The sequence below is a fragment of the Mycolicibacterium aubagnense genome, from assembly GCF_010730955.1.
Lineage (GTDB): Bacteria > Actinomycetota > Actinomycetes > Mycobacteriales > Mycobacteriaceae > Mycobacterium > Mycobacterium aubagnense.
The window spans coordinates 2,337,426-2,393,132 of record NZ_AP022577.1; the positions used below are offsets into that span (position 1 = coordinate 2,337,426).

At 66.6% G+C, this 55,707-nt stretch carries 57 protein-coding genes (1 of these 57 cut by a window edge); 20 read left to right on the forward strand and 37 right to left on the reverse strand.

Annotation, left to right across the window (positions count from 1 at the left end; genetic code table 11):
• The 10 genes from G6N59_RS11575 to G6N59_RS11620 form a co-directional block, all read right to left on the reverse strand.
• Positions 1 to 653: the 5' portion of an alpha/beta fold hydrolase gene (locus G6N59_RS11575; protein ID WP_138232400.1), read on the reverse strand. The gene continues 154 nt to the left of window position 1, outside the view; the window shows 653 of its 807 coding nt (coding positions 1–653); its start codon is at positions 651 to 653; its stop codon lies beyond the left edge, outside the window.
• A gap of 78 nt (positions 654 to 731) precedes the next feature.
• Positions 732 to 1,445 carry a DJ-1/PfpI family protein gene (locus G6N59_RS11580; RefSeq protein WP_138232401.1) on the reverse strand — a complete coding sequence of 238 codons (714 nt, stop codon included), beginning with the start codon at positions 1,443 to 1,445 and terminating at the stop codon, positions 732 to 734.
• 39 nt (positions 1,446 to 1,484) lie between these two features.
• Positions 1,485 to 2,450, reverse strand: coding sequence for a GlxA family transcriptional regulator (locus tag G6N59_RS11585; protein WP_234884403.1), 966 nt, complete (start codon positions 2,448 to 2,450; stop codon positions 1,485 to 1,487).
• Positions 2,451 to 2,517: 67 nt separating this feature from the next.
• A complete protein-coding gene (locus tag G6N59_RS11590) occupies positions 2,518 to 2,838 on the reverse strand; it encodes a heavy-metal-associated domain-containing protein (protein WP_234884404.1) in 321 nt (106 codons plus the stop codon).
• A gap of 62 nt (positions 2,839 to 2,900) precedes the next feature.
• The gene (locus tag G6N59_RS11595; RefSeq protein ID WP_234884405.1) at positions 2,901 to 7,079 is read right to left on the reverse strand and encodes an AMP-binding protein; all 4,179 of its coding nucleotides are present in this window, start codon (positions 7,077 to 7,079) and stop codon (positions 2,901 to 2,903) included.
• Entirely contained in the window at positions 7,076 to 7,300 is a 225-nt protein-coding gene (locus tag G6N59_RS11600) for an acyl carrier protein (protein WP_138232524.1), read from the reverse strand. The genes G6N59_RS11595 and G6N59_RS11600 overlap by 4 nt, the downstream gene beginning before the upstream one ends.
• 4 nt (positions 7,301 to 7,304) lie before the next feature.
• Positions 7,305 to 8,855 (reverse strand): fatty acid--CoA ligase FadD10, encoded by a 1,551-nt coding sequence (gene fadD10 / locus G6N59_RS11605; protein ID WP_138232403.1) that lies wholly within the window; start codon positions 8,853 to 8,855, stop codon positions 7,305 to 7,307.
• A gap of 25 nt (positions 8,856 to 8,880) precedes the next feature.
• Positions 8,881 to 9,435 (reverse strand): FcoT family thioesterase, encoded by a 555-nt coding sequence (locus tag G6N59_RS11610; protein ID WP_138232404.1) that lies wholly within the window; start codon positions 9,433 to 9,435, stop codon positions 8,881 to 8,883.
• Positions 9,432 to 10,301, reverse strand: a complete 870-nt coding sequence (scoE, locus tag G6N59_RS11615; protein WP_138232405.1) for a (3R)-3-[(carboxymethyl)amino]fatty acid oxygenase/decarboxylase — start codon at positions 10,299 to 10,301, stop codon at positions 9,432 to 9,434. The genes G6N59_RS11610 and scoE (G6N59_RS11615) overlap by 4 nt, the downstream gene beginning before the upstream one ends.
• A gap of 138 nt (positions 10,302 to 10,439) precedes the next feature.
• Positions 10,440 to 11,864 carry a PPE family protein gene (locus G6N59_RS11620; protein WP_138232525.1) on the reverse strand — a complete coding sequence of 475 codons (1,425 nt, stop codon included), beginning with the start codon at positions 11,862 to 11,864 and terminating at the stop codon, positions 10,440 to 10,442.
• Between the two features lie 254 nt (positions 11,865 to 12,118).
• On the opposite strand from G6N59_RS11620, the gene G6N59_RS11625 reads away from it, so the two are divergent.
• Positions 12,119 to 12,928 carry a class I SAM-dependent methyltransferase gene (locus G6N59_RS11625; protein ID WP_138232406.1) on the forward strand — a complete coding sequence of 270 codons (810 nt, stop codon included), beginning with the start codon at positions 12,119 to 12,121 and terminating at the stop codon, positions 12,926 to 12,928.
• Positions 12,929 to 13,028: 100 nt separating this feature from the next.
• Here G6N59_RS11625 and G6N59_RS11630 read toward each other — a convergent pair whose 3' ends face one another.
• Positions 13,029 to 14,372 carry a hypothetical protein gene (locus G6N59_RS11630; RefSeq protein ID WP_138232407.1) on the reverse strand — a complete coding sequence of 448 codons (1,344 nt, stop codon included), beginning with the start codon at positions 14,370 to 14,372 and terminating at the stop codon, positions 13,029 to 13,031.
• A 359-nt stretch (positions 14,373 to 14,731) separates the two neighbouring features.
• Here G6N59_RS11630 and scoE (G6N59_RS11635) point away from each other — a divergent pair, with 359 nt between their 5' ends.
• From scoE (G6N59_RS11635) to G6N59_RS11645, 3 genes are read left to right on the forward strand one after another with little or no spacing between them, the layout of a single operon-like run.
• On the forward strand, positions 14,732 to 15,619 hold the full coding sequence (gene scoE / locus G6N59_RS11635; protein ID WP_138232408.1) for a (3R)-3-[(carboxymethyl)amino]fatty acid oxygenase/decarboxylase: 888 nt from the start codon (positions 14,732 to 14,734) through the stop codon (positions 15,617 to 15,619).
• The gene (locus G6N59_RS11640) at positions 15,616 to 16,161 is read left to right on the forward strand and encodes an FcoT family thioesterase (RefSeq protein ID WP_138232409.1); all 546 of its coding nucleotides are present in this window, start codon (positions 15,616 to 15,618) and stop codon (positions 16,159 to 16,161) included. Before scoE (G6N59_RS11635) ends, G6N59_RS11640 begins: the two co-directional genes overlap by 4 nt.
• On the forward strand, positions 16,158 to 17,675 hold the full coding sequence (locus G6N59_RS11645) for an AMP-binding protein (protein ID WP_138232410.1): 1,518 nt from the start codon (positions 16,158 to 16,160) through the stop codon (positions 17,673 to 17,675). The genes G6N59_RS11640 and G6N59_RS11645 overlap by 4 nt, the downstream gene beginning before the upstream one ends.
• Before the next feature lie 36 nt (positions 17,676 to 17,711).
• Here G6N59_RS11645 and G6N59_RS11650 read toward each other — a convergent pair whose 3' ends face one another.
• Genes G6N59_RS11650 through G6N59_RS11660 form a run of 3 tightly spaced genes read right to left on the reverse strand, consistent with a single transcriptional unit; the run spans position 17,712 to position 21,897 of the window.
• A complete protein-coding gene (locus tag G6N59_RS11650) occupies positions 17,712 to 18,686 on the reverse strand; it encodes an o-succinylbenzoate synthase (RefSeq protein WP_138232411.1) in 975 nt (324 codons plus the stop codon).
• A complete protein-coding gene (locus tag G6N59_RS11655; RefSeq protein WP_138232412.1) occupies positions 18,683 to 20,257 on the reverse strand; it encodes a long-chain-fatty-acid--CoA ligase in 1,575 nt (524 codons plus the stop codon). Before G6N59_RS11655 ends, G6N59_RS11650 begins: the two co-directional genes overlap by 4 nt.
• A 29-nt stretch (positions 20,258 to 20,286) precedes the next feature.
• Entirely contained in the window at positions 20,287 to 21,897 is a 1,611-nt protein-coding gene (locus tag G6N59_RS11660; protein ID WP_138232413.1) for an amidohydrolase, read from the reverse strand.
• Positions 21,898 to 21,993: 96 nt separating this feature from the next.
• On the opposite strand from G6N59_RS11660, the gene fadD8 reads away from it, so the two are divergent.
• On the forward strand, positions 21,994 to 23,628 hold the full coding sequence (fadD8, locus tag G6N59_RS11665; protein ID WP_138232414.1) for a fatty-acid--CoA ligase FadD8: 1,635 nt from the start codon (positions 21,994 to 21,996) through the stop codon (positions 23,626 to 23,628).
• Positions 23,629 to 23,710: 82 nt separating this feature from the next.
• Here fadD8 and G6N59_RS11670 read toward each other — a convergent pair whose 3' ends face one another.
• A complete protein-coding gene (locus G6N59_RS11670) occupies positions 23,711 to 24,385 on the reverse strand; it encodes a FadR/GntR family transcriptional regulator (protein WP_138232415.1) in 675 nt (224 codons plus the stop codon).
• 47 nt (positions 24,386 to 24,432) lie between these two features.
• On the opposite strand from G6N59_RS11670, the gene G6N59_RS11675 reads away from it, so the two are divergent.
• Entirely contained in the window at positions 24,433 to 25,701 is a 1,269-nt protein-coding gene (locus G6N59_RS11675) for a CynX/NimT family MFS transporter (RefSeq protein WP_138232416.1), read from the forward strand.
• Positions 25,702 to 25,713: 12 nt separating this feature from the next.
• On the opposite strand, the gene G6N59_RS11680 is transcribed toward G6N59_RS11675, so the two are convergent.
• Positions 25,714 to 26,433, reverse strand: coding sequence for a hypothetical protein (locus G6N59_RS11680; protein WP_138232417.1), 720 nt, complete (start codon positions 26,431 to 26,433; stop codon positions 25,714 to 25,716).
• A 70-nt stretch (positions 26,434 to 26,503) separates the two neighbouring features.
• On the opposite strand from G6N59_RS11680, the gene G6N59_RS11685 reads away from it, so the two are divergent.
• Positions 26,504 to 26,956, forward strand: a complete 453-nt coding sequence (locus G6N59_RS11685) for a nitroreductase family deazaflavin-dependent oxidoreductase (RefSeq protein ID WP_138232418.1) — start codon at positions 26,504 to 26,506, stop codon at positions 26,954 to 26,956.
• A gap of 75 nt (positions 26,957 to 27,031) precedes the next feature.
• On the opposite strand, the gene G6N59_RS11690 is transcribed toward G6N59_RS11685, so the two are convergent.
• Positions 27,032 to 27,307, reverse strand: coding sequence for a hypothetical protein (locus G6N59_RS11690; RefSeq protein WP_138232419.1), 276 nt, complete (start codon positions 27,305 to 27,307; stop codon positions 27,032 to 27,034).
• A 99-nt stretch (positions 27,308 to 27,406) separates the two neighbouring features.
• Between G6N59_RS11690 and G6N59_RS11695 the strand changes: the two genes are divergently transcribed.
• From G6N59_RS11695 to G6N59_RS11715, 5 genes are all read left to right on the forward strand, one after another.
• Complete coding sequence (locus tag G6N59_RS11695; protein WP_138232420.1) at positions 27,407 to 28,324, forward strand: 1,4-dihydroxy-2-naphthoyl-CoA synthase; 918 nt, start codon at positions 27,407 to 27,409, stop codon at positions 28,322 to 28,324.
• Positions 28,325 to 28,433: 109 nt separating this feature from the next.
• Positions 28,434 to 28,901, forward strand: coding sequence for a hypothetical protein (locus tag G6N59_RS11700; protein ID WP_138232421.1), 468 nt, complete (start codon positions 28,434 to 28,436; stop codon positions 28,899 to 28,901).
• Between the two features lie 19 nt (positions 28,902 to 28,920).
• The gene (bluB, locus tag G6N59_RS11705; RefSeq protein ID WP_138232422.1) at positions 28,921 to 29,580 is read left to right on the forward strand and encodes a 5,6-dimethylbenzimidazole synthase; all 660 of its coding nucleotides are present in this window, start codon (positions 28,921 to 28,923) and stop codon (positions 29,578 to 29,580) included.
• 20 nt (positions 29,581 to 29,600) lie between these two features.
• Positions 29,601 to 30,473: an SDR family oxidoreductase gene (locus tag G6N59_RS11710; RefSeq protein ID WP_138232423.1), complete on the forward strand. Its 873-nt coding sequence runs from the start codon at positions 29,601 to 29,603 to the stop codon at positions 30,471 to 30,473.
• 4 nt (positions 30,474 to 30,477) lie between these two features.
• Positions 30,478 to 30,867 (forward strand): VOC family protein, encoded by a 390-nt coding sequence (locus G6N59_RS11715; RefSeq protein WP_138232424.1) that lies wholly within the window; start codon positions 30,478 to 30,480, stop codon positions 30,865 to 30,867.
• Between the two features lie 43 nt (positions 30,868 to 30,910).
• On the opposite strand, the gene G6N59_RS11720 is transcribed toward G6N59_RS11715, so the two are convergent.
• The 3 genes from G6N59_RS11720 to G6N59_RS11730 are packed head-to-tail and all read right to left on the reverse strand — an operon-like array spanning position 30,911 to position 32,800.
• Positions 30,911 to 31,240: a DUF3349 domain-containing protein gene (locus tag G6N59_RS11720; RefSeq protein WP_138232425.1), complete on the reverse strand. Its 330-nt coding sequence runs from the start codon at positions 31,238 to 31,240 to the stop codon at positions 30,911 to 30,913.
• The gene (locus G6N59_RS11725; protein ID WP_138232426.1) at positions 31,240 to 31,524 is read right to left on the reverse strand and encodes a hypothetical protein; all 285 of its coding nucleotides are present in this window, start codon (positions 31,522 to 31,524) and stop codon (positions 31,240 to 31,242) included. The genes G6N59_RS11720 and G6N59_RS11725 overlap by 1 nt, the downstream gene beginning before the upstream one ends.
• Before the next feature lie 37 nt (positions 31,525 to 31,561).
• A complete protein-coding gene (locus G6N59_RS11730) occupies positions 31,562 to 32,800 on the reverse strand; it encodes an inorganic phosphate transporter (RefSeq protein WP_138232427.1) in 1,239 nt (412 codons plus the stop codon).
• 273 nt (positions 32,801 to 33,073) lie between these two features.
• Here G6N59_RS11730 and G6N59_RS11735 point away from each other — a divergent pair, with 273 nt between their 5' ends.
• The 3 genes from G6N59_RS11735 to G6N59_RS11745 all read left to right on the forward strand — a co-directional run bounded on the left by G6N59_RS11735 (position 33,074) and on the right by G6N59_RS11745 (position 36,391).
• Entirely contained in the window at positions 33,074 to 33,412 is a 339-nt protein-coding gene (locus G6N59_RS11735; protein ID WP_138232428.1) for a DUF3349 domain-containing protein, read from the forward strand.
• Between the two features lie 50 nt (positions 33,413 to 33,462).
• Positions 33,463 to 34,557, forward strand: coding sequence for an o-succinylbenzoate--CoA ligase (gene menE, locus G6N59_RS11740; RefSeq protein WP_234884409.1), 1,095 nt, complete (start codon positions 33,463 to 33,465; stop codon positions 34,555 to 34,557).
• A 133-nt stretch (positions 34,558 to 34,690) separates the two neighbouring features.
• Positions 34,691 to 36,391 (forward strand): DUF4407 domain-containing protein, encoded by a 1,701-nt coding sequence (locus tag G6N59_RS11745; protein WP_163911248.1) that lies wholly within the window; start codon positions 34,691 to 34,693, stop codon positions 36,389 to 36,391.
• Positions 36,392 to 36,444: 53 nt separating this feature from the next.
• Here G6N59_RS11745 and G6N59_RS11750 read toward each other — a convergent pair whose 3' ends face one another.
• Genes G6N59_RS11750 through G6N59_RS11760 form a run of 3 tightly spaced genes read right to left on the reverse strand, consistent with a single transcriptional unit; the run spans position 36,445 to position 38,707 of the window.
• Positions 36,445 to 37,563 carry an NAD(P)H-dependent flavin oxidoreductase gene (locus G6N59_RS11750; RefSeq protein WP_138232431.1) on the reverse strand — a complete coding sequence of 373 codons (1,119 nt, stop codon included), beginning with the start codon at positions 37,561 to 37,563 and terminating at the stop codon, positions 36,445 to 36,447.
• Positions 37,564 to 37,612: 49 nt separating this feature from the next.
• Positions 37,613 to 38,389 carry an S-methyl-5'-thioadenosine phosphorylase gene (locus G6N59_RS11755; RefSeq protein ID WP_138232432.1) on the reverse strand — a complete coding sequence of 259 codons (777 nt, stop codon included), beginning with the start codon at positions 38,387 to 38,389 and terminating at the stop codon, positions 37,613 to 37,615.
• Positions 38,390 to 38,392: 3 nt separating this feature from the next.
• A complete protein-coding gene (locus tag G6N59_RS11760; RefSeq protein WP_138232433.1) occupies positions 38,393 to 38,707 on the reverse strand; it encodes a hypothetical protein in 315 nt (104 codons plus the stop codon).
• Positions 38,708 to 38,742: 35 nt separating this feature from the next.
• On the opposite strand from G6N59_RS11760, the gene G6N59_RS11765 reads away from it, so the two are divergent.
• On the forward strand, positions 38,743 to 39,615 hold the full coding sequence (locus tag G6N59_RS11765; RefSeq protein ID WP_138232434.1) for a 1,4-dihydroxy-2-naphthoate polyprenyltransferase: 873 nt from the start codon (positions 38,743 to 38,745) through the stop codon (positions 39,613 to 39,615).
• Positions 39,616 to 39,629: 14 nt separating this feature from the next.
• Here G6N59_RS11765 and G6N59_RS11770 read toward each other — a convergent pair whose 3' ends face one another.
• Positions 39,630 to 39,920, reverse strand: a complete 291-nt coding sequence (locus G6N59_RS11770) for a DUF4229 domain-containing protein (RefSeq protein WP_138232526.1) — start codon at positions 39,918 to 39,920, stop codon at positions 39,630 to 39,632.
• 76 nt (positions 39,921 to 39,996) lie between these two features.
• On the opposite strand from G6N59_RS11770, the gene G6N59_RS30560 reads away from it, so the two are divergent.
• Positions 39,997 to 40,140, forward strand: a complete 144-nt coding sequence (locus G6N59_RS30560; RefSeq protein WP_170212450.1) for a hypothetical protein — start codon at positions 39,997 to 39,999, stop codon at positions 40,138 to 40,140.
• 8 nt (positions 40,141 to 40,148) lie between these two features.
• Here G6N59_RS30560 and G6N59_RS11775 read toward each other — a convergent pair whose 3' ends face one another.
• The 7 genes from G6N59_RS11775 to hemL are packed head-to-tail and all read right to left on the reverse strand — an operon-like array spanning position 40,149 to position 47,171.
• Positions 40,149 to 41,210 carry a nucleotide-binding protein gene (locus tag G6N59_RS11775; RefSeq protein ID WP_138232435.1) on the reverse strand — a complete coding sequence of 354 codons (1,062 nt, stop codon included), beginning with the start codon at positions 41,208 to 41,210 and terminating at the stop codon, positions 40,149 to 40,151.
• A gap of 27 nt (positions 41,211 to 41,237) precedes the next feature.
• Positions 41,238 to 42,206, reverse strand: a complete 969-nt coding sequence (gene ccsB / locus G6N59_RS11780) for a c-type cytochrome biogenesis protein CcsB (protein ID WP_138232436.1) — start codon at positions 42,204 to 42,206, stop codon at positions 41,238 to 41,240.
• Positions 42,207 to 42,237: 31 nt separating this feature from the next.
• Entirely contained in the window at positions 42,238 to 43,863 is a 1,626-nt protein-coding gene (resB, locus tag G6N59_RS11785; protein ID WP_407665848.1) for a cytochrome c biogenesis protein ResB, read from the reverse strand.
• Positions 43,860 to 44,648, reverse strand: a complete 789-nt coding sequence (locus G6N59_RS11790) for a cytochrome c biogenesis CcdA family protein (protein WP_138232437.1) — start codon at positions 44,646 to 44,648, stop codon at positions 43,860 to 43,862. Before G6N59_RS11790 ends, resB begins: the two co-directional genes overlap by 4 nt.
• Positions 44,645 to 45,232: a TlpA disulfide reductase family protein gene (locus G6N59_RS11795; protein WP_138232528.1), complete on the reverse strand. Its 588-nt coding sequence runs from the start codon at positions 45,230 to 45,232 to the stop codon at positions 44,645 to 44,647. The genes G6N59_RS11790 and G6N59_RS11795 overlap by 4 nt, the downstream gene beginning before the upstream one ends.
• A 29-nt stretch (positions 45,233 to 45,261) precedes the next feature.
• Positions 45,262 to 45,870 (reverse strand): histidine phosphatase family protein, encoded by a 609-nt coding sequence (locus G6N59_RS11800; RefSeq protein ID WP_138232438.1) that lies wholly within the window; start codon positions 45,868 to 45,870, stop codon positions 45,262 to 45,264.
• A complete protein-coding gene (gene hemL / locus G6N59_RS11805; RefSeq protein WP_138232439.1) occupies positions 45,867 to 47,171 on the reverse strand; it encodes a glutamate-1-semialdehyde 2,1-aminomutase in 1,305 nt (434 codons plus the stop codon). The genes G6N59_RS11800 and hemL overlap by 4 nt, the downstream gene beginning before the upstream one ends.
• A gap of 221 nt (positions 47,172 to 47,392) precedes the next feature.
• Between hemL and G6N59_RS11810 the strand changes: the two genes are divergently transcribed.
• Positions 47,393 to 48,259: an FkbM family methyltransferase gene (locus tag G6N59_RS11810; protein ID WP_138232440.1), complete on the forward strand. Its 867-nt coding sequence runs from the start codon at positions 47,393 to 47,395 to the stop codon at positions 48,257 to 48,259.
• Between the two features lie 80 nt (positions 48,260 to 48,339).
• Here G6N59_RS11810 and G6N59_RS11815 read toward each other — a convergent pair whose 3' ends face one another.
• A complete protein-coding gene (locus tag G6N59_RS11815; RefSeq protein WP_138232441.1) occupies positions 48,340 to 48,738 on the reverse strand; it encodes a pyridoxamine 5'-phosphate oxidase family protein in 399 nt (132 codons plus the stop codon).
• 15 nt (positions 48,739 to 48,753) lie between these two features.
• On the reverse strand, positions 48,754 to 50,082 hold the full coding sequence (locus G6N59_RS11820) for an aspartate aminotransferase family protein (protein ID WP_138232442.1): 1,329 nt from the start codon (positions 50,080 to 50,082) through the stop codon (positions 48,754 to 48,756).
• 124 nt (positions 50,083 to 50,206) lie between these two features.
• Here G6N59_RS11820 and G6N59_RS11825 point away from each other — a divergent pair, with 124 nt between their 5' ends.
• Positions 50,207 to 50,587 carry a nitroreductase family deazaflavin-dependent oxidoreductase gene (locus tag G6N59_RS11825; RefSeq protein WP_138232443.1) on the forward strand — a complete coding sequence of 127 codons (381 nt, stop codon included), beginning with the start codon at positions 50,207 to 50,209 and terminating at the stop codon, positions 50,585 to 50,587.
• A gap of 135 nt (positions 50,588 to 50,722) precedes the next feature.
• On the opposite strand, the gene G6N59_RS11830 is transcribed toward G6N59_RS11825, so the two are convergent.
• Positions 50,723 to 51,292 (reverse strand): nuclear transport factor 2 family protein, encoded by a 570-nt coding sequence (locus G6N59_RS11830; protein ID WP_170212451.1) that lies wholly within the window; start codon positions 51,290 to 51,292, stop codon positions 50,723 to 50,725.
• Between the two features lie 200 nt (positions 51,293 to 51,492).
• On the reverse strand, positions 51,493 to 52,602 hold the full coding sequence (locus G6N59_RS11835; protein ID WP_138232445.1) for an NAD-dependent epimerase/dehydratase family protein: 1,110 nt from the start codon (positions 52,600 to 52,602) through the stop codon (positions 51,493 to 51,495).
• Between the two features lie 438 nt (positions 52,603 to 53,040).
• Here G6N59_RS11835 and G6N59_RS11840 point away from each other — a divergent pair, with 438 nt between their 5' ends.
• Positions 53,041 to 54,174 (forward strand): nuclear transport factor 2 family protein, encoded by a 1,134-nt coding sequence (locus G6N59_RS11840; RefSeq protein WP_163911252.1) that lies wholly within the window; start codon positions 53,041 to 53,043, stop codon positions 54,172 to 54,174.
• A gap of 40 nt (positions 54,175 to 54,214) precedes the next feature.
• Here the strand turns inward: G6N59_RS11840 and G6N59_RS11845 are convergent, their stop codons facing one another.
• Together G6N59_RS11845 and G6N59_RS11850 are read right to left on the reverse strand one after the other, a co-directional pair.
• Positions 54,215 to 55,084 carry a helix-turn-helix domain-containing protein gene (locus G6N59_RS11845; protein WP_138232447.1) on the reverse strand — a complete coding sequence of 290 codons (870 nt, stop codon included), beginning with the start codon at positions 55,082 to 55,084 and terminating at the stop codon, positions 54,215 to 54,217.
• A 175-nt stretch (positions 55,085 to 55,259) separates the two neighbouring features.
• Entirely contained in the window at positions 55,260 to 55,652 is a 393-nt protein-coding gene (locus tag G6N59_RS11850; protein WP_138232448.1) for a carboxymuconolactone decarboxylase family protein, read from the reverse strand.
• Positions 55,653 to 55,707: the final 55 nt, after the last annotated feature.

The following is a 55,707-nucleotide window of genomic DNA, read 5'->3' on the forward strand; positions in this document are numbered from 1 at the left end:
AGGTGCGGCGGCAGCACGACGTCATCGGCGAAACCGATCACCTGCACCGGCACCGCGATCTGCCGGTAGGCCGGCAGCCGGTTGGTTTCCGGCGCAACGGCCAGCTGGGCGCGCAGGCCCGGTGTGGCCTTGGTCGGCCACATGGTGAACATCTCGATCCAGTCCTGCACGGCGCGGTCGTCGTTCAGGGTCTTCGGTGAAAAGTTCTCCAGCAGACGGTTTTTCGCGTCCACCTCGGGCGGCAGCTCGATGCCCGCGGCCAGCAGCGCCCGCTCTGCCTCCCGGAAGAAGGTGCGGGCGCGGTCCTCGCGGCCACGCGTGGCCATCAGCACCGCCGAGGACACCAGCTCGGGGCGGGCGACCATGAGCTCCTGGGCGATGAACGACCCCATCGACACCCCGACGACGCGCACCGGGCCGCCGACGACCTTGTTGATCAACGCGGCGGTGTCCGCGACCACCTGGTCGGTGGAGAAGCCGATGGCGTTCTCGGTGGCGCCGATGCCACGGTTGTCGAAGGTGATGCAGCGGAAGCCGGCCCGCTGGAACGCCGGCACCTGATGGAGGTGCCAGGTGCGGCCCGCGCCGCCCCGTCCTGCGATGAACAGCACCGGCTCGCCGGTACCGCCGCGGTCGTCGAATGCCAGATTCACCCGGCCGAGGTTACTGGACCCGGGATTTGTGCACGATTCTCCGCGGCCGGCGCGGAAAATCGTGCACAAATCCCGAGGTCAGCGGCGGGAACGGACGCGCTTGAGGGCCTGGTCCCACAACAGCGCCGTGGTGGCCTTGAGCTGTGCGGGTTTGAGCAGCTCGCGGGACATCAGCGCGGTCGCGCCGGCCTTGGTGGCGGCCGAGGCCTTGGACATGTGCCCGGAGTCGAACGGCGGTTGCGGGTCGTATTCCATGGACAGCTGGATGGCTTTGGCCTTGTCTTCGCCGGCGATCTGCGCCGCAAGCCACAGGCCCAGGTCGATGCCCGCGGAGACGCCCGCACAGGTGACGATGTGGTCCCCGGCGGGCACGATCCGCTCGTCGGTGACGGGTTCGACGCCGAAGGTGCGCAGCAGTTGCACGGCCGCCCAGTGTGACGTCGCACGTTTGCCGGTGAGCAGACCCGCCGAAGCCAGGATGACGGACCCCGAGCAGACGGACGCCGTCCAGGTGGTGGTCCGGTGGGCCCGCCGGAGCCAGTCGAGCACCTTCTCGTCACGCGCGTGCTCCAAGGTGCTGAACCCGCCCGGGACGAGAACGATGTCGGGGGCCGGGGTTTCGTCGAAGGTATGGGTGATCCCGACGAGCAGGACCCCGGAGTCTGCGACCACCGGACCGACCTCGTGCCAGACGAAGCGGATCTCGGCATCGGGCAGATACCGCAGCGATTCATACGGCCCAACGAAGTCGAGCGCGGTGAAACCGGGATAGACGACGATCGCGATCTGCATATGTTCTCCTTTTTGGACGGGTTTGTGACGAGGGACGGGTTAGGCGAAGGACTTTCGGTATAGATCTGGTGAGACGCCGACGCGGCGGGAGAAATTGCGACGCAGCGTCTCTGCGCTTCCGAAACCGCATCGGGCCGCGATCACACCCACCGTGTCGTCTGTTTCGGTCAGCTGGCGCCGGGCGGCGTCGGTACGGATCCGTTCGACGTAGACTCCCGGCGGCTCTCCGACCTGCTCGGTGAACACCCTGGTGAAATGCCGCGGACTCATCGCCGCACGCCGCGCCAGGTCCGGAATGCGATGTGCGGCACCCGGTTCGGCTTCGATGGCCTCTTGTACCTCGCGGATCGGCTCTCGCTTTGCCCGCGGCATCCACACGGGCGGGGCGAATTGGGTCTGACCACCGGTCCGGCGCAGGTGCAGCACAAACCAACGGGCCACCGTCTGAGCCACTTCGGTGCCGTAGTCGTCTTCGACCAGGTTCAGGGCCAGATCGATGCCGGCGGTGATCCCGGCGGCGGTCCACACCCGATCGGAACTACGCAGGAAAATCGGGTCGGGATCGACCATGACGCGGGGGAATTCGCGTGCCAGGTGTTCCGCCGAGGCCCAATGGGTGGTGGCGCGGCAGCCGTCGAGCAGGCCGGCCTCGGCGAGCAGGAAAGCGCCGGAACACACACTGACCATCCGGCGGACATTCGGCGCCACTGCACGAATCCAATTGATGACCGCGGGGTCCTTGCGGGCGGCTTCGATACCGAAACCGCCCGGGATGATCACCGTATCGATCGGGCCGCTCGGGTCGGGTGCCGCCGCCGCGACGAATTCCAGGCCGGTCAGCGTGCTGATGGGCCCGGAACCCACCGACACCAGGCTGACCTCGTAGCCGCCATGCTGCTGTTGCGCGGCCAGCTGCAGCGCAGCGCCGGTGAACACGTCGTGGGGTCCGACGATGTCCATGGCCTGGACCCCGGCGAAACCCAGAATCACGACAGATCGCGTCACACCTCCATGGTGCGACGCCGGCACCATGGCGTCTACGCCATGGTGCCCACAAATCAGGACAGCGTCGTCAGCGCGATGCGATGCGGCCGAAGAGCTGCTGCCACCATCCGCGTGCCGCCGGGGCCTCTTCGACAGGTGCGCCGGCACGGGGTTCTGCGCCGTAACCGGCCTCCCGCACGACGGCGCACAGCTCGTCGACGCTGATATCGCCTGCGGTCTCTATCGTGGCCGTCTTGGTGGCAATACTGACTTTTGCGCGCACCCCGTCGACCTTGTTGAGCGCCCGCTGTACGCGGCCGGAACACATTCCACACGTCATACCGGTGATGTCGAGATAGATCGGGTGAGCACCCGGCACCTCGCTGCGGGGCTGAGCCAGATCAGTCAACGTCGTTCCTCACAATCCGGAGCGGACTACGCCCCTGGTATCCAGTCGTCGGCAGGTCCCGTTCAGTTCCCAACCGCCACTCCGTCGGGCGCCAGGACGGCACGAAGCGGCTCCGGCATGCTCACCGTCTCGGTGAGAGACTCGAAGTCGATGTCGACGGTCGGATACTCCGCCAGATATTCGGCGTAGGTGCGGCCCCGCAGCCGCGTGCCCAATCCGATCCACGCGTCGATCACCGCCCATCGCGACGGATTCTGCTGCGCCCACGCGCTCCGGTCCAACCGGTCCTTCCATTCGACGGTGTCGATCGCGTCGAAACCGAAGCTGCCGAGAAACTCGGTGTAGTGCACCTTTTCACCGCGCAGCACCGTCATGCCGCGGCCCAACTCCACCGCCGGGGACAGTGCGGGAAGCAGTCCGAGGATGCCGTGTGCGGCGGCCACGCTGGTGGTGACCTCTTCGACCAACGGCACGATCGGACACCGCCCCAGGGCCGTGCAGGCGTCGAGAATCGACACCAGGATGTCGGAGGATCGCTCGAGTTGACGAACGTCGCCGAGCACTCGCGGCAGCCGCACCACCGTGAAATCCAATTCATCCGGGGTATGCCCAACAGCCAACTCCGCCAACGATTTCGACGCGGCATAGGGGTACGGCGCGAAGCGTGGGTCGGTCACCCGGCCCGCTGTCGCGTCGGCGTTCACCACGAAGGTCGACAGGTGGACCAAGCGGGCGCCATGTCGCACACACGCCTTGGTGATCTGCGACACCGCATCGACATTCGCAGTGCGAAGTTCGCGATACGGCACCAGCACGTTGGTGTTGCCGATGCAGTTCACCACCGTGCCGGCACCGACGTCCTGCAGCAGGGCGCCGAGGTCGGCGGCGTCGAACCCGCCAGGCAGGCGAACGACCTTGACGCCCGCGAGTGAGCTCAGGTCGGTCCATGGACCATGTTGAGGCACCGGCGATCTCGTCGCGAAGACCACGTCAGGACGCCAGCGACCCTGTCGTGTCAGGTCGACGATGGCCCGCGCCATCCCCGTAGCCACAATGCCCGACGAACCGAGGATCACGATCGGCTGGGCACCACTACCGATCGGAAGTCGACGGACGCCCGGCGCGGCGCCGTGATCCGGCCGCGTCAGTGCCGCGAAATCGTCGGCGATCTCGGCAGCGGTGGTCCCATCCATCCAGGTATCGCCGGCCGGCCGGTATTCGACCACGTTGGCAGCGGTGTCGGCGCTGATCAGGTCGAGGACCGAAAGCTGCCAATTCAGGAATTCCCGGGTCGCCGGCAGGATCCGAATGAGTTCGAGCGAACCGATGCCCTCGTCGAGCAGCGACGACCCCGGCCCGATGGACCGGCCCAGCAGTCGACCCCAGATGTCGGCGAGGCTCGCGGCCCGGACGCCGGAATCACCCGAACCCGGCCGATGCGCCGACAGCTGCTTATTCACAACCAATTTCGCACGATCAACCTTGCCACTCGGCATGCGCGGAATCGTCGGTAAACCGTCCACCGCGAACGACGGCACCCCCAGAGCTCTCGCGATGTCGCGGATTCGTGCGCGCACGACGGGGTCGTCGGTGGCGGTGCGGGTCAGCGCGGTCTGGAACCAGATGCCCAGACCGGCGCCGGCGGGCTCGACGGCGAGATCGATCACCTCGGGGTCCGACGCAATCCGGCGCATCAAGTCAGCGGTGTCCACCCTCTGGCCCGCGATCTTGACCACCGCGTCGCGCCGTCCGGCGAACACCGGGAAGCCGGCGACATCGCGGGTGACGCGGTCGGCGGTGGCGAATGCCCGCTGCCGTTGGCCCCCAACGTCGTACACCGTCCCGAAACTGGGGTTGTCCATGCCGAGATACCCCGCCGACACCAACTCGCCGGCGACGACCACTTCACCGAACCCGACGAACACCGAGCCCGGCACCAGTGGGTGGCCCAGCCTGGACGTGGTCTGCGACTCCAGGCTCCGCTCGCCGGCAGTGATCGGCAGGTGCGTGACGACCACGGTGGTCTCCGTCGGACCATACGTCGAGACGAGCGATATCCCCTGGGTCGCAGGAGAATCCAACCACTTGGCGACGGCGGTGGCGCGAATCGGTTCCCCACCGACGATCACCTGGCGCAGCGCTGATCCACCCAGCGCGGCCACTGCGGCGCTGTCGTCACACAGCAGGTGCCAGATCGCGGTGGGCAGGTCGAGAACGGTTGCGATATTGGCCGCCACATCGCGCGTCAGAGCTGACAGGTCTCCGGTCCGCATCGCGGGGGACCGCACCACCCTGGCCCCGCTGCTGACCGAAACGAATACCTCTTCCACACTGATGTCCGAGGTCAGCGGGGCGCACTGCAGAACGGTGTCTGCGGGCCCCCAGCCATACGCCGCGCGGGCCGCAGCGCAGAAGACCGCCAACGAACCGTGGGTCACCAGCACCAGTTTGGGTTCGCCCGTCGAACCGGACGTCGGCATGACATACGCCGGCCTGGTTGCCAGTTGGTTGTCACGGGTGACGTGCGCGATCCGCTCTTCGACGAGCCCTCGTAGCCGCTCGTCCAGCTCGGGCAACGTCGCGGCGACGTCGATGACGCACGCAGCCGTATCACCCGGTGCGCCGATGGTGTCGGCCCGCGTACTCACCTCGTCCGCCGTCGCACAGACGCTGTAGCCGCAGCCCGCCAGATGACACGCGACCAACAACTCGATGGCACACTGGGATTCGTCGTCGGCGAACACCAGTACAGCACCCGGCGCTGCGCCAACCCGGACGATCTCGGCCACCCAGCGGTCGACGCCGGGGCTCCGGCACTGCCACCGGTCCACAGCCGCATCCAAGAACCAAGCCTGTGCCGCAAGGGGTTCGGTCCGAGGCACCTCGCCCGCGGCCTGCAGACTCCCGTCGGCCGCCAGCCCGAACCAGTCGTCGACGGTCAGCGCGATCGGATCATCCCAGTGCGAGGCCATCGACGTGAGCGCGGCGACAATGCGCTCGGCAGTTCCGGACTTGGCAGTGGGCCCGGCCGCGTCGATTCGATTCCAGATCGCGAAGTCGAGCGTGTGTTGATCTTCGTCGTGGACGCAGGCCACGGTCATTCCCTCGACCGGGCCGATATCGGTCACCACCGGTGGTTCGGACAGATACGGACCCAGCTCGACCGCGCAACGGCCGCGCATGAAGTTCACCGTCAGCGCCTCGACGTGGGTGCTCCGATTGATCGCCAGATACATTCGGCGATAACGCTCTTCACGAAACCAGCGGCGCCGCACCGCTTTGACGTAGCCGCGGTCCAGCGCCGCAACCACGTCGGCCACCGAGGCGAACGCCGAGAACCGCACCGGTTGAACGACCGAGTTGACCAGGCATGTCGCGACATTCAGATCCGGTTCGCCGAACCGGTTGTCGACCGGGTACACGAGCAGGGTCTGGGTGTTCTGTCGCAGACTGGCGTGCACCGCCACCGCGGCGGCGGACACCAGGACGTTGAGTGGCACCTGCCGGGCCTCGGCGAGAGCGATGATGGTGTCGTAGGCCTGGCCGGCCACCCGCAGTGATTCCTGCAGCACGCCCCGGCCCGCCGTGCCCGGTATCGCATCATCGGCGCTGCCGGCGGTAGCGCCGCGCTGCGCCTCCTCGGCGAGTTCGGCCTGCACTGCCGCGCCGAATCGCTCGGTTGACTGTTCGACCTTCGACCGCTCGTAGCGGTGGGCCTGAGCCAGCGCATCCACATCGACTGCGGCAGCCGCCTTCTGACCGGAATCTCCCAGGTGTCGCGCCAGCTCGGCCTCGATGACCACCGTCGCCCCACCGTCCAGCAGGAGGTGGTGCGTGTGTACCTCCATGGCCACCACTCGCATGTCGGCGTCCGTGTGCACGGTGTAGCGCACCAATGGGGTGGACAGAATTCCTGCCGACCAGGTGTCCTCGAGACGTTGCGGTTCTTCGCCGCCGGACTCCTGGATGCGAATGACGTCGTCGCACTGCAGCCGGGGTGCCAGCATGGGGTAGGCGTCCCCAGCATCGGCCGGCGTGAGAACGCACAACTGGATGGGGTTGCCCAGTATCGTTGCCCTCAGCGCAGGCAGAAATGCCGACAGCACCACCGGGCGGAAACGGTAGGTCTTGCCGGTCAGGTACAACGCCGGATCGGGATCCTGCAGGACGCCGTGGTAGATGTTCTGCTGCGAGGTGCTCAGCATGAGTCGATCGACACGACCATTGTCAGTCGTTGTCACAAAGGACCTTCCAGCACCCGCACCCAACCGGCGATCGACAGATCATCCGCCAGCCGCGCCGGCAGGTCCGATTCCCGGTCGACCCCCAGCTGTTTCATCAACAACACGAACCGAACAGAATCGAGGCCGAGTTCACGCATATCGGTGGCGTCGCCGTCGAACAAATCGGATTCGTCGATGTAGAGCACGTCCGAAACCGCCGCCAGCACGCGCGCGCGGATTCCCTCAGCCATGAACCGCGGCAGTCAGGGAGGCGCGAATGACCTTGCCGGACTGCGTCCTCGGAATCTCGGAGACGATGACGATCGACGACGGCCGCGCCATCGATTCCGACTCGGACCGGTAGCGCGCCGCGATCGCCCGCTTGAGCTTTCTCATTCCGGTCTCGTCGAGCTCTACCACCGGTACCACCGCCAGCCCGATGAGCGCACCGAATTCGTCGTCGGGTATCTCGTAACAGGCTGCGGCACCCACACCCGGAACACTCTCGGCGATCCTGTCGACCTCATCGGGGGCGACATTGACACCGCCGGAAATGATCATCTCCGACGACCGGCCCTTGATGTAGAAGAAGCCGTCGTCGCCGCGTTCGAACAGATCGCCGGTGTTCACCCACCCGTCGACCAGAACCTCTGCGGTCCGTTCTGGGTTTTTCCAGTACCCCACCATGTTTGCCGGTGATTTGATCCACAACGTGCCGGCGGCGGCGGACTCCACCCCGGCTGTCGGCGGCGTGCGGCCGTCACCGTCGGACAGGTGAGCCTCGACCCCCGGATAGGGCCGGCCGACCGCGCCCGCCTCGATCCTGGCGATCGATCCCTCCGCAGTCGGCAGACACATTGCCGTACAGCCGGTTTCGCTCAGTCCGAAGACCTGCGCGGTATGAATTCCTGCCGCCTCCAGGAATTGCACGTCGGCGGCGATGGCGCGTGATCCGCCGTAGCCGACCATCCGCAGCGGCGGTAACACCGCGCCGGCCTTCACCTCGGTGACCAGTCGCGTCAACAGCGTGGGCACCAGGCAGGTCGAGGCGATCCGGTTCGCCGTCAGTATCTCGATCAGCGACGTCGAGTTCTCTCCCCCGGTGACACATTCGCTGCCCTGCATCAAGCAGTTCAGAATCCACCAGAGTCCGCCGATGTGGGTGGCCGGCAGTGGCGAGTATGTCGATTCGCCTGCCACCCAACTGATCCAGTTCAAGTTCTCGCGCGCCAGAATGTCCGCCACGGCGAAGAAGGTGCGGTTGGCCAAGAGCACGGCTTTCGGCTCGCCCGTGGTGCCGCTGGTGAAGATCATCGCCAGTGGGTCCTCGGCGCCGAGCTCGGACCGGAGTTCTGACGATCCGGCGTCGGCCGAGTCCGTTGTCTCGGACCTGATTTCCACCGCGAGCATCGGAACCTGCTGCAACGACTCGGGCAGCGCCGATGATTCGATACCCGGCGGCAGCAGCACCGCGCCAGGTTCGGTGACCTGACCGAATCGATCGACGGTGGCCGCCGGCATGTTTCGGTCGACCATCACCGCGATCGCCCCCAGTTCGGCGCAGGCCAACACCGAGATATAGGTCTCGGGACCATTGTCCGAAACCACCAACACCCGGGTGCCCCGAGCCACCCCATGTGCGCCGAGGTCGGCGGCAAGGCGGCCCACCTCGGTGATCAGCTGCCGGTATCGGACCGCGCTGGTTCCGTCGCAGCGCCGCAACGCAATTGCCTCGGGTCGCTCGCCGGCCTGTGCGACGATGCGCGCGAGCACGGTGGCTGGCTGGTCAGACATTACTGGTTGCTCCCCTGTCGGTGCGTCACGGAATGTTGAGCACCGCGAGTTCGAACTCGCCGAACGCCGATCCGCCGTCTTCGTCGAAATACTCGATGGCACAAGGCACTTTCAGGTACCGCCAGGTCCGCTCAACGATCTCGAGATCCTTGCACACCAACCGCGCGGAGAATTTCTGCGCATTGATCGGCCGCTTGTATCGCGACGACGTCGCCCGGATCAACATGCTGGGCAGCTGATGTTCGAAGTACTGCTCGAGGGACCAACCACGCATCCCCGCCACCTCGCCACGCTCGACGGCGGGCGCGAAGGCGCTGTAGGCGAGCTGGTTGAAACAGAGCACCAGTTCGACCGCATTGAAATGCCCGGTGCTGCGGATGTAGACCGGCTCGGGAATGCTGAAGTTCCCGACCGCCACCATCGAGTCGTCGGTCGCTCGATACTGCGCGTCGATCAGATAGCGACATCCCTTGTAGGAGTACGGCTCCAAGACTCGGGCGAGGAGATCCTCGGCGATGGGAGAGATTTCCTCGGCCACCGGATCCACCACGACATCCGACGTCAGATCAATGGTGCTCATGCGGCGTGTCCCGGGGTGGTCAGACCGTCCAACATGGTCAGGCGGTACGTGGTCAAGGTGCCAGAAGCGGTGCCGTGCTTGGCGCGGTGCATCAGAACCCGGTTGTCCCACAAGATGATGTCGCCCACCTCGTAGTGCTGGGTATGGATGAACGGCGAGGCGAACTCGGGATCGAGCTGGCCGGAGTCCGTCAACAGCTCCTGCAGCACGTCCGGCTCGAGCAGGTTGCCGTCGGCGTCCTCGATCTGACTGGTTCCCGTCGAGCAGATGTAGAGGATCTCCTGGTCGGTGTACGGGTGCCTGATCACGGTCGGCCACTTGATCGGCGGCGTGGTGCGGTTGATCTCGTCCCATACCTCGCCGATCGGCTTGTACACGTAGCCGGGCCGAATCTTGATGTGCCGCCGTGGATCATGGGTGCTGAACGTGCCGCGCACGGGGTCCTGCCGAGCTGCCGGAAGTGACTCCCAGACCTGGTTGAGGTCGATGAAGTACGTCCCGCGATCAGTGCCCGGTACCGCCAGCGGCATGACCATGGAGAAGGCAAACGGTTCGGGCATGAACATGTAGTCGATATGCCAGAAAGCACCGGTCCGGGGCACGCCCTGTCCCTCTTCTGTGGAGGACACAAAGATCTCCGGGTGATCCTTATGGTGGTAGACCGGCTCGTAGTAGGTGACGATCTCACCGAGAATTCTCCCGAGTTCGATGAACTGCTCGGGCGACGGGTTGACGTCCTTGAGGATGACCAGTTTGTTGTCGTAGACGATCCGGCGAAGTTCGTCGGTGGAGATACCGGCTAGGTTGTCCGGGTCGATCCCGGTCACTTGTGCCCCGAGCCCCACGCCCTTGACATTGAGAGTCATCGACTCGCCTCTCTTCATTGACATCGTCGTTCGGTGGAGCCGCAGAAGCGTTGCAGCGCTTGGCAAAAACACTTCCCACTCCACAGCACCAGTCGGGCCGGAGCGCGAAAAAGTTCCCGGTCGCCGACGATCGAACCGCTACTCTTCGGTAACCCCGTCGCCGGAGTTCCAGGTGTTCGGCAGCAGCGGGACCGATGCGTTCATGCCCGCCGGCGATCGCTCGACCAACCCCGCGGGCGCGAATCCAGTTGCCGACCGAGCGCCGGAGAAGCCGATGGGCCCGGCCCCCTGACCGCCCGCCGAGATGCCTGCACTGTGCTGCGGAGCCGGTTCAGCGGCCGCGCCATCCATGTCCAGGTATTCGAACCGGTAGCCGTGCCCGCGGCTTCGGGTGCCGCGGGCACGCCGAGCTCGACGTCCGGCGCCGACCACCGCGGGGGCGGCGGCCGCGGCGGCCGCCGGATTCACTGCGGAATCAGGTGTCTCCGCATCGAATTTCGGGCCGGCGCCCACCGCAGGTGGTTCCGGGCCGAGAACGGCGTAACTGACGACAGGCGCGGTACCCGCCGCCGGCGGAGCCGCCGACGCGGCTTGAGGTGCCGGAGTGGAGCTGGGCACGCCACCGGCCGCTGCGATCGGCGGTGCCGTCGCGACAGCCGAGTCAGTCTTCGGCGTGGCGTGTGTTGCGGACACCGGCTGAACCGGATCGGGGACCGGAGTCGTTGCGGCCAAAGGGATCTTGTTCAGCAACGCGAGCGCGCCCAGTGCGCTCAGTGCGGGCGCGAAGAAGGGCGCCAGTAACAGCAGATAGGACGCGTAGTACGGATACCAGAGCACGTCGTACAGCCATAGCGCCACGAAGGCGAGCACCGCGGCCGTGGCGGGGCTGAACCCCAGTTGTTGGAAGAAGTACTGGAAGTCCTCGAGCAGCTGCTCGACCTGACCCGCCCCGCCCAGTTGCTGGATGAACGTCGCGATGTCACTGAGCAGTTCGCCGGGCGAGGTCGGCGGGTTCAACAGCAGGCCCTGGGGCTGGACGTCGGCCTTGAGGATATCCGGGGCCGGCTGGGCCACCGGAACCGCCGCCAGCGCGGTCTGCGAAACAGCCTGGTAGCCGGTCATCGTCTCGGCCGCCTGCACCCACATCCGGACGTAGTCCGCCTCGTTGAGCGCGATGGGGATGGTGTTGACGCCAAAGAAGTTGGTGGCCACCAATACCCCGTTGACAGCGTGGTTGGCAGCCAATTCGGCCGGCGACGGCATGATCGCCAGAGCGGTGCTGTAGGCCGCGGCAACGGTTTCGTGCTGTGCGGCCGAGAGCGCGCTGCTCACCGCCGACTGTTCAAGCCAGGCCAGGTAGGGCAGGTGCGCAGCCAGATACTGTGCGGCGCTTGGCCCCTCCCAGGCGCCTGCCTGGACATTGCCGAGGATCGCCGTCAGTTCGACAGCAGCCTGCTGGTATTGCGCGCTGAGCTGTTGCCACTGAGCAGCGGCGGCAAGCAACGAACCAGGGCCCGGGCCGGCACTCAGCAGCGCCGAGTGGACCTCTGGCGGTAACGCCATCCAGATGGGCGCAGTCACGGCTACTTCTCCTCGCGTGGTGCGATGCGCCGACTCGCCGTCGAGGGCGCGACGGCACGGGTACAGACGGCGACTGACAAGCACCCTCGATCTTGTAGTCGGCCGCTGCGCCGAAAAGTTCCGATGGCAGCACTTCGTTTCGAAATCACCACGACACAAGGGTTATTCGGCCAGCGGGTGGGCTGCCCGCCCGAGGCGGCTGACATCACGACGAGCATTGGTCGTACGGTGATGCCATGCCAGCAATCGACGCTCGCCATCTCGACGGAGTATCGGAGACCGCTCTGCTCACCTTGCACCAGCGAGCCTCGGAGGCGGCGAGGGCCGACGGCATCATCGACGACCCGATGGCCGTCGTCCTGAGGGATGCCCTCGACTACGACTACGAGAACTTCGGCCGGATCCACCAGGCGACCGCATTGCGAGCGCTGGTGTTCGACAACATCACCCGGGACTATCTCCGAGCACATCCGCGAGCCACGGTGGTCGCGTTGGCCGAGGGTTTGCAGACGAGCTTCTGGCGACTCGACAACGGCGAGTTGACCTGGCTGTCAGTTGATCTCGAACCCATCATGCAACTGCGCGAACGATTGCTGCCGTCCTCGCAGCGACTTCGGCACTGCGCCCAGTCCGCACTCGAGACGTCCTGGCTGGACGAGGTGGACGCGCAGGGCGGCGTGCTGATCACCGCCGAAGGCCTGTTCCAGTATCTGGATCAGGACACCGTGTTCACCCTGATCGCCGCATGCGCAAAGCGGTTTCCCAACGGCCGGTTGGCATTTGACAGCATTCCCCGCTTCGTGAGCTTGCACTCGCAACGGCGGGGCTTCAAGCTCAGTACGGAGTACACGTCGCCGCCCATGCCATTCTGGTTCACCGCCGATCAGTACGACGAGTTGCGGTCGATTCCCGGAGTCCGGGCAGTACGCGAGATGCGCTACCCGCCTGGCCGCGGCCGGCTGCTGCCGTGGGCCAACCGGCTGTCCCGGCTACCCGGCCTCGCCCGCTTCCGCGCCCCGGTAACGCTCGTCGAATTTGGTGGATAGCCAATCGCTTACAGTCAGGCGTGGGCACCGCACAACTCACATCGCATTGGTCGGCCGGTTCGCGCGCCGAGTTCCCGTTCCCGGGAACTCGGCGCGCGACCTACTCGAGGTATGCCGAGAGACCGAAATCAGCTACGGCCGCCGACACCACTTCCACCAATCCTGCCCTGGTGTTGGGCCGGTCCGGTTCCCACGAGGCGACACTGAACCAGACCTTGCCGCGCATCGACGCTGCCGAGATCAGCAAGTGCCCGCCCAACCTGGTCAGTGTGTTCGCGGTGACCCCGGCCTCACCACCACGCACCCCGAAGAAGTCGGCATCGGTGCCATCGGGCCGGTTCACCGCGTCCGGGATATCGCCGATGTTGCTGCATCCCACGGGTTTCCCCACTCGTAGGACGAGATTCTCGAGGCGACGGGCAACCAATTTCGGGGTGAAGGGGGTCAACGCCAATGGCGCCAACATGGTCTCCCGAATCTCTCCCAGCTCGGTGAGCGCCTGTTTTGTGGCCGCCCGCAGATCGGTGAGATCGCTGCAGACCTGATCCGGGTCGGCCAGCACCGTGATGCCACTCAACGGATTTGCCCGAGTATCGCCTTCGATGCGGTCGCTCACCGGGACGGACAGCAACACCCGGCCGGCGTCATCCAGTCTCCCGAGCCGATATCCGACGCGACTGGCAAATCCGGCGAACAGGACATTGCGGGTAGCACCGAGGGACTTGGCCCGGTCATCCCACTCAGATGCGTTGATACTGCCGTAGATCCGTGGGACCACCACCGCTCGGTCTCCAGACCTCTGCACCCGTGCCGGGCCACCCGCCCTGACCGAGCTGGACAGATCATCCCGCTGGTCACGAGCGATGCGTGCCGCCGCGGAGAACGCAGCCGGAATGTCGCGGGCCGAACGGAGAGTCAGCGCGATGTCCTGCCGCAGGCCCTGGCGAGGGCTCCGCACGACTCCGTCCGGGAAGCCGAACTCACGTCTGACTCCATCGACGGCATCAGCGATCGACATGATTCCGGCCACCGCGTCAACGATCGTGTGGGACACCGCCAGTGACACCGCGGCGCCACCACCTGTCAGCGGTTGCACGCCGAGATGCCAGGGCGGCCCCAGCTCCGGGTCCACCGGCACGAACGACCGTTCGTCGACCCAGTCCCAGACCTCGTCCCTACTGCGCTCGCACGCAGCGATATCGACATCGCCGGGTTTGCGGCATGCGACCCAGCGGTGTCTGCCGAACGGCAGCGACGAACACTCGATCAGCCGACCGAGCAAGGTGTACTGCAGGTGACGATGAAAGTGACGCAGCCCCTCGAGATCGACACCGCGCTCGTAGATCCAGACGTACTGGATCACGGGGCCGCGGCCCAACGCCCGCAGCGCCAGAAAAGACGCCTGATCGATGTAAGCGAGGGTGTTGTCGACACGAGCACTCACCGGGCCATACCTTTCCGAGTCGATTGGGGCGCTTGCCGCCTGGCCCCTCGACGTGAACGTGCCGTGCCGGGGCCAACCGCGACAGTACGAAACCGGCCCCCGAAGCATCGGGCCGGGCGCGCCGACGCGAGAGCAGCCTACGACCTCGCGTCCTGACGCCACACGCAGTCACGCAGATGCGAGAGTTCGGGAACTTTTTCCGGACTGTCTGCGACCTATCGACCGACCATTCAACCCAACGCGCCGTGCGGCGTCCGAGCAGTAGACGATCTCGGGTCACCCGCTGGCCGCGAACCCGTTTGTGCCCGTGACGATTTGGCGGCAGACGAGACGTTCTGCCGCCGTAGTGGAGATTCTTGATGCACATCACAACCAGTTCCGGCCCGGGGGCTGCGGTCGAGGTCCGTGGCTTCGATCCCGCGTTGGCCAGCCGCGACGACGTCACACGAGTCCAACAACACATCTATCAGAGCAAACTCGTGGTGCTCAAAGAGCAGGAACTCAAACCGGCGGCGTTCGTGGAACTCGGCCGCCGTTTCGGCACCCCGGTGCCGTACTACGAACCCATGTATCACCACCCGGAGAACGAATTGATCTTCGTCTCTTCGAATTTGAACCGGAACGAACGTCAGATCGGCGTCCCCAAGACCGGCGGATTCTGGCATGCCGATTATCAATTCATGCCCGAGCCGTTTGCCATCACGGTGTTCTACCCTCAGCTGCTGCCGTCGACGACCAGGGGCACACGTTTCATCAACATGGCAACCGCCTACCAGCGGCTGAGCCCGCAGCTCAAAGAGGCGATCAACGGGACGTTCTCCCACCACAGCGCCCGTCGTTACGTCAAAATCCGGCCGTCTGATGTGTATCGGCCGATCGGTGACGTGTTGGCCGACATCGAACGCGTGACACCGCCGAGGCGCTGGCCTACCGTTCTGACCCACCCGGTCACAGGCGAACAAATCCTTTATCTCTCAGAAGCATTCACCTTCGAGATCGAGGACGCTGCCGGAGACGCGCTGCCGCGGACCCTGCTCGACCACCTGCTCGCCGAATCCGGCCAGCTCGACAGCACGTACGAACACCCGAACATCTTTGTGCAGACCTACGAGCCCGGTGATGTTGTGCTGTGGGACAACCGGACCCTGATCCACCGTGCCCTGCACAACCCGACGAACGAACCAACCGAGTCCTACCGCATCACCCTGACCGACGAACACCCGCTGAGCAGTGAGGCCGCCGCATGAATCGACCATCCCGAACGACCCTCATCGACGACCTCCACGACGATGCCGCGTTGCTTGCCCGCGCCATGGCGCCCTACGCGAGCAAGGACACCATCTACTTGAAGAATGCGGTCGCGGAGCGGCGCGGCGACATTGTCGTCGGCACAGGAGATCTGGGATTCCAGCAGTCGTGCTACATCGAAGAGACCGGACACTTCAACGCCGTCGAATTCATCATCTCGTACAACCAGCTCTTCTACTACACGCTCGCGGCCTCGGTGCGTGACGGGCTGATCCCCGAACTCTCGAACTGGGATCTGTCCGACTACTGGGAGCGGCAGTTGCCCTCCGTGCTGATCAGCAAGTTGGCCACCCGATTCCGGCAACCGATCAACTCGCGGGACTACCGCGGTGTCCTGACGATCACCGATATCGAATTCCGCGAGCGCTCGCGGCCGCTGATCGCGCTGCAGACCACCGTCGAGTTCTCCGACGACGGAATCGGCAGCGCCCTGGGCGATGTCGAGATCGCTCTGATCAACCTGCCGTCCAAACCCTGGTGACAACAAGGGAATTCGATCTCGTCAGCCGGCTCGACCACAATGCGGAGGCCGGCGGCGGCCGGGTGGCGCTGATCTTCGCAACCGAGCAGATCACGTTCACCGAACTCGCACAGCGTTCCCTTGCGGTGGCCCGGGCGCTCGTGGCCGCGGGCGTCCGGACGGGAGATCGGGTGGTCCATGTCGCCACCGACACCCCGGCGCTCTATGAGTTGCTGTACGGATGTGCGCGCATCGGAGCCGTGCTGGTGCCGGTGAACTGGCGGTTGGCCACCGACGAGCTCGACTTCGTCGTCAAGCACTCGGGGGCGCGCGTGCTGATCACCGACCGGCCCGACCTGGCGGCCGAAAATGTCGTCCAACTGGGCGATTTCGCGCGATGGCGGGACAGTGCCACCAATCGGGTGCTACCGGACATCGCGGTCGACCGGAACACCCCGGTGGTCCAGATGTACACCAGCGGCACCACCGGGCGGCCGAAAGGTGTTGTGCTGGGCCATCGCACCTTCAACGCGGTTCGTGAGCTACTCGACAATGCCGGACTCGATTGGATCGATTGGCGGCCCGACGATGTCAGCCTCATCGCGCTACCCGCCTTTCATATCGGCGGCATGTGGTGGGCCACACAAGCACTCAACAGTGGACTGCCGAGTGTGGTTATCCCCCGATTCACCGCGATGGGAGCAGCGGCAGCGGTCCGTGACAATGGTGTGACGCTCACTTGCTTCGTCCCGGCGATGATCCTGATGCTGTTGTCCGCACCCGGAGTCGTCGCGTCCGATCTGGCGACGCTGCGCAAGATCGCGTACGGCGGATCCCCGATCGGTCCCGATCTGCTGTCCCATGCGATCGACACCATTGACTGCGAGTTCGCTCAGATCTACGGCTTGACCGAGACCGGGAACACCGCCGTGTGCCTTCCACCCGAACAGCATCGACCCGGTCTAGCCCGACTGCATGCCGCCGGAAAGCCTTATCCCGGAGTGGACGTGGCCATCCGGGACAGTGAAGGAAACGACCTGCCCAGTGGAGTCTCCGGCGAGGTGTACCTGCGCAGCCCAGCCCAGATGCTGGAGTATTTCGCCGATCCCGCGGAGACCGCGAACACCATCGTCGATGGCTGGGTTCGTACCGGTGATGCGGGGTACGTCGACGACGACGGGTTCCTGGTGATCCGCGACCGCGTCAAAGATCTCATCATCGTCTCGGGCGAGAACGTCTATCCGGCCGAAGTGGAGAAGGCGATCAATTCGCATCCGGACGTACATGACAGTGCGGTGGTGGGAGTCCCGGACGATCGCCGCGGCGAATGTGTCCACGCGTTCATCGTCACCAAGCCCGAGTCCCTACTCGCCGACAACGAGTTGTCCGAGTTCCTCGGCCGCAGACTCGCCCGGTTCAAAGTGCCTTCGCGCTATGAATTCATCGAGTCGATCCCCCGCAATCCCAGCGGCAAGATCCTCCGCCGCGAATTGCGCGAACAGTTCTGGGCGGGGCTGGACCGGCAGGTCCACTGAGGCCACCGTCCCTCCGCCGCAGCGGGCGTACCGCTGTCACGGCACGAGGGCGTAGCACTCCCGCACCCGCTCGATCCACCAGTCCCGGCGCGCAGGCGCTGCCGCCAGGCCGGCCAACCGGGCCGGGTCGGGCACCACCGGGCCGACCGGCAGGAACCCGTCCAAGGGCGGCGGCACGTCGACAACGTCCTCGACGAACAACCCACCGGTACCCAGGCCGCAGGCGTGCTGCAGCGTCGGCAGGCAGCCGGCGGCCAGCAGCCCGCGGGTCATGCCGACGGCCGAATCCAGAGCGCTCGACACCACGATGGGGATGTCGATCTGCCGGGCCACCGACAGCAGCCGCGTCACGCCACCCAGCGGGGCCACCTTGACCACCGCGATGTCCGCCGCTCGTTCGCGTACCACCCGCAGCGGATCCGAGGCCTTACGGATGGACTCGTCGGCCGCCACCGGCACGTCGATCAGACGCCGCAGCTCGGCCAGTTCCGGCACTGTCGCACACGGCTGTTCCAGGTACTCGAGCGGCCCCGAGGCAGTCAGTGCCCGTGCAGCGGCCACCGCTTCTTCGACGGTCCAGCCACCGTTGGCGTCGACGCGCACCACGGGCACGAGAGCGCGGACGGCCTCGACGCGCGCCACGTCGTCGGCCAGCGTCTGCCCCGGCTCGGCCACCTTCACCTTGGCGGTCCGGGCCCCCGGGAAGCGCGCCAACACCTCGGGTACCCGGGCGGCCTCGACCGCGGGCACGGTGGCGTTGATCGCGATCCGCTCCCGCACCGGCGCGGGCGACGGCTGATACGCCGCCTCGATGCCGGACGCCAGCCAGTGTGCCGCCTCGGCCGGGCCATACTCGACGAACGCGCCGAATTCGCCCCAGCCGCACGGCCCGTCGATCAGCGCGACTTCACGAACGTCGATGCCGCGGAACCGAACCCGCATGGGCAGCGAGACGACGTGCAGCCGCTCGAGCAGTTCGGCTAAGGCAGGCACCCCTCTATCGTGCCTCACACGGTGGCGCGGTCCCGGCCCTCCCAGTACGGCTTGCGAAGTTCCTTCTTGAGGATCTTGCCGGTGGGGTTGCGGGGCATGTCGTCGACGAAGTCGATGGTCTTCGGGCACTTGTAGGCGGCGAGGCGTTCGCGGGCGAAGGCAATGAGGTCGGCGTCCGACACTCCGTCTCCCGAACCCTCGAGCGTGACAACGGCTTTCACCGATTCACCCCACTTCTCGTCGGGCACACCGATGATCGCGACCTCGGACACCGCCGGGTGCTCGGCGAGCACCCGCTCCACCTCGATGGAGTAGATGTTCTCGCCACCCGAGATGATCATGTCCTTGAGCCGGTCCTCCACGAAGATGTAGCCGTCGGCGTCGACGCGGCCGATGTCCCCGGTGCGGAACCACCCATCGGGCGTGATCGCCTCGGCGGTGGCGTCCGGCCGGTTCAGGTACTCCTTCATCAACGTCGGCGTGCGGAACCACAATTCGCCCTGCTCGCCGGCGGGCGCATCGTCGAGGGTTTCCGGATTGACCACTCGGACCTCGGCTTCTGGAATCAGCACGCCCGCACTGACGAGCCGTTCCTCGTTGTCGGCGCGGTGGTCCTCGGGCATCAGCCGGCTGACGACGCCACAGACCTCGGTCAGGCCGTACACCTGGATGAACTCGGTCTCGGGCCATGCCTGCAACGCCTGGCGCAGCAACGGCAGCGGCATCGGCGAGGCCCCGTAGGCGTAGGTCTTCAAGGCGCTGAACAACTTCACCGCATCCGGGCCGGTCTCGAGCACCTTGGCCAGCACGGCCGGCACCAGGAAAGTCCGGTTGGCGCCGACCAGGATGCCGCCGGCCAGCGAGGCTCCGTCGGCGTCGCGTGTCAGGTAGCTCGGCACCCCATTGTGCAGCCCGTACTGCATGTACGACGAGCCACCGACATGGAACAGCGGCATCGCCACCAGGTTCTTGTCGTCCGGGCTGCTCTCCCAGCCGTCGAAAGCATTGATGGTGTGCGCGATCATGTTGGCCTGGGTGAGCGCGACGCCCTTGGGGCGGCCCGTCGTGCCCGAGGAGTACATGATGATGCACACGTCGTCGGGCTGGACATCAGGCGAGCGATCCACCGCGGTCGCGCCGGCCAGCAGCGCCTCGTACTCGTCACCCTCGCCACCCTCGGGCGTCACGCTGACGATGTGCTCCACGTGAGTGAGCTTGTCGGCGATGTTGTCGACCGCCGGCCTCAGCTCGGCACCGACGACGAGAACCTTTGCGCCACAGTCGTTCAGCACGAAATCCAGCTCATCGGCGGCCAGCCGGAAGTTGATGATCGCGTTGGCGGCGCCCAGGGACGCCGCGGCCAGCGTCAGCTCGACGCAGGCCGGGTGGTTCTTGTCCAGGAACGCGACCACGTCCCCGCGTTTGACGCCCCAGGCTGACAGCGCACCCGCCAGCCGGCGCACCCGGTCGTTCCACTGCGACCAGGTCCACGTCCTGTTCAGGTAGGTGATCGCTTCGTCGTCCGGCTTGGTCGCGGCCCAGTGGGCAACACGTTCATCGAGGAATCGGGGTGCCGACAGTTCAGTCATGTCCTGAGCCTGCCACGTCTGCCGCGTGCTCAGTCGGCTTTGGCGTGAACCTGTTGTCCTGCCAGATAAGTCGCGAGCACCTCCAGGTCGGCGACGGCTTCTGGCGGCACCGAGCGCGGGTCGGCCGACAACACCACGAGGTCCGCGTACTTGCCGACTTCCAGCGAACCGACCGCGTCATCGGAGAACAGCTGCCAGGCCGCATCGATGGTCTGGGCCCGGATGGCCGCCTCGACGGTGAGCCGTTCCTGCGGCGCCAGCACGCGCCCGCTGGGGGCGATCCGGGTGGCCGCGACGCTGATGTTGCGCAGCGGCTCCTCGGGCGTCACCGGCGGGTCGTTGTGCAGCGAGATCCGCATACCGGTGGCCACGGCCGAGCCGGCCGGCATCCACACGTCGCCGTGCTCGGGGCCGAACAGCCCGTCGACGATGACGTCACCCCAGTAGTGGATCTGGTCGACGAAGACACTGCACGTGACGCCGAGATCGTGGGCGCGCTGCAGCTGCACCGGTGTGATGGCACCGACGTGCTCGAGCCGCAGCCGGTGATCCTCCCGCGGCCAGCGCTTCAGCGCGTCCTCGTACACATCCAAGATGGTGTCGACGCCGTGGTCGCCGTGCACGTGACAGGCCATCTGCCAGCCCAGTGGGAAGAACGTGTTGACGATCTCGGCGAGCTGCTCGCGGGTGTAGTTGGCGTGCCCGCACGACCCCGGCACCACGCCGATGGTGCGGGTGGCATCGGTATCGAGATACGGGAAGGTGAGGTCGATGTTGCCCACCCACGGCGACCCGTCGACCCAGATCTTGATGCCGACCTGACGGACCAGGTCGTCACCGTTGTCCGGGGACGCGTCGGTGTGCAGCGCCGCGGTCGACATCTCGTAGGTGCGCAGCCGCACGGTGAGCTTGTCGCGCATCTGCTCCAGCACCGGCCGGAACATCGGGTCGAACGCCATCTCCGAACAGGTCGTCAGGCCGGCCCGATTCAGCCGGGCGCATTCGGCGAGCAGCAGCGCCGGATAGTCGGTGGGCGTCATCACTCCTGTCACGAGCGGGAACACCGCACCGGTCTCCTCGGCGGTGCCGTCGAGCTCGCCGTCGGCGTCGCGGCCGTACTTGGAGCCGTGCGGATCCGGGGTGTCACGGGTCAGCCCGGCGGCACGGGCGGCAGCCGAGTTGAAGTACGCCTTGTGCCCCGAGTTGTGCACGATGACCAGCGGGCCGTCGGGCGCCGCCGCGTCCAGCCAGGCTCGCGTCAGCTCTGGGAGCCCGTGCTGCAGCAGCGGATCCCAGCCGTTCAGGTAGGCGCCGTCAGCGCCGCGAGCGGCCACCTCGGCGTGGACCGCGGCCACGACGTCGTCAGCGTTAGGCATCGTGACGGGCCGGATGTCGACCATGCGGCCACCGAGCACCACCGCCTCCATCAATGGGTGGCCGTGCGCCTCGACGAACCCGGGCAGCACGCAGCCGGCGACCTCCCGAACCTCGGTGTCAGCGCCGATCCACGGCTGTACCTCGTCGCGTGACCCGACAGCGACGATGCGTCCGGCGGTGACGGCGAGCGCCTCGGCGATGGGCCGCTGCGGGTCGACGGTCACGATGTTTCCGACGATGACGAGATCGGCTGGGCTGGCCATGAGGTCGATGCTAGGGCGTGTCTATCGGACGGGTTTCGCAATGCGTCAATTTCACGGGCTTGACCTACGGACTAGAACACGTTCTAGTCTTAGGTCATGGCCCCTGACGTCTCTTCTTCGCGCGAGCGCTCATCAGCCGAGCTGCTGCGCCATCCCCTGCATTCCGGACACTTGACGGTCGGCGCCCTGAAGCGCAACAAAGACAAGCCGGTCCTGTTCCTCGGCGACACCACACTGACCGGCGGCCAGCTCGCCGACCGCATCAGCCAGTACATTCAGGCGTTCGAGGCGCTCGGCGCCGGCTCCGGCGCCAGCAGCGGCCTGTTGGCGCTGAACCGGCCCGAGGTGCTGATGATCATCGGCGCCAGCCAGACGCAGGGCTACCGCCGCACAGCACTACACCCTCTCGGCTCGCTCGACGATCACGCCTACGTCCTCTCCGACGCCGGCGTCACAACGCTGATCATCGATCCCACCCCGGCGTTCGTGGAGCGGGCCATCGGCCTGCTGGAGAAGGTGCCGTCGCTCAAGCAGATCCTGACGATCGGCCCGGTGCCGGACGAGCTGACGGGCTCGGCCATCGACCTGGCCGCCGAAGCCGCGAAGTTCGAACCGCAGCCACTGAAGGCCGCCGACCTGGCCCCTGATCACGTCGGCGGGCTCACCTACACCGGCGGCACCACCGGCAAGCCCAAGGGCGTCATCGGCACGACGCAGTCCATCAGCACCATGACGACCATCCAGCTGGCCGAATGGGAGTGGCCGGAGCACCCGCGGTTCCTGATGTGCACTCCGCTGTCGCATGCCGGCGCGGCGTTCTTCGTGCCGACCATCGTCAAGGGCGGCGAGCTGATCGTGCTCAAGAAGTTCGACCCCGCGGAGGTGCTGCGGGTGATCGAAGAGCAGAAGATCACCGCGACCATGCTGGTGCCGTCGATGATCTACGCGCTCATGGACCACCCCGATTCGCATACGCGCGACCTGTCGTCGCTCGAGACCGTCTACTACGGCGCTTCCGCCATGAACCCGGTGCGTCTCGCCGAGGCCATCCGCCGGTTCGGCCCGATCTTCGCGCAGTACTACGGCCAGTCCGAGGCCCCGATGGTCATCACCTACCTGGCCAAGGGCGAGCACGACGAGAAGCGGCTGACATCCTGCGGCCGGCCGACGCTGTTCGCGCGCACGGCCCTGCTGGATTCCGACGGAAATCCGGTGCCCCAGGGTGAGGTCGGCGAGATCTGCGTGTCCGGCCCACTGCTGTCGGGCGGCTACTGGAACCTGCCGGAAGCCACTGCCGAGACGTTCAAGGATGGCTGGATGCACACCGGCGACCTGGCCCGCGAGGACGAGGACGGGTTCTGGTACATCGTCGACCGGACCAAGGACATGATCGTCACCGGTGGCTTCAACGTCTTCCCGCGGGAAGTGGAAGACGTTGTGGCCGAACATCCTTCGATCGCCCAGGTATGCGTCGTCGGCACCCCCGACGAGAAGTGGGGCGAGGCGGTGACGGCCGTCGTCGTGCTGCGTCCGGACGCCGACCGGTCCGAGGAGGCCGTCGCCACGATGACCGCCGAGATTCAGGCCGCGGTCAAGGAGCGCAAGGGCTCGGTCCAGTCGCCGAAGCAGGTCGTCGTCGTCGACGCCGTGCCGGTGACGGCGCTCGGCAAGCCGGACAAGAAGGCGGTCCGCGCGCAGTTCTGGGCTGGCTCGGAGCGCTCTGTCGGCTAGGTCGCAAGCAGTCGTGAAACCCCCAATTCCCTTGGAAATCGGGGGTTTTCGCGTTTCCCGGTAAGTGGGAGGCACCCCAGGTTCAGGAAGTGGGCAACCCGGCGAGGAGGCGGTCGAAGAGCACGGCGGCCGCGGCGGCAGCCCCGTCGGCGTCGGCGGCGACGATGCGGTCGAGCAGCCGGTGATGGTCCTCGAACTCGGTCTCGACGGGCGTCTCGTTCATGACGGACACGCTCGCGGTGATGACCTCGATGAGTCCCAGGTACAGATCGATCAGCATGGTGTTGCGGGACGCGCGCATGACGGCACAGTGGAATTCGGTGTCGGCGTGGACGAATTCGTCGTGATGCGCGGCGCGCTGCTCGTTGTCGCGGCCGTCCAGCAGCCGCCGCAGCAGCGCGATGTCGTCATCGGTCCGCCTGGCCGCGGCCAGGCGGGCGCCCTCCACTTCCAGCCCGCGGCGCACCTGCAGCACATCCCGCAGTTCGTCACTGCACAGCCGGCTCAACGCGCCTGAGACCTCGCTGGTGGCACGAACGTACGTGCCGTCGCCCTGCCGTACCTCGAACAGGCCGGCGTGCGCCAGTGCCCGGACGGCCTCCCGCACCGTGTTGCGGCCGACGCCGAGCGCCTCGACCAGATCGGTCTCATTCGGGATGCGATGGCCGACGGGCCATTCGCCGTCCGCGACCGAACCCCGGAGCTGCTCGATGACCTGTTCCACCAAGCCGGCACGGCGGGCTGTGTTCAGGGCCACGAAATCATCCTTTCAACCAATCATAGGATGTATGCCATCATAGCAGCATGAGTGCTGCCCTGAACGGTTCCGAACACGCCCGTTACGAGGACGAATTGGCACTCGAGCTCGACGGCGCCATCGAAATCGCGGATGTCCCGGCGAGTCCGAGCACCCGCCTCGCGAGCGGTGTCCTGCTCGCCGCCGCGGTCGTCGTCACCGCCCTGAACCTGCGGCCGTCCGTCACGAGCGTCGCTCCCCTACTGGGTGAGATGCGCACCGCACTCGGGGTGTCGTCGGTCTGGGCCGGCATCCTCACCACGCTGCCCGTACTGTGCTTCTCCGCCGCGGGCGCCACCGCGCCCCTGCTGGCCAAACGGCTCGGCCTCGGCCGGACCGTGACGCTCGCCCTGCTGGTGCTGGCCCTGGGCCTGGCGGTGCGGCCGTACGGCGACGGCGGCCTCATGCTGGGCGCCACGCTGCTCGCCTCGTCCGGCATCGCACTGGCGAACGTGCTGATCCCGGTGGTGATCAAGAGTTCGTTCCCCGCCCACATCGGCCTGATGACGGGTATCTACACCAGCGCACTGCAAGCCGGCGGAGCATTCGGCGCCGCCGTCACCCCAGCGGTGGAACACAGCGTCGGCGGCTGGCGTCCGTCGCTCGCCATCTGGGCCGCGCTCGCGCTGGCGGCCCTGCTGTTATGGCTTCCGGCCGCGCGCCGGCATCGCACCGACTGGGCGACAACGGCGGCCCGCACCACCGCGCGTCGATCCCTGCTGCGCAACCCGCTCGCATGGACGGTGACGCTCTACATGGGCAGCCAGTCGTTCCTGGCCTACATCATGATGGGTTGGCTCCCACAGATTTTCATCGACAACGGCATGGACAAGACCACTGCCGGCGTGATGTCCGGGGTGATGTCGCTGATCGGCGTCCCGGTCGCGCTACTCATCTCGCCGCTGGCTGCCCGCAGCACTCACCAGAGCCTGTGGAACGTCGGCCTCGGTGTGCTGGGCCTGTCCGGCGCCATCGGTCTGCTCGTCGCGCCGAGTGCGGCACCGGTGCTGTGGAGCCTGCTGGCCGGTATCGGGATGAGCGCGTTCTCACTCGCGCTGACCGTCATCGCGCTGCGCGCCCGCAACACCGAGGACACCGCACAGCTCTCGGGCATGGCGCAGGGCTTCGGCTACCTGTTCGCGAGCACCGGGCCGTTCCTGTTCGGGCTGCTGCACGACGTCTCCGGCGGCTGGCACGTCCCGTTCGTGTTGTTCTTCAGCGTGTACGCGGTGCAGTTGACGGCCGGCTGGTTCGCCGGGCGCAACCGCTACGTCTAGGTGACGGTCTGGCTAGTACGGCGGCGGGTAGCCGGGGTACGCGGCGGGCACGACGGGCACCGACTGGGCGCTCTTCCACCGGCACCACTGCTGCGTCGAGTTGAGCGCCGCCAGCACACCGGTGGCGAGGGCGAACACGATCGGCACGGCGGCGCTCATCACCGACATCCCCGCCATTTGCTGCATCCCCTCGTAGCCGCCGCCGAGTGCGGTGCCGAGCCGCTTGAGGATGGTGAGCGAGGCGAACAGGCCGACGACGTTGGACAACACCACGACCGTGCAGCTGGCCATGACGATCCAACGGCCCGCTGCACGCCCGAGGATCAGCAGCACGCCACCGACCAGCAGCGCGACGGCCACGATCGTCTGCACGACGGCCATGGCGGTGCTCAGGCCCATCAGGCCGGACCTCGTGTCCGACCCGCTCGAGAAGGAGTCGGAGAGCGTGCTCAACGTCGCGACCACATACCAGCTGGAGAATGCCTGGAACGCCGTCGACACAGCGCCGAGCAGACTCAGCACCGCGGCGATGATGGCCGTCACGCCGGAGGGGCCGGCCGGTCCGGGCGTGGGCATGCCGTACCCCCCAGGCTGCGGGTACTGCGGCTGCGGATACTGCTGGGGGTACTGCGGGTAGGGCATGTTCGGCGGCACGCCGGGAGCGCCGTACGGGTTGGCCCCATACGGTTGACCCGGTCCGAACGGCCCGGGTGGCGGCCACTGATCAGACATCGAAACCCTCCTTCAGCTGGGCGAACATAGCACGCCAGCGCAGTTGCAGGGGCTCGTCTAGCCTCGATCCATGGGCCAGGACAGCGACGCGAACCTCAAGCCACCATGGTGGCTCAAGCCGATGAACAAAGTCATGATGGCCGTCATGCGGGTGGTTCCCATCAAGGGTCCCGTCGTGCTGACCGTGCCGGGCCGCTCGTCCGGTGAACCGCGGTCGACGCCCATCACTCCGTTCGAGGTCGACGGCCGCCGCTACGTCGTGGGTGGTTTCCCGAACGCCGACTGGGTGCGCAACGCGCGCGCCGCGGCCACCGCCACCGTGACCCGGGGCCGGCAACGTGAAGAGGTCCGGCTGTCCGAGGTACCCGCCGAAGAGGCCCGCCCGCTGCTGCGGCAGTTCCCCATCCTGGTGCCGACGGGCGTCGGGTTCATGAAGAACGCGGGCCTGGTGACCGGCCCCAACCCCGACGAGTTCGAAGCGCTCGCCGGACGCTGCGCGGTGTTCCGGTTCGATCCGGTCTAGCACCGCGGCGAGCGTGGGGGCTTACGCCGAAATTCTGGCCGAATTTCCGCGCAAACCCCCGCGCGCGAGTGCCCGCTAAAGGTGTGGCGCGTCCTTGATCGGGGCGTCCTGCTGGCCGGCCGTCTGGCACCACGCGAGCGCGGAGGCGCGCGTGCCCGTCACCTCAAGTGACGACGGGTCGGCCCCCTTGCGGTCCTTGATCATCTTGTTGACCGCCTGGTTCTGCGTCTTCTCGTCGGCTCCCACGAAGTCCTTGCACTTGGTGTCGCCGCCCTGAACGGACGGCGAGCATCCGACCAGCGCCAGTCCGGCAATGAGCCCTGACACCACCACGCCTGCTGACCGCTTCATTGAGCCTCTCCTGTTCGGGCCGCCATCGGCCGCCATGTGTCTGCGACCTAGTACCCATGGGGCGCACAGGCCAAACCCCGGCAGCTCTAAGGTCGAGGCGTGAACGCAGACAATCCGTTTGACCCTCAGCTCTGGCAGCCGGTGACCGAGCTCGGTGAACTCACCGACATCACCTACCACCGTCACGTGCTGGACGGTAAGCCGCAGCCGACGGTCCGGATCGCCTTCGACCGGCCCGACGTCCGTAACGCCTTCCGGCCGCACACCGTCGACGAGCTGTACCGCGCACTCGACCACGCCCGAATGAGCCCGGACGTCGGCGTCGTCCTGCTCACCGGCAACGGACCGTCGTCGAAGGACGGCGGCTGGGCGTTCTGCTCCGGCGGCGACCAGCGCATCCGCGGCCGCAGCGGCTACCAGTACGCGTCCGGCGACACCGCCGAGACCGTCGACCCGGCCCGCGCCGGGCGGCTGCACATCCTCGAGGTCCAGCGGCTGATCCGGTTCATGCCGAAGCCCGTGATCTGCCTGGTCAACGGCTGGGCGGCCGGTGGCGGCCACAGCCTGCACGTCGTCTGCGACCTGACCCTGGCCAGCCGGGAACACGCCCGGTTCAAGCAGACCGACGCCGACGTCGGCAGCTTCGACGGCGGCTACGGCAGCGCATACCTGGCGCGGCAGGCCGGGCAGAAGTTCGCCCGCGAAATCTTCTTCCTGGGCCGCGCCTACGACGCCGAATCGATGCGGGCCATGGGAGCCGTGAATGAGGTCGTCGACCACAAGGACCTGGAAACCGTTGGGCTGCAATGGGCGGCCGAGATCAACGGCAAGTCGCCGCAGGCCATCCGGATGCTGAAGTTCTCGTTCAATCTGATCGACGACGGGCTGGTGGGCCAGCAGATTTTCGCCGGCGAGGCCACGCGCCTGGCGTACATGACCGACGAAGCCGTCGAGGGCCGGGACGCGTTCCTGCAGAAGCGCGACCCGGACTGGAGCGAGTTCCCACGTTACTTCTGAGTTTCTGGCGGTCACATGAACGACGCGACGCTGTGCGCTTTGCCATGAGTGCCCTGTGTATCCGCTTGGGCGCGTATCGATGTCGGGCGCCTCGGGTCAGACTGAGCACGTGAAAGTCGGGGCACGCGCACGTATCGGCCGGTGGGCGCTGGGAGCCCAGGGTTTCACCATGGGCATTTTCGGCGGCGCCGGTCTGGCCTGGTCCATGGCGAACCCGCATTTCGGCGCTGCCGGCGCCCCGATCTTGTGGCTGCGTGTTACCCCGCTGCACTGCTCTCTGCTGCTGGTGGTCGGCGTGCTGACCGTCTTCGCCTCGTTGGGCCGGAGCGCGGCGATGTTCAACGGGGTCGCCGCACTCGGCTGGTGCGTCGTGACGGCGGTATGTGTGGTGGCGACGTCGAGCCACAACCCGGGCCCACTGGGCTTCGACTCCCACGACACCGTGCTGTACGCCGTTCTCACCGCGTACAACGTGGCCCTGATGGTTTGGTTCGCCTTCCCCAGCCGCTCCACAGCAGAGGCCCGAGCACCCGGCCGGTCCCCCCGGCGCCACTCCGACGCGGTCGGCTCCCGCTGATCCCTGTTAGCCTCCCGGGGTGAGCGAGCCGAGTTACTCCGACGCCGAACGCGCAGCCGTCTACCGGGTCATGGCCGAGCGCCGGGACATGCGGCACTTCACGCCGAATTCCGAAGTGCCCGAAGATGTTCTGCGGCGCATCCTGGAGGCTGCCCACATGGCGCCGAGCGTCGGATTGATGCAGCCGTGGCGCTTCCTGCGAATCACCGATCCGGCTATGCGGACAGCGATCAAGGAACTGGTCGACACCGAGCGGATCCGGACCGGCGAGGCCCTCGGGCCCCGCGAAGCGGAGTTCCTGGCACTCAAGGTCGAGGGCATCGGCGACTGCGCCGAGCTGTTCGTCGTGGCGCTGGGTGACGATCGCGAACGCCACATCTTCGGCCGGCGCACCATGCCGCACATGGATCTGGCGTCGGTGTCCTGCGCCATCCAGAACATGTGGCTGGCGGCCCGCGCGGAAGGTCTTGGTCTGGGCTGGGTTTCGCTGTTCGAACCGGCGGAGCTGGCCGAGCTGATGGGCATGCCCGAGGGCGCCGACCCGATCGCGGTGCTGTGCGTCGGCCCGGTGCCGGAGTTCCCGGACCGTCCCGAGCTCGAGATCGTGGGCTGGACGACAGCCCGCCCGCTCGACGAACTGGTGTACACGAACAGCTGGCCTGCCACCCGAACGAGCTGAGTTTCCCTAAGCTCGTGGGCGTGAGCAAAAGTCCACTGCGCCGAGTCACCGAGAGTCTGCTGCTCGCCGGTATGCGACCACCCCTGATCGAACGGTTGTCGGGCCACGGCGAGGTGGACCTGGCCGGCAAACGCATCGTGCTGACCGGCGCGTCGTCGGGCATCGGCGAGGCGGCCGCGGCCAAGCTGGCCCGCCTGGGTGCGACGGTCGTGATCGTGGCCCGCCGGGCCGACCTGCTGGACACGGTGGCGGCCAGGATCACCCACAGCGGGGGCGACGCGATCGCCCGGCCGTGCGACCTGTCGGATATGGACGCCATCGACGCGCTCGTCACCGACGTCGAAGCCGAGCTTGGTGGCGTGGACATCCTGATCAACAACGCCGGTCGGTCCATCCGCCGGCCGCTGGCCGAATCCCTGGACCGCTGGCACGACCTCGAACGCACCATGACCCTGAACTACTACTCGCCGCTGCGGCTGGTCCGAGGCTTTGCCCCCGGCATGCTGGAGCGCGGCGACGGGCACATCATCAACGTGTCCACGTGGGGTGTGATGAATGAGTCGTCGCCGCTGTTCGCGGTCTACAACGCCTCCAAAGCCGCACTCACCGCCGTCAGCCGGGTCATCGAAACCGAGTGGGGCGCAAGCGGAGTGCACTCGACGACGCTGTTCTACCCGCTGGTGAAGACGCCGATGATCGCACCGACCCGCGCCTACGACGGACTGCCCGGGCTGTCGGCTGACGAAGCCGCCGACTGGATGGTCACCGCGGCCAAGACCCGTCCGGTGCGCATCGCACCCCGGATGGCGGTGACGTCGCACGCCCTCAACAGCTTCGTCCCCGGCGTGGTGGACAAGATGATGAAACGCCAACGCGCACAACCGGTTCGGTGAGGCGATGGAAATCCTGGCCAGCCGCATCCTGATCCGTCCCGCCGACTACCAGAAGTCGGTGGCCTTCTATCGGGACGCCATCGGCCTGGCCATTGCCCGTGAATACGGCGCCGGCACCGTGTTCTATGCTGGGCAGTCCCTGATCGAGCTCGCCGGCCACGGCCGTGACGGCGACGGCCCGTCAGTGCCGTTCCCCGGCGCACTGTGGCTCCAGGTGCGGGATGTCTATCTGACGCAGGCCGAACTCGAAGGCCGCGGAGTGACGATTTCCCGTGCGGCACAACAAGAACCGTGGGGCCTGCACGAACTGCACGTCACCGATCCCGACCAGGTCACCTTGATCTTCGTACAGGTGCCCGACACCCACCCACTACGACGAGACACCCGGAGCTAGCGCTCCGGGTGTCTCGCGTGGTGCGTATCGGGGCGCGTCAGCGCTACGGTGTGGCCAGTGGCCAGCCGACCGCGGCCAGACGAGCCGATACCTGCTGGATGTCCTCGGGACTCGGCGCCTGGTCGGTGGTCTTCTGGATCGCGTCGTGGATCTCGTCTTCGGTGACCGGGCTTTCCCCGTCGTTGGAACGCAGGATGGTGCGGGCCACCTCGACGACCTCGCCCTCGCTGAGGGAACGCCGCAGCAACGCCAGCACCGGGAAGTAGTCCTTCGGCGGCACTCCGTCCGGGTACCCCTCACGCAGCCAGTTCAGGATGCTGTGGAACAGGGCCGCCGTGTTGTTCGGCGCGGGCACAACGATGGGCTCATTCATTACTTCAGCCCCAGGGGTTCGAAGATTTTGACGCCGGTGTGGTGCGCAATGACGTCCTTGGTGATCCACAGGATGGCGAGCAGCACGATGGCGCCGACGAGGACGAACAGCGCCACGCCGAGTGCCTTCAACACTGCGTTGGGTGTGTGGGTGGTGCCGTCGTCCCCGACGCCACCGGCGCCGGTGGAGTAGGCGACCAGACCGCCGGCGAACACCGCGGGCAGGCCGGCACCAAAGATGAGTCCCACCACCAGAACTCGGAAAATTGCTTCCAAATAGTGCATCGAATTATTCCTTAAGTCTTTGCTGGAGATACCGGCGTCAGACCGACGCGGTGTCCTTGGTGGACTTGGCTGCGGCGCGCACGTCGGCCGGAACCGTCGAGTTGGTCGACTCGTCCCAATCGGCGTTGACGTTGTTGTGGTCGATCTTCTGCTGCTGGGCGCGGTAGTACATGAAGCCCGACAGACCGACCAGGATCAGGAAGATCACGATGTCACCGACCAGCGGCGTGCTCGCGCTGGCGATTCCATTGGCGAGCAGGAACGAGAGCGCACCGACGAGGCCGGCGGCAGGCAAGGTGATCAGCCATGCGGCGGCCATCCGGCCCGCGACCTTCCAGCGCACCTCGCCGCCCGGCTTGCCGACGCCGCTGCCCAGGATCGAGCCGGTGGCCACGTGCGTGGTGGACAGCGCCATGCCCGCGACGCTCGAAGTCAGGATGACTGCGGCCGATGCGGATTCGGCGGAGAAGCCCTGCGGCGAGTCGATTTCGACCAAGCCCTTACCGAGGGTGCGGATGACGCGCCACCCACCGATGTAGGTGCCGAGACCGATGGCGAGGGCGCAGCTGCCGATGATCCAGAACGGCAGGCCGTCCTTCTTCACGTCGCCGGTCAGGTGGCCGGTGCTGATGAGCGCGAGGGCGATGACGCCCATGGTCTTCTGCGCGTCGCCGGTGCCGTGAGCGAGAGACAGCAGCGAAGCAGTGGCGATCTGGCCCCAACGGAAGCCCTCTTCGCGACGCGCCTTGGTGACGTTCTTACTGATCCGGTAAACCAACCAGGTGCCGCACATGGCGATCACGCCGGCGATGAACGGCGAGGCCACCGCCGGGAGCAGCACCTTGCTGGTCAGGCCATCCCAGTTGACGCCGGCGAAGCCCGCCGCGGCGATACCCGAGCCGATCAGGCCGCCGAACAGCGCGTGCGACGAGCTGGATGGGATACCGAACAGCCAGGTGAGCAGGTTCCACAGGATGCCGCCGACGAGGCCCGAGAAGATCACCGTCAGCGCGACGGTCGCGTCGAGCTTGAGGTGGCCGGTCTTGGGGTCCTGAATCTTCAGGACGTTGGTGGCCACCGTGACGGCCACGTTGACGGAAAGGAAGGCACCTACAAGGTTCAGGATGCCCGAGAGCGTCACCGCGGCTTTGGGCTTGAGGGCGCCGGTGGCGATGGATGTCGCCATCGCGTTACCGGTGTCATGAAAACCGTTCGTAAAATCAAAGGCCAGGGCGGTTGCGACAAGCAACGCCAGGATGACGATCGTTTCGCTCATGGCGCTTATTCTGGGCTAGCGCGCGCGTTTTTGACCAGTTACGGAAGTCCCCAATTCCGACCGCGACCTGCGTGTTTGCCGTGGCGACGGAGGTGTTCATACAGTGTTCACCTACTCGCTTCGTCTAATTAGTCTGGCAAAGCGCTGGCAGCGACGTCGCGAGTTACCGTGGCGATATGCCCACGTCACAGGCTGGGCATAGGATTCGTTCGCGCATTTTGGGGCAACTATGCGAACAGCTGGGCCCCTTTCCCAAGTTCTGGAGGTGACGCCATGAATGCCTTTTTGACCAAGATCGTGGCGTGGCTGCAGGCCGGATATCCCGAGGGCATTCCCGCCACCGATCGGGTGCCACTGCTGGCCCTGTTGTCCCGTCGCCTGACCAATGACGAGGTCAAGTCAGTGGCAAGGGCATTGATGGATCGGGGCGAGTTCGACCAGATCGATATCGGGGTGCTGATCACCCGGATCACCGATGAACTGCCCCGCGCCGAGGATGTTGAACGAGTACGAGAACGGTTGGCCGCCAAAGGCTGGCCGCTCGACGATCCCCGCGACCCGGCCGACGGCGGGCCTGTCGACGGAGGCCCCGGCAACAGGGAGCCGACATAGGCATCCTCCATCCCGTCGTCGTCGGTTCCTGCGGCGCGGCCCTTGCCCTGATCCCCGAGTTGGCGCAGGCCCTGGACGGCGGCCGCGCACTGCTGCCGCTGCCGGCCGACGATGACCGCCAGGCCGCGCTGCTGACCGAGACCTTGCGGGCCGGCGAGCCCGTCGACGACGGCGTGGCGCTGGTTGTCTCAACGTCGGGTTCGACCGGAATACCCAAGGGCGCCTTACTTTCCGCCACCGCGTTGCACGCCAGCGCCGACGCCACGCATGACCGGCTCGGCGGCCCCGGCCGGTGGCTGTTGGCCCTGCCCGCCCATCACATCGCCGGTGTCCAGGTACTCGTGCGCAGTCTGCGGGCCGGCACCACACCGGTGGCCCTGGATCCGGGATTCGGCGTCGGCGAATTACCCGCTGCGGTACAGGCCTTGGGGCCAGGCCGGCGCTACACGTCTCTGGTTTCGGTGCAGCTGGCCAAGATCCTGGCCGATCCTGCCGCGACCGAGGCCCTGGCCGAGCTGGACGCGGTGCTGATCGGCGGCGGCCCGATGCCCCCGGGGCTCGGCGAAAAGGCCGCAGCCGCAGGGGTTTCCGTGGTGCGTACCTATGGCATGAGTGAAACCTGCGGTGGCTGCATATACGACGGAAAACCGTTGAACGGAGTCGAGCTGCGGATCGACGACACCGGCCGGATCGCGCTGGGCGGTCCCACGCTGGCATCGGGTTACCGCAATCCGGTGGCGCCGTCCCCGTTCGTGGACGGCTGGTTCGTCACCGATGACATTGGCGCCGTGGATGATTCGGGCGCACTGCGGGTCTTGGGCCGCATCGACGATGCCATCGCCACGGGCGGGCTGAAAGTCCTGCCCGCGCTGGTCGAGTCGGCGTTGGCCGGCCATCCGGCCATCGCCGAATGCGCGGTGTTCGGAGTCGCCGACGAACGCCTGGGTCAGCGGGTGGCCGTGGCGGTGGTGCTCCGTCCGGGTGCGGGCCCGCCTACCGTTGCTGACCTGCGGAAACACGTAAGCGCGACCCTCGCCGTCACCGCCGCTCCGCGGGAGGTGCACGTGGTGGACGAGCTCCCCCGCCGCGGAATCGGCAAGCTGGACCGCCGGTCCCTGACGCTCAGCTACCAGAAAAACGCTTGACTGGCCCGTGATGCCGGTCACAGCACCGGCGCTTGATTCGGTGGCGGGCCCGGCTCTCTGGGACCCTAGAACGTGGACCGGAAGAGTTGGAGTTTCCATGCCTGCCCACAGACAGCCTGACAACCATCCTGCGGTGACCGCCCTGATCTGGTCAGGGGGTGTGCTGGCCTGGCTCGTCGCCGCCGCCGTCGCGGCCCCGTCCACCGGACTACCACTGGCCGTCATACTGCCCGCGACCCTGATTTTCGGCGTTCTTGTGGTCGTGGCCATCCGCAGCACGGTCGCCAGCGCCCGCGGCACTGTCGGCCGGGTCGCCCTGGCCGTCGCCATCGGTCTGCTGGTCGGCGAACTGGCCGCGATGACACTCTTCAGCAACGCGATCTCGCAGCGCATGGACAGCGAGGCCGCGGCCCGCGCTGCGGGCACACCGGCGGTGACCGCCGCCCAAGAGCAGCTGAATGTGCTACGTGCCAGCCGCGGCACGCTCGACGCGGCCGTCGACTCCGCCCGGCAGCGCCGTGACGACGCCCAGGTCGTGGCGCGCTGCGAATACCACCCGACACCGGCGTGCGCCCAGCAGCCCATCACCGGCGTGCCCGGAGACGGCCAGATCACCCAGAACACCCAGGACACCCTCGAGCACGACCAGCGTGAGCTCGACGCTGCGCTCGCCACCCGCACCGAGCAGGCCCCGGCCCTCGACGCGCGGATCGCCGGTGCCGAGCACGCGGTGACGGCGGCGCGCGATGCCGCCGGCGTCGGCGCGGACCGTGGCTTCGGCGCGCGGTGGGTCGCGATGAACGGCTACACCATCGAAACGCCTGCGGCCCTCGTGGCGCGCATCGCCGTCATCGGCGTCTGCGTGCTGCTGTACCTGCTGCCGATGCTGCTGCACGCCCGGCAGGACCGGACCCTGCGCGAGCGCCACAACGAGTCACGACTGAAGGCCGAACTGCGCGCCGAGACCGCCATCGCCGTCAAGCAGGCCGAGGTGCGGGCCGAAGCCGAGATTCTGAAGGCCGAGCATCAGCTGGCCGCCATGCGCCTGGCGCTGGAAACCGACGCCGAGATCAATCGCGAATACCACCGCCAGCGCGTGGCCAGCCTCAATCCGGAGGCGCTGACCGGCGGGTCCACGCAGCCCGCGCTCGCGGCCCCGACTGCCGAGGCACTGCGACCGTCCACTGCGCAGCCGCAGCCGATGTACTCGGATTGGGATGAGCTCATGTCGTTCCCCGGCCCGCAGCAGCGGTCGCTGAGCGCCGCCCCGCCGGCGCCCGAAACCGACAGCGCCCCAGCGGAACCGATCGTCACGGCCGACCTCGTCCCGATCGGCGGCGAGGCCGCCGCGAACCTTCCGGCGCCGGCGACGTCGCAGCCCGCCGGCGGCTTGACGCTGCCGCAGCTGCCCGACCTCACCAAGGTGGCGGCGCGCCTGCTGCGTCCGCTGATGGCACCGGTGGCGCCGGTCGTCGACCGCGTCATCGACACGTCGGTGCAGCAGCTGCGGTCGGCGCAGAAGGTCATCGAAGAGTTCGAGGAGATCACCTTCACGCTGCGCCGCACCTCCCGGACCACCGTGAGCGACAGCGCGCACGAGCAGTCATCGGGGCCGCGCGGGGCGGATCAGAGCCAGGCGCTCGGCCAGGGCCAGGGCGGTCAGCCGCCCGCCGAACCCCGGTGGGCCGCGCCGCAGATGAACGCCACGTTTGCGCCGATTGCCCCGCCGCGGGGCGTCGACCACACCGCGCTCAGCAGTAGTGACACGACGATCATCGACGCCGCCGACGAGCGGCGTCAGCTGGGTGAAGGTCGCCGCGCCATCGAGCCGTAACCCCGCGATTTGTGCACGATTTTCCGCGCCGGCCGCGGAAAATCGTGCACAAATCACTGCGGGAGTGAGCGGCTGAGCCTTTCCGTGGCGGTGAGATAGTCCTCGATGAACTCGCGGACCACTTCGCGGGCGGGCTTGACCTTGTTCATGAGGCCGACGCCCTGCCCGACGAAATAGGTCGCGAGCTGCTGGGCGCCCGGATGACCTTGCGCGGCAAGCCGATCGATGCGCCGGATCACCGGCTCGCTCAGCATGTTCTGCAGCGGTAACGGAAGTGGTTTGCGGCCACCGTCTTTCGGCGCCCAGGCGTCGGTCCAGTCCGAAACCAGTTGACGGGCCGGCTTGCCGGTTCGCCCGGCGGACCGCACGGTGTCCCGCGAGCTGGCGGCGAGCATCTTCTGTTTGGTGGCCGGCGCAGTCTCGGCTTCCTCGGTGGTCAGCCACACCGAGCCGGTCCACGCCCCGGCGGCGCCCAGCGCAACCACAGCCGCCATCTGCCGACCCGTGACGATGCCACCGGCGGCGAGCACGGGGACCGAATCATCGATGGCTTCGATTACTTCCGGCACGACCACCAGCGTCGACACCTCACCACAGTGCCCACCGGCTTCGGTGCCCTGCGCGACGATGATGTCCACGCCGGCTGCGACCTGTTTGACGGCGTGCTCCTTGGCGCCGACCAGCGCCGCCACCGGAATCCCCCGCTCGCGGCCCGCCTCGATCATGTAATCCGGCGGCACCCCAAGGGCATTGGCGATCAGCTTGATGGGGTGACTCATCGCCACGTCGAGCAACTCGTGCCCGGTGTTGCCGGACAGCACCGACCCGCCGGTGCGGGCCCTCTCCTCCGGCTCGATGCCGTGGTCGATGAGCAGTTTGGTGACGAATTCCCGGTATTCCGAGGGGATTCGGTCAGCCAGCTGGCCGTCGGAGAGATTCTCGCCCTTGCCCTCGAACTTGGCCGGCACGATGATGTCCGCACCGTACGGGCGGCCGCCGACGTGATCATCGATCCAGGCCAATTCGCGGTCCAGCTGCTCGGGCGTATACGCCGTCGCGCCCAGCACGCCGAAGCCGCCGGCGTTGGTGACGGCTGCGACCACGTCGCGGCAATGGCTGAAGGCGAAGAGCGGAAAATCGATGCCGAGCTGTTCGCAGATCCGGGAAGTCACCCCGTCAGTTCTGCCACCCCAACTTGACGGGTGTCAATAGGCTGCTCGATCAGGGCAGTTCAAACGGCAACTTCACCCCGGCGTGGGCCAGGCAGTGGGTGCAGGCACGCTCGGCGGGGACCGTGGCGAGAGCCTGCTGCACGAGCGCCTTGAACATGGGCGTGTTCCGTTCGAACTCGGCGAACACATCAACCGTGGTGACGCCGGCGCCGGCCTCGATACCGGCATCCAGATCGGTGACCAAAGCTATTGCCGCATAACACATCTCGAGTTCGCGAGCCAGCACTGCTTCGGGGTAGCCGGTCATGTTCACCAACGTGAACCCCTGAGTGGCAAACCACTGGCTCTCGGCCCGGGTGGAGAAGCGGGGCCCCTGGATCACGACCATGGTGCCGCCGTCGAGGACACCGGGCTGCTCGGCTGCCACGGCCCGCAGCGTCGGGCAGTACGGATCGGCGAAGCCGACGTGGATGCCGCCGGCGTCGAAGTAGGTGTCTTCGCGGCCGCGGGTGCGGTCCACCAGCTGATCAGGCACGACGACGGCACCGGGACCGAGGTCCGCCGTCAGGCTGCCGACGGCGCACGGCGCGAAAATCCGCCGCACCCCCAGCGACCGCAGCGCCCACATGTTGGCCCGGTAGGGCACGGTGTGCGGCGAGTACTCGTGCTTCACCCCATGCCGCGGCAGGAACGCCACCTCGTGCCCGCCGACGGCCCCGATGGTGATGGGCGCGCTCGGCGCACCGTACGGCGTCTGAACGCTGACCGTACGCGCGTCGTCGCCGAAAAACGTGTAGAAACCGCTGCCGCCGATGACTCCCAGCATCCGTTATTCGGCGTCGGTCTCGGGGGTATCCACGGTCTCCGGCTTCACGGCTGTGACCGGAGTCGGCGCGGGCACATCCGCGTCGTCGTCCTCGGCCTCGTCCGCTGCCTCACGGTCCTGTTCCAGCTGCGCGCGGGCGCGCCGGGCGCCGTCGCGGATCTCGAATGCGTCGGTGGCCAGGGCGCCGATGGAGCTCGCCACGTCCTTGACCGCGGTGACGACGATGTTCATCACCTCGCCGACGGTCCCGGCAACCGCTTCGACGGATTCCTGGACGACGTCTTTGCGAATCTCGTTCTTGCTGAGCCGATCCTTCATGTCGATAAGTGTAGGGGCGTGGGACGATTGCGCGCGTGGCCAGTCTTTCGCAGTGGATAGAGGGCGCCCGACCGCGGACCCTGCCGAATGCCGTCGCTCCCGTGCTGGCAGGTACCGGTGCCGCCGCCTGGGTCGGCGGTGAGGTGTGGTGGAAAGCGGCTCTGGCCCTTGTGGTTTCGATTTCGCTGATCATCGGCGTCAACTACGCCAACGACTACTCCGACGGCATCCGCGGCACCGACGACGACCGGTCCGGACCGGTCCGCCTGGTCGGAGCCAAATTGGCTTCGCCGCAGGCGGTGCTGGCGGCCGCAGTGATCAGCCTGTGCATCGGCGCGGGAGCCGGCCTGGCGCTGGCCCTGGTGAGTCAGCCGTGGCTGATCGCCGTCGGTGCGGCGTGCATCGCCGGGGCCTGGCTGTACACCGGTGGCACCAACCCCTACGGCTATCGCGGGCTCGGCGAGGTCGCGGTCTTCGTGTTCTTCGGCCTGGTCGCCGTGCTCGGCACGCAGTACACGCAGGCACTGAGGGTCGACTGGGTGGGCCTGGTTCTCGCGGTCGCGGTCGGGTCCCTGTCGTCAGCGGTCCTGGTGGCCAACAACCTTCGCGACATCCCGACCGATCAGGTGTCCGGCAAGATCACGCTCGCCGTTCGACTGGGCGATAGCCGGACCCGGCAGCTGTTCCAGGTGCTGGTGCTGCTGCCGTTCCTGCTGACCGCGCTCCTGGCCCTGGCCACCCCGTGGTGTCTGGTCGGATTCGCGGCGGCCCCGCTGGCGGTCCGCGCGGCGAAGCCGGTGCGCTCAGGGCTCGGCGGCCGTGAGCTGATCCCCGTGCTCAAGGACACCGGGCTGACGATGCTGGTGTGGGCCGCCCTGATCAGCGCGGTGCTGGTGATCAAGCCCTGACGCCCGGAGCGGGGTCAGTCGCCGGAGGAATCCTCGCCGTGCAGCCGAGCCTGCAACTGCTCACGCTCGGCGCGACGGCGCTCATCGACGGCAGCGATCCCGGCGGTGGCCCGCCGACGCAGCGGAGCAAAAAGCCAGATGCCCAGCGGCATTCCGAGAACCAGCGCGAACAGCAGCGCCACCATGGCCGGGAAATCACGAATACCCAGCAACGCGACGACACCGAAAATCGCGCCGGCAATCACGGCTACCAGCAGCAGGCGGGCGAGCGCGTAGAGAAAGACATCGAGCAGCAAACGTGGCATGGAGGGGGTAGCTGGCGCATCAGACACCGCACGAGTTTACCGACGGACGCGTATATTCGAATAAAGGAGGTTTTACGTGCAGTTCCTGCTCCTGATCGCGCTGCTGGCGCTGTTGGGCTACGTCGGCTGGCGCGCCACCCGCGCTACGGCGGCGCGCCCGACCACCCGCGTCATCGGTCCCGACGACGATCCTGAATTCCTGCGCCGCCTCGGTTCCTAGCGCACTCTCTACAGCGACAGCGGAAATCCGTCGGCGACTGCCACGGCCAGTTCCAGCAACGCGTCCCTGGTATCCGGCCGGAGCCGGTCCAGGCTGATCTCGGCACCCTCCTCGAGGTGCGGATCGAACGGCACCAACTGCACCGCCCGGCAGCGGCGGCCGAAATGGTCGACCACCTTGCGCAGATCGACCTTGCCGGACCGCGGGCGCACCGCGTTGACCACCGCGACGGCGTTGCGCACCAACTCCTGATGACCATGGGCATCGAGCCAGTCGAGCGTCGCCGCCGCACTGCGTGACCCGTCGACCGAGCCCGAGCTGATCACGACGAGCACGTCGGCATGGTCGAGCACCGCCCCCATCGCCGAATGCAGCATGCCGGTGCCGCAGTCCGTGAGCACCAGCCGGTAATACGGCTCCAACACCGCCAGCGTGCGGGAGTAGTCCTCCGAACTGAACGCCTCCGACACGGCCGGATCACTCTCCGAGGCCAGCACCTCGAGGTCGCTCTCGCCGCGCGAGGTGTAGTTGCGGACGTCGCTGTAGCTGGCGATGCCCTCGGCATCGCGCAGGAGATGACGGACCGTCGCCGGCGTTTCCAGCGGCACCTTCTGGCTGAGGGTGCCGCGGTCGGGGTTGGCGTCTACCGCGATCACCCGGTCGCCACGGATCGACGCGAACGTCGCACCGAGCGTCGCGGTGATGGTGGTCTTGCCGACGCCGCCCTTCAGAGACAGCACGGCGATCCGATAGCAGTCCCGCAGCGGCCGGTTGATCTGCGCGGTGAGCCGGGTGCGATGCAAGGTCTTGGGACTCTCGCCCGGATTGAGCAGCGTGCCCGTCGCGTAATACAGCGCTTTGCGCCAGCCGGTCGAGGGCGCGCGGCTCGGCCGGCTGAGGAGCGCGACGGTCGCGGGGTCGAGACTCCGCGGCTTGGCGGGCTTCGGGAGCACGACCGGAGTCACCGCATGCGCGATGACGATGCGGGCCTCCGGCGCCGCAGCGGGCGTGGCGTCGGCGACTGGGTCGGCCGGATCCCTGAACCGGCCCTGGGCGCGGAAAGAAGGCACGATCACCCGCGTCCTCTCATTGTCGGCTCAGCCGACGCCCGCGTACGAATGCAGGCCGACGGTCACCAGGTTGATGAAGAACAGGTTGAACACCATCGCGACGAAGCCGACGACGTTGATCCACGCAGCCTTCTTGTCGCGCCAGCCCGCGGTGGACCGGGCGTGCAGGTACGCGGCGTAGACGACCCAGGCGACGAACGACACCGTCTCCTTCGGGTCCCAACCCCAGTAGCGGCCCCACGCCTCCTCGGCCCAGATGGCGCCGAAGATGACGCCGAAACCGAAGATCGGGAACGCGAAGATGGTGGTCCGGTAGGCGATGCGGTCCAGGGTCTGGGCATCGGGCATCCGCTGGATCATGCGGCCGAACCCGTTGTCCTGATAGGCCAAGGGCGACATCTTCAGCAGGAACAGGATGCTCGCCACACCGGCGACGAGAAAGACGCCGGAGCCCAGGCTGACGACCGAGACGTGGATGGGCAGCCAGTACGACTGCAGCGCGGGCATCACCGGCGCGGCGTTGGTGTACAGGTACTTGACCGACACCGCCAGCAGGATCAGTTCGGGCACGAGGACGAAGACCCACAGCGCCCGGTACTGCGGCTTGCGCAGCACGATCGAGGCGGCGACCAACCCGCAGAAGCTGGTCAGGTTGATGAACTCGTACATGTTGCCCCAGGGCACGCGCATGGTGGCCAGACCACGCAGCACGATGCAGACGAACAGCATCGCGATGCCGACGTACACCAGCGCGAGCCCGACGCGACCGATCCGCTCGTCAACCGTGCGGGTGGGTTCATCGATGATCACGCCGGGGGTGGCGCTGTTCGCGCCCACGCCCGCACCGACCAGCTCCCGGGTCTCGACCTTACGGCCACGGCTCGACGCCAGCTCGACGGCCAGCAAGACGAAAGCCAGGCACAGCACCGTCCATGAGCTGAAGAACGCCCAGTCCGAGTACCGGGCCAGGTCGATGTCGATGTGCTCTGTGTTCACGCGCGATCCGCCTTCGCTACTCGCTGACCGTTCATCGCTTGTCCTCAATCAACCGCTCTGTGAGCTTCTCGAACTCGTCGCCCCACCCCGAGTTGTCCGTCCGGGCCAGGCCGCCGAGTTCGACGTTGACGGTACCTGCCTCGGCCGACACGATCCGAATCCAAACCCGGCGGCGGCGCACCACCAACGACACCAGCAGCCCGGCCATCATGGTGAGCGCGAACACCAGGACCCACGCCTGCGCCGGGTCGTGCGAGACCTGCACGTTGATGAACGGCACCGCACCGTCGAACCGGATGACGGTGCCGTCGTCCAGCTTGGTCTGCTCGCCGGCCTTGAGGTTGACGCGCGCCTGCTTGGTGAGCCGCTTCTGCTCGATCAGGCTGGGGTCCAGCGAGAACAATGACTGCGGCTTGCCGCTGTCGAGCCCGGTGTCGCCGCGGTAGATGTCGATGGCCACCGCAGGCGCGTTCATCGCCGGGAAGCTCGAGGACAGCAGCTTGCCGTCGAGTTCGGCGGTCGGGGCGAACAACCCCTGGATGGCGATCTGATGCTTGCGCCGCTCGCGGTCGCCGGGATAGCTGCCGCCCGGCGGGTCGACGCGCACGACACCCGAGGACAGCATCGTCAGCGCGTTCTCCGGCTTCCACTGCACCGTCGACGTCCGGGTCTGCCCGTTCGGGAACGTGACGGTGAAGGTCGGCGCGTAGCCGTGACCCTGCAGGTAGATGCGCTCGCCGCCGAGCCGCAGCGGGTGGTTGACCTCCAGCCGGTACGGCCGCCAGGTCCCGCTGACCAGGTCGGCGCCGTCCTGATAGTCGATGTTCGCCGCGAACGCCGTGGCCTGTCCGCTGGGCAGGTAGCGCGCGTCGAAGTCATGCACCCGCAGGCAACTGGGGTGCAGTGCGGTGCCGTCGACGACGTTGCCGGCCCGGAAGGAGTCGAACGCGGCGGGCGAGGCCGAGCAGAACCCGGGCCCGCCGTCGGCGATGACGATGACGTTGCCCTCGTAGCCGAACATCTTGCCGAACGCGATGGCGACCAGCAGGCCGAGCAGCGAGAAGTGGAAGACGATGTTGCCGAACTCGCGCAGGTAGCCTTTCTCCGAAGAGATCTCTGTGATTTCACGGCCACCGTCGTCGATTTTCCTTGTGGTCTGCCGCCAACCCTTGAGCCGCTTCGCAATCCGCTCGGCGACGGCGTCCGGCTCACCGGGGACGGTGGCTTCGGCATGCTTGGGCAGCCGCGCCAGGTTGCGCGGCGCCGGCACGGGCACAGCCCGCAGGCTGCGGATGTGCTCGAGCATGCGGGGCGTCAGACAGCCCACGAGCGAGATGAACAACAGCACGTAGATCGAGGTGAACCAGAAGCTGGAGAACACCGAGAACGCCTGGACCTTGTCCAGCCACGGGCCGATGGTCGGATGCTGGGCCAGGTATTCGTCGACCTTGCCGGCGTTGAGTGAGCGCTGCGGCAGCAGCGCGCCCGGGATGGCGCCGAGGGCCAGCAGGAACAGCAGCACCAGCGCGGTACCCATCGACGTCAGCGTCCGCCAGGTGTTGCGGAACAGCGCGAGCACCTGCGAGACCGGGCCAGGGCGGCGGGTTTCCGCGGTTTTCACGTCGTGCACGTCTTCGGGCGAGGAAACGTCGGTCATATCGGGAGCCTCACGTTGCTGACGAAGGCGTCACGCACCCACGAGGTGAAGTCGTTCCATACGCCGGTGACCAGCGCGGTGCCGACGACGATCAGCAGCAGCCCGCCGAAGATCTGGATGGCGCGGGTGTGCCGGCGCAGCCAGCCCAGGCCTTGCACGGCGCGGGCCGAGCCGAAGGCCAACAGCACGAACGGAATTCCGAGCCCGAGGCAGTAGGCGACCACCAGCGCGATGCCGCGGGCGACGCTGGCGCCGTCACTGGCCGAGGCCACCGCGATGACCCCGGTGAGCGTCGGACCCAGGCACGGCGTCCAGCCCAGCCCGAACACCGCACCCAGCAGCGGCGCGCCGACGACCGTCGACACCTGGCGCGGCGTGAACCGCACCTGACGCTGCAGGGCCGGCACCAGCCCGATGAACACCAGACCCATGAGCACGGTGACGACACCGCCGATGCGTTGCAGCAGAAGCTGATTGGCGATGAGTGTCGTGGTCAAGCCGAGCACCGCGACGGCACCCATGAGGAACACCGCGGTGAATCCCGCGACGAACAGCGCCGCCGCGCCGGCCACGCGCCAGCGGGCGGTCCGCACCTTCGTCGAGCCCGTGGCGCCCGCCTCGTCTGCGGTGTCATCCACCCCGACCACGGCGGCCAGATAGGACAGATAACCGGGCACCAGCGGCACCACACACGGCGAGGCGAAGGACACCAGCCCGGCCAGCACGCTGACCCCGATGGCCACCAACAGCGGCCCGGCCGCGGCGGTTTCGGCGAAACCGGTCATGCCCCAGACCCCCCAGCCTCTTTGGCGAGTCGCTCGACCACAGGCTTGAGGTCGTCGGCCAGCAGCTCCCGCAGGAACACCGCGGCCACCCGGTGCTGACGGTCCAGCACCAGAGTCGACGGGATGACCGTCGTCGGGTACTTGCCGCCGAACGCGATCATGGTGCGCATCGCCGGGTCGTAGATGGACGGGAAGGTGACCTTGTGGTCGACGACGAAGTCGACCGCCGCCTGCCGGTTGTTGTCGCGCACGTCGATGCCGAGGAACGCGGCGCCCTGCGCCTTGGTCTGTTCGTACACCTTCTCCAGTTCGGAGATTTCCGAACGGCACGGGCCACACCACTGGCCCCAGACGTTGATCACGACGACCTGGTCCGAAAAGTCATCCAGGGAAAGAGTTTTCGATGGATCCGTGAGCGACGGACCGCGCACCACACCCGGCTTGCCGCGACTCGATGGCGGGTCGTAGAAGATGTCGGTCTTGCCGCCGGGCGCCACGAATTCGAAGGTGCCGCCCTGCGCGACGGCGTCGTCACCGGTGGAGCAGCCGACGAGCAACACGGCCGTCGTCAGGACGGCCGTCATCACTGCCCCGGCGCGGGCCACCAGCGACGTCACTGTCCGGCCAGCTCCGAGTATCCCCAGCCCACCATCTGGTCACCGTGGAAGTGGAAGGACGTCACCGACGCCAAGTTGCACATCCGCTTGGTCGGGAAGTGGTGCAGCTTCTTGCCGAGCATCGCCCGCCGCAGCGTCTCCACCGGCAGCTGGTGGCTGACACACACGGCCTCGTGCCCCATGCCCTTGACCCGCGCTCGGTCGACGGCGGCGGTCATCCGCTCCGCGATGTGTGTGTAGGGCTCACCCCACGACGGGGTCTTCGGATCCCGCAGGTGCCACCAGTTGCGCGGGTCGCGCAGGGCGCCGTCGCCCGGCGAAACACGCTGTCCCTCAAACACATTCTCCGACTCGATGAGGTGCGGGTCGGTGTCGATGGGCAAGCCGTGCCGGGCCGCGATGGGCGCCGCGGTCTCTTGCGCGCGCTCGAGCGGCGAGGCCACCACGTAGACGATGTCGCGTTCGGCGAGCCAGCCCGCGACCGCCTCGGCCTGTGCCCGCCCGCGTTCGGAAAGGTGGAAATCGGGCTTGCGGCCGTAAAGGATCTTGTCGGGGTTGTGGACCTCGCCGTGGCGCATCACGTGCACGATCGTCTTGTCGGTCATGCGGGCTCCTGAGCTTGGGCGGCGGCCCGCGCGGCGGCGGGCAGCGCGTCGGCGATCCGGTCGAACGCAGCGTCGTCGAGTGCGGCCGAGACGAACCAGGTTTCGAAGGCACTGCACGGCGGGTACACCCCGGCGTCCAGCAGGGCGTGGAAGAAAGCCGGGTAGCGCCAGGTCTCGGTGGCCTTGGCGGACGCGAAGTCGGTGACCGGCGCGTCGCCGAAGAACACCGTCAGGAAGTTGCCGGCCCGCGAAATCCGGTGCGCGACAGACGCTTCGGTGAGCGCATCGGACAGCAGCCCCGACAACCGGTCGGCGTTCACATCCAGGGCGCGGTAGACCGCGTCGTCGGCGGCGCGCAGGGTGGCCAGGCCCGCCGCCATCGCCACGGGGTTCCCCGACAGCGTCCCGGCCTGGTACACCGGCCCCAGCGGAGCCAGGCGCTCCATCACCTCGGCGCGGCCGCCGAATGCCGCGGCCGGCAGGCCGCCGCTCATGACCTTGCCAAAGGTGAACAGATCGGCGGCGACCGGATCGAGGCCGTACCAACCGCCACGGCTGACGCGGAAGCCCGTCATCACCTCATCGATGATGAGCAGCGCGCCGTGCTCGGCGGTGATCTGCCGCAACCCGGCGTTGTAGCCTGCGGCCGGCGGGACGGTGCCCATGTTGCCGGGGCTGGCCTCGGTGATCACGCAGGCGATCTGATCACCGACCGCGGCGAAGGTTTGACGCACCGCGTCCAGGTCGTTGTACGGCAGCACGATGGTGTCGGCGGCCGCCGCACCGGTGACGCCGGGCGACGACGGCAGCCCCAGGGTCGCGACGCCGGAGCCGGCGTCGGCCAGCAGTGCGTCGCTGTGGCCGTGGTAGCAGCCGGAGAACTTGATGATCTTGGGCCGGCCGGTGAAGCCGCGAGCCAGCCGGATGGCGCTCATGGTGGCTTCGGTGCCGGAGTTCACGAAGCGGAGGCGCTCGACGGGAGCAACCCGATCGATGATCTCGCGCGCCAGCTCCGTCTCCGCGGGCGTCGGCGCCCCGAAGGACAGCCCGTTGACGGCCGTGGTCTGCACGGCCTCGACCACTGCCGGGTGGGCATGGCCCAGGATCATCGGCCCCCAGGAGCACACCAGGTCGACGTAGCGATTGCCGTCGGCGTCGGTCAGCCAGTAGCCATTGGCCGAGGTGATGAAGCGAGGGGTGCCGCCGACCGAGCTGAAGGCCCGCACGGGCGAGTTGACCCCGCCCGGGATCACGGTCGACGCGTCGGCGAACAGTTTCGCGGAGACGTCGGTAGAGCGCATGGTCACCAGTGTCCCAGCCCGGCGCGAATGGACCAACTACAGGGTGTAGGAGCAGGGGCCGAGGTTGCGCAACCGAGTCACAGGCGTCCCACGCATCCCTGCCTCGATGCGAGGCGGGCACCCATCTCTGGCCAAAAATTGCGAACTCGTCAATATTCCAGTCGCCCGCCGCGGGACCTTGATAGGTTCGACTCCCGAGATTCCATTGCGAAGGGTCATTCATGACCTCTACCTGCACGTCACCGGTCATCGACTTGGTTTGTTGCTCGCGGCTTTCCAGCATTGTGGACATCGGCGCGAATCCGATCGACGGCGATCCTCCGTACCAGGAGATGCTGGAATCTGCGCTATGCACGGTAACTGGATTCGAGCCGCAAGAAGACGCGTTGGCCGAGCTGGAGCGGCGCAAAGGGGCTCTGGAGAAGTACCTTCCTCATGCCGTCGGTGACGGGGAGAAGCGTCGCTTGAAGATCACCAGAGCATCGGGAATGACGAGCCTGCTCACACCCGACCCGAAGCGACTCCGGCTGTTCAACGGATTCCCGGACTGGGGCACGGTGATCGGTGAAATCGACGTGCAGACAAGCCGTCTCGATGACATCGACGACGTGCCGGATTTCGACCTGCTGAAGATCGACATCCAGGGCGGGGAACTGATGGTGTTCCAGCACGGTCGCGAGAAGCTGAAGAACGCTGTCGCAATCCAAACAGAGGTGTCGTTCGTGCCCCTCTATGAGCGCCAGCCGACTTTCGGCGACGTGGACAACGAATTGCGGCTTCAGGGATTCATGCCGCATTCGTTTCCCGCCATCAAGCGGTGGGCGATCGCACCAACCATTTTCGGTGGCGATTTTCGTCGCGGCGGCAACCAATTGCTCGAAGCCGACATCGTTTACGTTCGGGATATCGCGTATCCGGAACGCATGACATCCGAGCAGTTGTCACAGCTCGGGATGATCGCGTTTCACGTCTACGGCTCGATCGACCTCACGCTGTTCTGCATCACCGAACTGAGTCGACGCGGGCAAGTCTCGGAGGACGCTGGCGCACAGTTCTTACAGCGTGCCGCGCCGAATGTTCCGCAGTGAATCTGCCGCCAGCAGCATGACTCCCGGCCGACGCGGAAGTCGTGGGTGGGGTTCAAGCGTCGGGTATGACCCCAAGTCCCCTACTTCTGCAGTGCGAGCTTGAAGACCGGGTGGTCGGCGTCGTCGGGCAGCTCTTTCCAGTAGCCCTCGACAACCTTGCCGGCCAGCGGCCGGTACACCGCGATGATCGGGGCCCGGTCCGCGACCGGCACCTCGGTGGCCAGGTAGTTCACCTTGCCGAGCGCCACCACCGGATTCTCCCGAACGTTTTTCACCCACGCGGACTCACCACGGGTGGAGACCAGGTACTTCACCCCGTCCACCTCGGGAACAACAACCGGGATGCGCTGCGGCAAATGGTTGGAGCTGCGGGTGACGGTCAGCGTCTGACTGCCGCCGATGCCGGTCAGCCTGGCGATGCGGTTGAAGACGTGAACGACGAACCACGGCGGCTTGAGGTAGGCCTTCGAGTTGGGCACAGCCAAAGCCTATGGCTACACGGCGCTCAGCGCATCGTCCAGAATGTCCAGGCCGCGCTTGGCGTCGTCGATGCTGATGTTGCAGGGTGGCACCAGGTGGAAGCGGTTGTAGTTCATGAACAGCAGCAGGCCGTTCTGCCGGGCGCGCGCGTTGATGGCGCCCATCTCCGGCGAGCTGCCGCCGTACGGCGCCAGGGGTTCCTTGGTGGCCCGGTCCTTGACCAGCTCGACGGCCCAGAACACACCCAGACCACGCACGTCGCCGATGATGTCGTGCTTCTCGGCCAGCGCCGCGAGGCCGGGACCGAAGACGTCGGTGCCGATCAGCTCGGCGTTCTCGACGATCTTCTCGTCGTGCATCGCGGTGATCGTCGCCACAGAAGCCGCACAGGCCAGCGGGTGCCCGGAGTACGTCAGGCCGCCCGGGTACGGCTGCTCCAGGAAGCGCTCCAGGATCTTGTCGCTGACAATGACGCCACCGAGCGGCACGTAGCCGGAGTTGACGCCCTTGGCGAACGTGATGAGGTCCGGGGTGACGGCGTAGTTGTCCAGCGCGAACCACTTGCCGGTGCGTCCGAAGCCGGCCATGACCTCGTCGAGGATCATCACGATGCCGTACTGGTCGCACAGCTCCCGCACGCCCTTCAGGTAACCGGGCGGCGGCGGCATGATGCCGACGGTGCCGGGCACCGATTCCAGAATGATCGCCGCGAAGGCGCCCGGGCCCTCGAACTCGACGACCGACCGCAGATGCGCCAAGGCGCGCTCCGACTCTTCCTCCTGCGTCAGCGAACCGAACTGGCTGCGGTACAGGAACGGTCCGAAGAAGTGGGTGGTGCCCTCGCTGCCATAGTCGTTGCCCCAGCGGCGGACATCGCCGGTCAGGTTGATGGTCAGCGCCGTGCCGCCGTGGTAGCTGCGGTAGGTCGACAGCGTCTTGTAGCGGCCGGTGTACACGCGGGCCATGCGGATGGCGTGCTCGACGGCGTCGGCGCCACCGTTGGTGAAGAACACCCGGTTGAAGCCTTCCGGGGCCACCTGGCAGATCAGGTCGGCGGCGGTGGCGCGGGCCCCGTTGGCATGCTGCGGCGCGATGGTGCACAGCTTGGCGGCCTGTTCGGCGATGGCCGCGACGACCTTGGGGTGCTGGTGACCGATGTTGGTGTAGACGAGCTGGCTGGAGAAATCGAGGAGACGGTTGCCGTCACCGTCGATGAGGTAGCTGCCCTCGGCGCCGGTGAAGACCAGCGGATCGAGCTTCCCCTGTGCCGACCACGAGTGGAATACGCGGCTGCGCTCCAGGTCATAGATCCGGCGGGCGTCAGCGTTGGCGGGCGCAGGCATGCATTCCTCCTCGAAGATGAAATCAGCGGGTTACGGACCGTGTGCGGCACGTCGTCGCCGCTACCGACCGGTAACATTACTCGCTCCCCTGGCTGCCCCAGTCACGATGGCGCACGATGAGAACATGCAGCTTCCCCAATGGTTGGCCCGCTTCAACCGCCACGTCACGAACCCCATCCAGCGCATCTGGGCCGGGTACCTGCCGACGTTCGGCATCCTCGAACACATCGGCCGCAAATCCGGCAAGACCTTCCGCACGCCGCTGACCGTATTCAGCACCGACGACGGGGTGGCGATCCTGTTGACCTACGGGCCGAACCGCGACTGGCTCAAGAACATCACGGCAGCAGGCGGCGGTCGGATGAAGCGCTACGGCAAGACGTTCGCCGTCACCGATCCACAGATGGTGACCAAAGAGGAAGCCGCGTCGCACATCACCGGCCTCGGGCGCCTGGTGTTCGGCCGGTTGCCGTTCGAGCACGCCGTCATGCTTCACGGCGAGTAGACGCTTGTAAGCAACCGACGCTCGAACGGGCATGTGTTGAGAGCGTTACACGCGATGGGAGACCCGGCGGGCGGCCGTCTCATCAGATGAGGCCTGGCTGGAGTCGCGAGTGTGCTGCCCGTCGTGCCGCCGTTCTTACTGACCGAGAATGGCCTTGATCTTCAGGGCAACCTGATCGAGTGGGGCGTCAGCCTGAATCACTGTGCCGTCGGGATTGATCAAGTCGATCCGGGTACGCGTCAGTTTGGAGTATTTCTCGACCCACTGACCGTTCACCTTGACGTACTGGTCGTTGTAGTGGCCATAGCCATGGACCCCCAACGTGTTGTTGAAGATGAGCACATCTTCCAACGTCCATAGGCCTTCAGCCGTGGTCGCGGACGTCAGATGAATATGAGGGTCTGAACCTTGGTGGTGCGTCTTGGCGCCACCCAATGTGAGTTTGAGAAAAGCGATGAACGAGTCCCGATCGCTGAATATCGGGCCGGCGCTACAGGTGGTGTCCACAACGACATCGGGCGCGAGCAGGTTGCGCAGAGCGTCCCAGTTCTTTGCGTCGATGTTGGCGAAATAGCTGGTCTTGAGCTGTGTGATCGCGTCGATCTCCGGGCCGGAATCCGACTGTGGTGTCGTGTAGGTGCAAAGACTTGGCAGTGGTAACGGATCAGCATTGGCGATCGGCGCGGAAACCCCCGCTGCCACCATTGCTGCCGCCCCCAATGTCGCAACGGCACACGACATGCGGCTTTTTGCCGATCCCGATCGACGCCGACGGCTACCAGCTGGGAACATGATTCTCCTTGTTGTGGGTGGAACTGCCGGCGTGACGCGCGGCAGCAGACCGGCCTAATCGTTTGAAATGATGTTTTCCCCAACGACTTTCGCGCCGAGAGCGTCCGTATGACTCACGTCGTGGTCCTGTCGTCTGTCGAGGCTGGTCGCGGACACGTCATATGGCGGGTACCGCGCTGCGTGGTCGATCCAGTGGTCGACGCAGAACGTGCGCGCCAGTTCGGTGCTTGGCGCTGGTCACGGAAGAAGCGGGCCGCCGCCTCAATGGCAGCCTCGACTGGTTGTGGTGTCCAACCCAATTCACGTTCGGCTTTTCCGTGGTCCAGCGGCGACATCAGTTCCGCCATGCGCAATCCAACGACCGCGAACGGCAAGTCTCGATGTATCACCTTCGCCACCAGATCGTTGAACCGCGCGGCGATGTAGAGCAGAGCGAGGGGCAGTTTGATGCGCGGGATGGGCATTCCCACGGCCTGGGCTGCCAGCTGATGTACATCGCGGGTGTGCATGTACCGGTCCGAGATGATGTAGCGCTGGCCGGCGCGGCCATGGTCGGCGGCCAGCAGCATGGCACGTGCGGCGTCTTCGATACCGACGACTTCGGAGGAAAAGTCGAAGTAGAACGGAAACCTACCGGCGACCACCCGCGCGATCAGTGAGCCGTGCGGAGTTGGTTGCCAGTCACCGGGTCCGTACGTCGTCGAGATACACAATGCCACCGCGGGTAGCCCTTGAGTGCGTGCGTAATCCAGAACGAGGTTTTCCGCAGCGACCCGTGAAGCGATGTAAGGCCCGCCATCGGACCAATTGTGAAGGTCGTCCTCCGTCACGGCTCTGGTGGTGTTGATACCCAATGTTCCTGTGGTACTGGTGAATACAAACTTTCGCAATCCCGTGCCGGTCGCCACGTCGAGCACATGGCGTAACCCTTCGACGTTGGTGCGAAACAGCGGCGCCGGGTCGCGCAACCACATTCGGGCGTCCACCACGCAGTAGTAGACGACGTCGCAGCCGGCCATCGCCCCGCGCAGGGCGTCATCGTCGAAAATGTCGCCGTAGTGCCGTACGACGTCGAGGTCGTCGATACCTCGAGTGGAGCTGGTGGGTCGCAGCATGACGCGCACATCGGTGCCGCGATGAACCAACTGGCGGGTGACATGGGAGCCAAGAAAGCCGCTAGCGCCGATCACCAGCGCGGTCGTAGACGCCGCGGACGTGCTCATCGCGGTGCTCGCAAGTGTTCACTGGCGTTGTAAGCCAACGATTCTGGCCCCAACGTCGCTTCGACGGAGCGCCATGGGTCGGTGTAGGCCCCCCGGTGGCCCCACCGCCGTTGCGCGGCCGAAGTCTTCGTCCCGAGGCAGCCCAAGCCGGCCCAACATCCACACCACACGGTCACACATCCGACTGTTAGTTGAATATCCAATTCCCAGTACCTGCATATTCGACACACCCTAGGAGGGTCGGCGCCCCTGGGTCAAGGGGATTTGCGCCGCTCCTAAGAACTTTCACGCCATTGACTCGCCGAGCCCACGTCATTAGATTTGAATAGTCAATACTGAGATTCAAATAATTGACTATCGACGGACTCTGGCGACTCCGCCGGGCAAGACCGTCGAACATCGACGTTTTAAATGCGCCCTACCGAACAAGGAGAGCCAATGACGCGCGAAGGACCACCCACTGAACGCTGCCGCGCCTGGCCCGGGGGACAACGCGTATTGCAAGCCGTGCTCGCGCTGGGGGCTGCGGCTGCACTCAGTGCCGGAACGGCGAGTGCCCACGCCACGTCCATGGTTCAGGCAGCCGAAGCGGTATCGACCATGTCGACCGTCGCCAGCATTACCGACCCGGACGCAGAGACAGCGGCGGTGGAGCTACTCAAGGCGACGTACTTCAACGACGTGGATACCAAGAACTGGCAGGCCCTGAGTCAACTCTTCACACCCGACGCCGTAGTGGACACCACAGGTTCGTTCGGGCCCTACTTTCCCAACCGAGACTCGTTCATCGCTTTCACTTCGTTGACACTCAGCGCGATCAACACCCGCCACCAAGGTTACGATCCGCAGGTCAACCTCACGTCCGATACGACGGCCTCCGTCGTATGGACGATGCAGGACAGACTCTCCCTCGCCGGCCTCGTCACGATCCATGGTTACGGCAACTACACCGACAACTATGCACAGGTCAACGGCCAGTGGCTGATCACCTACTCCAAACTCACCCGTACAGGCTTCACCCTGGAATTTCCCGCCTTCCAAGACTTCGCGACCGGGCTCGCTAACGCGTACAACACCGGAGGGGTTGTCGGGGCACTTCGATATGTAGTTCCAGCCGTCGTCAACATCCCCATCAACGCCGTCAAGGCGCTTGTCGGCGCCATTGGAAGCAACTTTGGCGGGCCAGCCGCAAAAGCCGAGCCGATCACCGTGCCCCCGGGGTCCACGGGCGTAACAACCGAGCCTCCGGGCATCACTTCCACCGCCGCCACACCAGCGGCGCAGACTCGCGCCGTTGCCACAGCTGCCGCAACCAGCAAGTCGGGTTCCAGCGCAAAATCGTTGGCGACGGACGCAGCCGGTACTAGCGCAAAGCCCACACAGCCGACCAACCCCGGCCCTACACAGCATGCAGTCGCGGACAAGCTTCAGGCGGCCACTGGCGGCGCCAGTACTCAGTCACCAAAGACGCCGCACGTCAACGCCCCAACATCCGGCGCCACAGACAGAACGAATTCGACAACGTCCGCCAACACCTCAAAGCCAACAACGTCCGCTCACAGCAAAAGTTGATTCCTGAAACGCCGCCCGTTGCTCGCGCTACATCGCGCACCTAGGCAAGTCGAACCGCGTTCTCCGCCAACACATCCGAGACAGCGCTGGTCAAGCTCCGCCCGATCCGCTGAATCGCCCGGACCCCAAGGTCTTCGAACGGGTGCGCGCACAGGCTGGCCACGACCGGTCCGCCAGGCGGGCCCACAGGCGCCGCGATCGCTCCGACCAACGGGGCTGGCCCAGCCGAGCGTTTCACCGCAGTGGCGGTCGTGACCTCGGTGAGCATTGCACTGACGTGGCTGCGCATCGACTCAGACAACTGCTCGGCGTGGATTTCAGACATGACCGCGATGACCTTGGCCGCCGCATCCGACATTCGTTCCACGCTGTAGCCGCGTTCGCGGATCTCTGAAAGATAATTGCGCAAATGCCGTACCAACGCGGGAGTTCGCACTCCGCTGCGCTGGATCCACTGCTCACGCTGCGGCTCAGGATCCCAGGCCGCGTACGCCGGGCCGAACGGTGCGGCGAACGGCAACCGATCGCCCACAGCCACCGACCAGGTCGGGTTCTGCCCTGCGATGAAAGCGGAAATCACCAACGTCTCGTCGACGCGTTCGGACACCGACACCGAATACTGCAAGTCCTGCGACAGTCGTAGCGCCGCTCCACGCAGAGCCTCACTGAGGGGACGGAACCGCCGCGCCGCCTCACCCAGGCTGGCTATCGCGCTTCCTAACGCATAAGACTTATCCACCGGGTCGCGACTCACCCAGCCACAGGCAGCCAGCTCACTCAAAATGGCATACGCCGTAGCCTGGTTGAGCCCGAGCGCACGCACCACATCGCTGAGCCGGCTCACCGCGTCACCGCGCGCTGCGAGAAATTCGACCACCTCAACGACCCGACGTGTGGGAGGTGACTCCATCGCTATGCCGGCTCCTTACACCCACACCAATCGGCCATCTGCGTAACGGATAGCCGACATCAATAGTTGCATATTCATCAATCGACCGGATGCAGGACGCAACCAGTCACCGGCACGATGCACATCGGCCGCTTGCCTTTTGACTACGTGGTGCCGTCGCACCCCGCCTGACGGCTTACGACGGGCGCGTTTCGTCCAGCACCTGCTGGACCACCCGCATCGCACTGAGTGCGGCGGGCGCCCCGCAGTAGCCGGTGGCGTGGATGATCGCCTCGACGATCTCCTCGCGGGTAAGACATTTGTTGAGCCCGCCCCGGACATGGCCGGCGAGTTCTTCGTGGGCGCGCAACGCCGTCAGCATGCCGAGGTTGAGCAGGCTGCGGTCGCGACGGCTCAGACCCGGCCGGTTCCACACCGCATCCCAGACGTGCTCGGTGACGAAGCGCTGGATCGCTTCCGATTCGGTGCCACTGGTGCGGGCCAGTGCGCGGTCGACGAACTCGTCGCCCATCACCTGGCGGCGGGTGGTGATCCCGGCGTCGAACGCCGACTCTGGCTCGCTGCTCATCCTGCTGACCGTACGCGGAGCGCCGTTTGCCAGGAGCCCTGGGTGACCGAGGTGG

What these genes read in the sequence shown, in the direction of transcription:
- G6N59_RS11580 (WP_138232401.1), bottom strand. Translation starts at nt 1,445, where the DNA reads ATGCAGATCGCGATCGTCGTCTATCCCGGTTTCACCGCGCTCGACTTC.
- fadD10 (WP_138232403.1), bottom strand. Translation starts at nt 8,855, where the DNA reads ATGTCTGACCAGCCAGCCACCGTGCTCGCGCGCATCGTCGCACAGGCC.
- G6N59_RS11610 (WP_138232404.1), bottom strand. Translation starts at nt 9,435, where the DNA reads ATGAGCACCATTGATCTGACGTCGGATGTCGTGGTGGATCCGGTGGCC.
- scoE (WP_138232405.1), bottom strand. Translation starts at nt 10,301, where the DNA reads ATGACTCTCAATGTCAAGGGCGTGGGGCTCGGGGCACAAGTGACCGGG.
- G6N59_RS11620 (WP_138232525.1), bottom strand. Translation starts at nt 11,864, where the DNA reads ATGGCGTTACCGCCAGAGGTCCACTCGGCGCTGCTGAGTGCCGGCCCG.
- G6N59_RS11625 (WP_138232406.1), top strand. Translation starts at nt 12,119, where the DNA reads ATGCCAGCAATCGACGCTCGCCATCTCGACGGAGTATCGGAGACCGCT.
- scoE (WP_138232408.1), top strand. Translation starts at nt 14,732, where the DNA reads ATGCACATCACAACCAGTTCCGGCCCGGGGGCTGCGGTCGAGGTCCGT.
- G6N59_RS11640 (WP_138232409.1), top strand. Translation starts at nt 15,616, where the DNA reads ATGAATCGACCATCCCGAACGACCCTCATCGACGACCTCCACGACGAT.
- G6N59_RS11655 (WP_138232412.1), bottom strand. Translation starts at nt 20,257, where the DNA reads ATGACTGAACTGTCGGCACCCCGATTCCTCGATGAACGTGTTGCCCAC.
- G6N59_RS11660 (WP_138232413.1), bottom strand. Translation starts at nt 21,897, where the DNA reads ATGGCCAGCCCAGCCGATCTCGTCATCGTCGGAAACATCGTGACCGTC.
- fadD8 (WP_138232414.1), top strand. Translation starts at nt 21,994, where the DNA reads ATGGCCCCTGACGTCTCTTCTTCGCGCGAGCGCTCATCAGCCGAGCTG.
- G6N59_RS11675 (WP_138232416.1), top strand. Translation starts at nt 24,433, where the DNA reads ATGAGTGCTGCCCTGAACGGTTCCGAACACGCCCGTTACGAGGACGAA.
- G6N59_RS11680 (WP_138232417.1), bottom strand. Translation starts at nt 26,433, where the DNA reads ATGTCTGATCAGTGGCCGCCACCCGGGCCGTTCGGACCGGGTCAACCG.
- G6N59_RS11685 (WP_138232418.1), top strand. Translation starts at nt 26,504, where the DNA reads ATGGGCCAGGACAGCGACGCGAACCTCAAGCCACCATGGTGGCTCAAG.
- G6N59_RS11690 (WP_138232419.1), bottom strand. Translation starts at nt 27,307, where the DNA reads ATGAAGCGGTCAGCAGGCGTGGTGGTGTCAGGGCTCATTGCCGGACTG.
- G6N59_RS11715 (WP_138232424.1), top strand. Translation starts at nt 30,478, where the DNA reads ATGGAAATCCTGGCCAGCCGCATCCTGATCCGTCCCGCCGACTACCAG.
- G6N59_RS11720 (WP_138232425.1), bottom strand. Translation starts at nt 31,240, where the DNA reads ATGAATGAGCCCATCGTTGTGCCCGCGCCGAACAACACGGCGGCCCTG.
- G6N59_RS11725 (WP_138232426.1), bottom strand. Translation starts at nt 31,524, where the DNA reads ATGCACTATTTGGAAGCAATTTTCCGAGTTCTGGTGGTGGGACTCATC.
- G6N59_RS11730 (WP_138232427.1), bottom strand. Translation starts at nt 32,800, where the DNA reads ATGAGCGAAACGATCGTCATCCTGGCGTTGCTTGTCGCAACCGCCCTG.
- G6N59_RS11735 (WP_138232428.1), top strand. Translation starts at nt 33,074, where the DNA reads ATGAATGCCTTTTTGACCAAGATCGTGGCGTGGCTGCAGGCCGGATAT.
- G6N59_RS11755 (WP_138232432.1), bottom strand. Translation starts at nt 38,389, where the DNA reads ATGCTGGGAGTCATCGGCGGCAGCGGTTTCTACACGTTTTTCGGCGAC.
- G6N59_RS11760 (WP_138232433.1), bottom strand. Translation starts at nt 38,707, where the DNA reads ATGAAGGATCGGCTCAGCAAGAACGAGATTCGCAAAGACGTCGTCCAG.
- G6N59_RS11770 (WP_138232526.1), bottom strand. Translation starts at nt 39,920, where the DNA reads ATGCCACGTTTGCTGCTCGATGTCTTTCTCTACGCGCTCGCCCGCCTG.
- resB (WP_407665848.1), bottom strand. Translation starts at nt 43,863, where the DNA reads ATGACCGACGTTTCCTCGCCCGAAGACGTGCACGACGTGAAAACCGCG.
- G6N59_RS11790 (WP_138232437.1), bottom strand. Translation starts at nt 44,648, where the DNA reads ATGACCGGTTTCGCCGAAACCGCCGCGGCCGGGCCGCTGTTGGTGGCC.
- G6N59_RS11795 (WP_138232528.1), bottom strand. Translation starts at nt 45,232, where the DNA reads ATGACGGCCGTCCTGACGACGGCCGTGTTGCTCGTCGGCTGCTCCACC.
- G6N59_RS11800 (WP_138232438.1), bottom strand. Translation starts at nt 45,870, where the DNA reads ATGACCGACAAGACGATCGTGCACGTGATGCGCCACGGCGAGGTCCAC.
- hemL (WP_138232439.1), bottom strand. Translation starts at nt 47,171, where the DNA reads ATGCGCTCTACCGACGTCTCCGCGAAACTGTTCGCCGACGCGTCGACC.
- G6N59_RS11810 (WP_138232440.1), top strand. Translation starts at nt 47,393, where the DNA reads ATGACCTCTACCTGCACGTCACCGGTCATCGACTTGGTTTGTTGCTCG.
- G6N59_RS11820 (WP_138232442.1), bottom strand. Translation starts at nt 50,082, where the DNA reads ATGCCTGCGCCCGCCAACGCTGACGCCCGCCGGATCTATGACCTGGAG.
- G6N59_RS11825 (WP_138232443.1), top strand. Translation starts at nt 50,207, where the DNA reads ATGCAGCTTCCCCAATGGTTGGCCCGCTTCAACCGCCACGTCACGAAC.
- G6N59_RS11830 (WP_170212451.1), bottom strand. Translation starts at nt 51,292, where the DNA reads ATGGTGGCAGCGGGGGTTTCCGCGCCGATCGCCAATGCTGATCCGTTA.
- G6N59_RS11835 (WP_138232445.1), bottom strand. Translation starts at nt 52,602, where the DNA reads ATGAGCACGTCCGCGGCGTCTACGACCGCGCTGGTGATCGGCGCTAGC.
- G6N59_RS11840 (WP_163911252.1), top strand. Translation starts at nt 53,041, where the DNA reads ATGACGCGCGAAGGACCACCCACTGAACGCTGCCGCGCCTGGCCCGGG.
- G6N59_RS11845 (WP_138232447.1), bottom strand. Translation starts at nt 55,084, where the DNA reads ATGGAGTCACCTCCCACACGTCGGGTCGTTGAGGTGGTCGAATTTCTC.
- G6N59_RS11850 (WP_138232448.1), bottom strand. Translation starts at nt 55,652, where the DNA reads ATGAGCAGCGAGCCAGAGTCGGCGTTCGACGCCGGGATCACCACCCGC.